Here is a 57,671-nt window from a genome sequence, read left to right on the forward strand (position 1 = left end):
GTAGCATTATTTGGATCATCTATAATCAATTTTAAATTTTCGGATTCTATAAAGAATGCTGTTTGATCATAGTAAAGCGAACCATAAAAAGCAGCTTCTTGAAATTTGAAAGTAGAGATTTTATTCAGTTTGTAATTCGAATTTAAACCAGGAGATATAATGGTTAATGCACATTGGAATAGTAAAGAAATGAATATGAATGGTATTTTTTTCATATGATTTTTGAAAAATAGCGCATAAGACCTAATATCCGTATTAGATTAATCATCCATGACTTACTAAAAATCCTCTGATAACATTCACAGAAATTTTATTTTGCATTATCAGCGGTTTCTTTTTTGCGAATTAGAATTTCGATTCGCTCTTCATTTGCTTTTTTTTCCGGTGTATCGGATGTTTTTGACTTTTGAAACATCGCATAACCTTGTACAGATACTTGTTCCTTGGCGATTCCATATTCAGTTACCAATTTTTCAGCAAGTAAGGAAGCTCGATTGGAATGATAGTCCCAGGAATTTTGAAATTTCGATTTATCGATTTGTGATTCATACGGGATATGAACTCGCACTACGATATCAATATCCATTCCTTTGGACAAAACAGCTAACTGTTCAAATGCAAATTTCAGATCAGGATCAGTTTTCAGTACATCATCTGAGGCAAGATCCGAACCGGCGAATGTTAGTTTTAACTCCTCCGTTTCGGCAAGTCCCAGTTTTAATTTTGCTTTATCTTTTAGTGCTTTTAAGGAAAAGCCAATGCGTTCCCATAGTCGAAAAACATCAGATTTTGGAATCATAGTATCATCTTCTAATATACCAGAACCACCATCCAGAAGTACACCAACAGAACTTACATTCAATCCAAATCCTCTTTTGATATCTTTAGCCACTTCATTCAATCGTTTGGAATCAACTTTACTTACAGCATAAAGAATGATAAACAATCCCAAAAGAAGTGTAATCATATCGGCATAGGTTAATAACCAACGATCATGTGCTTCCACATGTTCTTCTTCTCTGGAAACAAAACGGGATCGTTTTCTCATGATTCCTCTTTTAAACTGGGAAATGCTTTATATAAAAAATTCCACTCTTTCTCTTGGACTAAGGCATAAAATTCATCAAACAAAACTTGGTTTACTGGTAAGGTTGCATAGTATCCTTGTTCCACTTTTTTAAAGAGAGGATACACTCCGAGTAGTCTCGACATCATTGCTGCTGGTTTGATGATATACGCGCTAACGGGTTTATGAGCTAATTCATAAAATTTTTTCAAATTAAACAACACTACTTCCAATTGTTTTTTGCGAAGTTCTCGTTTGTCCAATTCACAAAACAACTGATAGTATTCATCCTGATTAATTTCATTTCCGAAGACCCAACCTTTTGTTAATAGAAGATTTGCCATTTGGATATCGAGATCATCTGTGATTGAGTTTAACTCCATCAAACGTTCGATACTTTCTCGTGTTCCTTCCTTCAACATGTTTTTCACTTTGTCATAGGTTTGAAACGCCAAGGTTTCCCATTCTTCTTTTCCATCTAAATTATAAACAGTCTCAAAGAAAAACTTTGCCATCTCAATTGTTTCCGATCGATGAAAGAAATCATAATAAAACAAATGAAATCGTTCCACTTGGACCCGAACAATTTCTCTCCTTGCAACTAAGATTTCTTCTGTCAATTTTTGGCTCATGGATTCGTTAACTCAAAAGATTGAAATTTTGATTCCTCGATATTTTTTCTTTTAGAACAATACGTTTGTTTACTTGGTTTAGAATTTTCATTTTTAAATTACTTTGTAATCTCATTCAAAAGGTAAGAAGGAAATCCTTGTTGGTCTCTTTCATATGGAGCGATAGAAAATTGATTTGGAATCGAAACAATCTCTTGGTAAAACTTATACGTAGAGCGAAATAAAATCCTAGGTGTATTTGTTGAACCTGGTGTGTAATGAAATTTTATACCATAACGAAAGTTATTTGCCCAACCTTCTTTGGTGACTTCGAGTAGTGGGTATTCAGCAGGTATTTTTTTATTTTGAACCACATTATAAACAATGTCTCCCTTTTTATACAGACGAACCCCTTGTGTTTCATTGGCCAAACGAAGAGATCCAGCATCTGGAAAGGAAAGAGAGAGATAGGTTAAACTCACATAATTTCCTCTGTTCTTGAGTTGTAATGTCACCAAGGATTCTTTTCCAATTTCAAACTTTGGTTCCACTTCTAGGGAAACAAAAGAAGGAACTGGTTGCATGGGGAGATTGGCAATCATCTCCCAACCATTGAACACAAACTCTTGTGAATAATTGGGATTCGTAGGAAAGATACGAAACGATTTGTCTTTGGCACTATATTCGAATTCAACTCGTTTGCTACGTTTTAGTTCTTCGTGTTCTTTTAGTTGGTAACCATCCCAAATTTTTTTGCCTTTGCGGTAACCCATCGGAACTGAAAATAAACCTAACGGTGGTTCTTCGGACAAAACTTCTATAAACACAGAATTGAAATTATCACCAGGAAGTTCTGCAACGACAATTCGTCTCAAACAATCACCAGCAAATGTTGGTTTTTCTTTTCCTGAAACAGAACCGGCTAACCATTTGTTTTGTTTGCCGTCATAGTACATAGGCCCTAAATCTTTTAAAAAGAATTCCAACTTCCATAAAAAAGTCCAACTTGAACCTTCTTTACGAAAGGCAGATAACACTTCACTTTGACCAGATTGAAATAGAACCAGAGTTTCCATTTCTTGGGTTTCATCCAAATTGATTTGTTTTTGGCCAAGGATGCGAATGGGATCCCCTTCTTCTTTTCCATACACGGAAACTCGGATTTCTTTCTCAGAGGGATGTTCTTTTTGAGAGCAAAATGAAAACGATAGGAAGAAAAAGACGGCGTATAGACAAAAAACCGAAGCATTACGGGAAAATTTCAGAAAATTCATAAGGATACAAACATTCCAGCACACTAAAACCCCAATTCAACCTTTTTTGCTTTCCGAAACAATTCGAACGATTATCATCGTCTAAGTATTAAGAATTGGGGACGACATTGGTTTCGACTGTTGTTGGCTTGGATTCAGTGGCACGTAGGGGTGAGGGACCTCTTAAAAACCTTCAAAACAATAACTGCAAATAACGAATTTGCTCTAGCAGCTTAATTTTAAGCTCTACGGTTTCGGTGGCTGTTTCCTTGGGTGGCCTAGAAACCGACACCTCTCTAAGGACCTTTCGGATTTGTTGCCCACTTCGAACCGAATTGAACTCTAAGTAGGATAGGAATGAGTCCCCCGTTTGTAGGGTAAGTCTTTCCGAAATTTATTTGCAAACTAAACGTGTAGAAGCTGCATTTGAGGACGATAGGACCCGGGTTCGACTCCCGGCGTCTCCAGGTTTCGGCATTCGCTTCTCGCGTTCGCCTGGCCTTCCATGGCCAGAGCTCCCGCCCGCACCCATCCATGGGTGTTTTTCGAAGCAAACACCTCCACGATGGGTTATTAAGAAATTGTGTTTAGGTGCTTCTTTGAATTCAGTGAATTTTAAAGTATAATCAATATTATACGACGGGAGTCGAACGACTGTAGTAGAGAAAAATGGATAAAATCAAATCTAAATATTTTTTAACAAAACTGAATCAGTTTTATCATGAGAATAGATTCCTTTTATTGATTTGTTTATGCCCTACCTTGGTCTTAAGCATAATCCTATTTTGTCTTATTATTTTTTTCGGATCAAATAACTTTTTTGAATTTTCCAATTCAATTTTTTTCATTGTATCTTCTTCTAGTATTTTCTTTCTGATCTTATTTGCTTTTTTTAGATTTATTATTTTTGTCTCGAAAGGATTTGGAAATGTCTCAATTCATAAGATCATTTTTACTGTTCTCGGAATAATACCATTCATCTACTTTTTCTCTATCCCTCGGAATCTTCCAAGCGGAGTGAACCAAACTCTAGACATTCTATTTATAGTCTTTTATATGCCTACTTTTGTTGTTTTTTGTTTATTTTATTAAAAATTATAGATTTTGCATGTTACAATTTATATAATCTAATTTACATCTAGGAGAAATATAAATGAAATACAGTAAAGAAATACCAATCGCACTTTTGATTACAATTTTCTTTGTTACCTGCAAAGGAAACAATATCAAAACACAAGATAGTAAGTTTGTTCCGACAAATGGAAAATTTTACTTTAGTTTCGAAATGCCAGACACTCAGATTAACATTCCAGAAATTGAACAAATCAATATGGGAATACATCCGCTAGCTGCTTCATTGCCACATCTCCGATTTATGGGTTCTAAGGGAGCATTCAACTTAAGTATCAACACACCAACAGCAGATGAAGGAATGACATCAGAACAATGTGCGAAATCAATATTTTCATCTCTCATTAAAAGAAATCAATTGGGTAATGATAGTTATACGGTTTTCAGAGGTTCCGATCTACATACTTATGGACTTTTTTACGCTTCTAAAATCGCTGAGGCATTCCAACTCCATGCTCATTTAGTTTCTTCTAATCAAAAGTCTCATTGTATCGAAGTGCATATTTCAAAGGTTACATTGGATTCGAATGAAATAACAGATTGGTTAAAAGGTATGCCTGGCGCCAGAATCAATTCAAAATAATCTTCAATCAAATTGAAATTATCGTATAACATTAATTTTGTAACTATTAAAGTGCCAGGTGAGAAAACAATCTCCTTAAAACAAGGTATTGCTGCTTCGGGAGCTCGCTATACAGATGGCAAAACTTTAGTTAGGTTGACTCAGGGAGATGGCGCAATTATGATGAAACCCGACAAAAATGAAGATTGGGAAATCATCGGGTCATTTAAAGAAATTTCAAAACGACAAAATCATTAAACTAATGATCCATTTTTTATCATCTAACTTCTTATTTTAAGGAATTTGGCTCAGATTCAAATCCTAATCAAAACATTCTAGGAAGGATGTATATTTTTGAATTAAATTCAGAACCTAACAACAAAAAATTCTGGTATTTTTTGAACTCAATCGAAACATGCGTTAGTGGGTTTTCTCTGTAACATTCTTATTTTTGTTGTTTCGATCGTTTCAATGGTTTTTGTTTCTCCCCTCAAGGCACAAGAACCTGTCCCTTATTCACCCAAACAAACAACTGAACCTTCCCAAGAATTTTCTCTCAAAAAAGAGAACGGTGCAAAATACATTACATTTTATCCGGGAGTGCAGGCAAATTTAACAGATCTGAGCATCGTCTCGAATACTGGGACTCGTGCAGTGATGCGAGATGACCAACGGATGGATCAAAATCTAAATTTTCTCTACGATTTAAAATCACCTGAATGGCAAATAGGTGAAAACTGGGGACTTTTCATACTCAACCGCAACGTAAATTTTAGGCAATCCAAACAGAAAATCACAGACATTACCGCTACGAATATGTCTTCAAGTGAAGGAGAATCCGGTTCATCCAATCGATCTTCCCCAATTAAACAATATAAAAATCAAGACCTAGGCACAGAAACCTTTGGTAGTTATCATATGTTCCTTCCTGCTATTTATTACGGACAAAAAGGAAACGATAAATTTCGAATTGGATTAGGTTTAGGATATTCGAAAGTTAACATACAAGGAACCGCTGACTTCAATGATGGAAATGGATTTTTCAATAGTTTTTGGGTTTTTAGTTCAGGAAGAAACTTGGACGAAAAGATTTCGAATATGGGAAAGTATTCCTTACTGAATAATGGAAACATAGATGCAGATCCGTATCGCGCATACTTACTTGCCAATTTGTCTTCTGGAAACAACTTAGAATCACTTGGACTCTATACTCTGTTGCAAGGGGATGTTAATCCAAAGTCTATTAATCCATTTATGGCATTGTTTTATAATCAACTAACAGGAAATGAGTTGAGTCCTCTGGAATTGTATGCCCTTCTCACATTAGGAATTGGAAGAGTGAATTCCTCCACCAATCAAGCAAAAAGTTTTTACTTTTTTTGGGAAATTCCTATTGGTATGATCAATTGGAGGTTTGGAATGGGTGGCCCATTTTATAACCAAAATGGGTATCGAATTTCATTTACCACTTTTGAGATGTCATTTTATACACCGATTGAATTTTAGGATTGTTTGATTCGCTTTTTTTTGTTATCGCCAGAAGAACAATGTAAGAAAACAAAAACAGAGAATCCAATTCAGACAATGTAGAATTAGTTAACAAATGCAAGGGTGATTGTCATATTGAATATCGATCAAGTATCAAATTTGGAATGATCAGGAAATTACTTTTAGACATGAAAGAGTAAAGCTTTCTTGCGCTAAGCATAATTTCATTCACCTACCATCTAATGATGGCAGGTGAATATGCAATTTTCGGTAAGGTAATCAAATTTCTTACCAAATAAAAAGTGAGGGTTTGTAAGAGTTCGCTATATTTAGCGTTGTGACTATAATTTTCCCATTAATTTGATCTAATACTAACTTTGGTTCATTTGCAGAACCTTCACTTTGTCCTATTGAAATATCTTTATGGGTGCAACTGGTTCCATCGAAGTTGCATCGAAAGAGACTCAGCTTTAAATTGTTGGCAATACTATGTGTCACTACCAATAATTTCCCGTTGAATTGATCCAATTTTATCTTTGGTTCTAATCCAGAAGCTACTCCTTGTCCAGCTGAGATATCCGTATAGATACAGCTTGTTCCATCGAGATTGCACCTAAAAAGGCCTGGTTTACAATCGTTAGCACAATTTCGAGTCACGACCACAACTTTACCATTGATTTGATCTATAGCTAAGCTGGGTTCAATTCCTGAACTAATCCCCTGACCTGCTGAAATGTCTGTATGTGTGCAATTGGTTCCATCAAGGTTGCACCTAAAAAGACTCGGTTTCCCGTTGTTGGCACTGTTGTATGTTACTACCAAGATCTTCAAATTTTTGTAATCGATCATGAAATCTAAATGTTGTGCAGAATTAGAACCCTGTCCTGCAGAGATATCTGTATGCGTGCAATCGGTTCCATCGAGGTTGCACCTAAAGAGACTCGGTTTCCCGTTGTTGGCACTATTTTGGGTGACTACTAAAATCTTTCCATTGAATTGATCCACAGTGATCTGTGGAAAATACCCTGAGTAATTACCCTGCCCTGCAGAGATATCTGTATGTATGCAATTGGTTCCATCGAGGTTGCATCTAAATAGACTCGGTTTTCCGTTGTTGGCGCCATTTTGGGCTACCGCTAAAATCTTTCCATTGAATTGATCCAAAGTGATCTGTGGATAAGACCCCGAATTATTTCCTTGACCTGCAGAGATATCGGAATGCGTGCAATTGGTTCCATCAAGGTTGCATTTAAAAAGACTCAGTTTCCCGTTGTTGGCGTTATTCGTAGATACAACCAAAAACTTTCGATTAGTCGTATCGATCACTGAATATGGATGTAATCCCGACTGTGTCCCTTGACCCGCGGATATATCCACATGGGTTCCTGATGATGCAGTCCCAAGTGGAATATTCGTAGTAAAAGCACTCACCTCTGAAGAAACTGAGCTATCCCCAGCACTATTACTCGATACGACTCTAAAATGGTATAAAGTATTTTCAGTTAGCCCTGGTATCATTGTATATGAATTTGTCACTGGTCCAAAACTTGGCGAATATTTTGTAACATTGGGTGCCGCACTATAATACACTGTATACGAAGTAGCACCTGGGACTGGACTCCACTGAACTAAAGCAGATGTACCACCTGCTTGCGCTTCCACATAGGCTGGAGCATTCAATGGTGCTAATTTCAATGTAATCAATGAAACGGTTGTTCGATTCGCTCCAGCACAACTTCCAACATTGTCTTTAAATGAAAATTCAAAGACATAATCGCCATTCTTATCTGGCATAAATTTCGCAATCTTCGATGTGCTGTTCTGAATATCTCCATTTGTTAAATTGGATAATGGTGGTTTAGAAATCAATCTCCAGTTGTATTCATATAGATTTGTTTGTGCACCACAGAAGGAAGCGTCAGGATCGAAGGATTGGGATGCATCCAAAATAGCTTCTGTCCCAAAGTCGACAGTCAGATTAGTCGCCATTTGAATCACTGGAGCTTGGTTGGCAAATGGAGTGGTGGCTTGTAAAATCCCACTCCAAAGGCTTCGGTTCCCTCCATGGTCGAAGGCACGGATACAAAAGTAATGCACTGTGCCAGAAGACAACCCACTCACTGTAAACTCTAATGGAGTGCCTGCAGGTGACGCCACTACCGTATTCGGAACAAAAACTCCCGCCGAACAGTCGTCATCTGAATTGATAGGTGTGGAACGTCTTCTAATCTCATAAGCGGAGGCTGAACCTGTATTTCCATTATCACCAACAGCAGTCCAACTCAGTTTGATTTGTTGGTAAGACTCTACGGTGGCAGTTGCGGTTGTGATATCAGCTGGTGGAACTAGGTCTGTTGGCGCATAAGTTGTGGTGGATACAGTCCCACTCCAAGAATTGCGATTTCCCGAAGAATCGATTGCGCGAACACAAAAATAATAAGTAGTTTGCGGGAGATGGCCATCAATCTCTTTTGTTTCTGTTAATCCAGAACTTTTGGGGATCATTGTATGAGCAATCCCGGTTGCTGCATCACATTGCAAATTATTGGTGATGGGAGATGTGGATCTTCTGATCTCATACGCAGATGCCTGTCCTAATGCACCTACACTGCCCGGAGCAGTCCATCTGAGTTGGATTCTCGAGGAAGTCATTGGTGTTGCCACCAAATCCGTGATATTCGAAGGCGCAATGGTATCGGCAACATGAACAGAAGCAGATGCTTCCAGAGTTTGATATGTCGCAAACACTCCAGCAATGCCAGGTGTAGTTGCAGTGAAAGTCGATGAGTTTAAATTGCCAATGGGACCTCCACCAAGGCCTATGCCAGTGGTATGGAAATTGACAGTCACAAATTTTTGAACACCAGCAAGGAAACCTCTAGCAGAAAACGTAATTGGTTCATTCACTTGCACCCAAGCTTGTGTTGGTAATATTTCTAAGCTGTCTACGACAACAGGTAATCCAGGTGGGTATGTGGTTCCTCCTGGAGGACTACTTGCATTATTAGGATTGTATCCATTATCAAGTTCCCAAACATCATTGTATCCATCACCATCCCGATCTGGAGTATATTGACTGATGTAAGCTGGGTTCCCTGAGTCAGTGGGATATAAAAAAGTTCCTGTGGATGGCCTAGCCGTTTTTTGACCATGAATATCCACTGCAACGATCTGAATTAAGATTCCACCAGGACTCATTGCTTCATATGGGATATTGGATCTGTACCAATTTGTTACTCCTTCCCTTGTCATCGAGAAGTAGTTAGTCGGTCCACCTGCAGGTCCTACAACCAAATATACATTCATGGCATCATTATCTGGTTCAAATACATCAGCTCTTACTTCGTATGGAATATGGCGAGTGCTAGGTTTTAAGTAATAATAAGCTCCATTGATGACAGGAGGTAAATTTCCTGGTGGAGGGGTTCCTCCACCAAACATAGAAAAACTTTTGGTTTGAAAAACGATTCTTTCTGATTCAAGTGTTGCGTTGACACCAGCCCAACCAGGCATTCTTTCTGCATTTGGTTCTGCGCTCATGGTGGACACATGGAAACCTCTACTTTTTCCAAAGTTTAAATTCATCGATTGTGCTTTGGCGCGATCCAGAGTGATGGTGACTAAAACTTCTTTTTTGAATTGGTAAGAGGGTGTGACTTGGTAGATCGAACTCGTTGGCACATAACCAGAAGGAAGTGGTGCTTGTGTTGAGTCGTATTTCGTGATTTTAAAATCGACAGTTTCCTCCATGGCACCTTCGGGAATTAAGATCGTAAAAAGTTCATCACTGGATTGAATACGAGTTCCACTTGGACTTCCCGTTCCTCCCCCAGCTGAAACACCGACATCCTTTGAACCTAATAGTATCAATAAAGAGTCTTTAGAGAATTCATTGTTGGTTCGATTGAAATCTAAAAATGCGATACAGTTTCCAATAACGAATGTGGTGAGTAAAATCCAAATTCTATTTTTCATATTAAAGTTTCCTATTTAACTTATTTGTTTTCAATTTTGAGAGTTTTTGAGTAAAAAATGTCATTTAATGATTGCATTTGGTTTGTCTTTTCATTTCAGAAGGCTACACGTAATCCATTTTGGTCAAATTGCATAACGCCTGTTGATTGATGTGTTCATCATGAACACCTAATTACCATCATGTTATGAATTGATGCAAGTCAATTATTTGATCGATTTCCTTACGGTTACAGAGCCCTATCTATTTCTTTTTTAATCAAAAAATCAATGAAGTCCCTTCTATTGTTCCACACAAAGGATAATGGAAGAAGTAGAGCAGTTCCCTCCTCCAGCGGCATATAAATTGTTACTCGAAGAATGTCCCGTAATGCCTGTTGTTCCTTCTGTCCATCGAACACAATGCCCACCAGATCGTGTGAGCCAGCCAATTGTGGCGATACCTGTTAATATTGGAGAGACAGTTGGATTCTCTGCATCATTAGTTTGACTTGGAAAAATTCCCAAGCTATTTGTGGTAACGATCGTTACATTATCCACAGCTCTCACATAATTTGTATCTGGTTTTAAAATCCAATCCACATGTTCCGATAGCCCACCAGTTAAACAATCATTTGTCGTACAAGCAATGCGATTCACATCATCCACAAGAAAGGCTTTGAAGACGGCTCTCTCAGGCTCGGTTGGTTTTTTAGAGTCGCTCATACATTTAGCATCTGCTCCCGCAATGCCTCCTCGATCGCCATTATAGGTGATACTCGTGGAAAAAAAACGGCAGGTGGTACAAACAGGAATCGCGGCTTGGCAAAAAGAACTTTGCCCTGTGAGACAAAGAAGCGTTTCATTTTCCCGAAAAGATTCGGATTCAAAATCACGTGGGTTATTGAGTGTTGGTTTGGAACATTGGAAACAAAGGAAAACGAATGCATAAAAGAGAAAACGCATTCACTTATCATAATCCGTAACTGATGGTTAGCAACAAAGAAATTTTTTCGTAACGATTCATTTTGCAAAATTCAAAATTTAGAATCATACAATCGTTCTAAAAAACAAATAGTAGAAAGCGAACATAAGTTTACAATTTCAATGTGATCACTGTTCAATCTATACTTCGTGTTATGCGAAAAGCTGTTCTTCTTAGAATCAATTCCATAGATTAAATGAATCAATCGAAATAGAATCTCGTTTGCCAAATCACATGCTAAAACTGTTATTGACAATTTCGAAGAATATCTTACTAGTTTGGGCACGGAAATCATTATGCCATTTGAATCCATTGTCCAATGCCCTTGGTGTAAAACTAAATACCCAAACACAAACCAGAGTCAATGCACCAATTGTGGAGGAACTCTCGAATATTCTTACGAATCCGATGATCTTGGGTCGGAGCCTCCACGAGCTCCAAGAGTTCTTCCACCAAAATTCAAAAGAAGGATCAAATACACGGGGAATGTAATGACCATGATTGGAATTGTTTTTACAATTCCCTTCTTTTGGACAATTCTCTTTCCGATCATCGGTATCTTCTGTTGGCGAAAAGGACTTAAAACTGCGAACTATGAACTATTACCACTCGAACAAGGGAAGGCTACCGTCGGTAAAATTATTGATATCCGAACAGACTATACGCAGTCCATGAATGGCCAATCACCAACGATCGTGGAGTTTCAATTTGAAGCCGATGGAAAAGAGCACATCGGAAACGTCGGGAATATTTACGACTCAGTGCATCGAAAGAAAAAAGTGGGGGATTCCCTCTGGGTGGTGTACATGCCCAATGATCCTGATAAAAGTAGTGTCTGGCCACCAATGGTGTGAAAGCATCCATAGGATGATAGCAGATGCTTAAAGTTGAGGTATGCCAGTCAACTTTTCATTTTTTGCCCTTAATGATTGAGTCCGCTGACGAATTTTCAAAGGGATTTTCAAAAAAACAACAGCACTTTATTTGATTAGAGGGCTGTTGTTTGAAATCATAGAAATCATGAAATTAAAAAACGAATTAAAATGGATAAGGATTCGTTACAGTTATCAAACCCAGTTTGTCCAATGTAAATTCCAAATCTGGATAATAAGTCCCCATTAAATTAACATTAGAACCACTTCCATTTGTATCGCAATAGGTATAATTTAATCCACCATCAATCGAAAACCTTGCTACATAAGATCTGGTTCGAATACCTTGATACAGATTCAATTTTGCCATATACTCTGCATTATTTGTATCGATACTCCATTCAGTCTTATTGTATTTAGCCGGAGTAAAGTACCAATTTGGATTTGAGCGAGGATCTGTCCCTGCGGGACCCATGCCAATTTCTCCGGATACAGTTGGATTTTCCACTGTACTGCTTGTGAGTCCAGGATAGTAGACACGCGCATAGATCATCTCGGTATCTCCAGGCACAGGCATTGTGATCGATTTAGGATATTGTATTAAACAGTATGGGATTTCTCCATTGGCCTCACCTGCTCCATTTTTCACAGCAGCCATTTTTAACTTACTCGGGTAACGAAAAGTATGAAACGGTGCTGATTCTGTGACAATTAAATCCATCAAATACCCATTCCCAACATTGATCGGTGTAAAATTGCATTCATACTTACGATTGTATTCGTTCCAATCATAGGCCTTAGCACATGAAATCGGAATATTACCATGAGGTGTTTCGAAATGATATTTTGCCTGTTCACTAAACCAACCTATCAGATAGAGTTTGTATTGTGTAGATAAACCAATTACATTTGGAGAAACAGAAGCATGAAGCCAAATCGTATAAATTTTGTAATCAACTCTAGTTCCTGTTGGACTGATCAAAGTAAGTCTTAAGCCTGATAAAGTTCTACCTTCAGTTAAACTTATCCATAGCGTCTCATCTTCAGGATTGAATGGTATAAGTTGAGGAAGTGCATCAGTATAGACAACATTAGTAGTATTTTCAGTCGTGTACGTCGGTAAAAGGAAAGGATTTATCAAAGTATTAGGTACATTCAAAGTAATTGATTTTTCTGTTTCATCAATCACACCTTTCCCTCCAAATTCCGGCACATCAAACGACGTAAATCTCGGAATCAATTCCCCAATTGTAAAATTTCTCACAAGCTCCGAGGAAACATTTCCTGCATGGTCTTTTGCCAAAAAGCGATATTCCAACACAGTATTGTTAGGTGTGATGATGGAACCAGTATACAACTGTCCATTCTCAATCGCACCTGTTGCATCAAAGGAAGGGCTTGTTCCGTTGACTGTATAAATGATTTCGTGGCATCCAGAATGTAAGTCATCACAAGAGATGGTAAGTGTCTGCGGTGCCGTATAGGTTCCATTGTCAACAGAGGAAGTGATCACTGGACTTGAAAAATCCACCGTATAGGAAACAGAAGAAGATCCATTCGTTCCAATTAGATTCCCTACACAAACCAAAACAGTTTTGTTCCCTTCCGAACCAAAAGACGCCACTGGAATTTCCGAAGTAACAGACTCGTTGGCCGCCACGGTTCCCGTCACATTGGTTCCCGAAAGGGGAGTTCCCGCACCGCAACTAGCCCCTTGTTTTAAAATATAATTTCCTTCTTTATCGGATTTCCAACTGATTGTTGCCATTTGTCCCGATTTCAAATAGGTAGAAGGCAAAACACTATTGATGGTGATGGTGGGAACAACAGTATCCACCGTATATGTTTCGCTAAACACAACCGACTGGTTTCCCGCACGGTCACAAGTTTTCACTTTAAAGGTCGTAGTTGCTTGGTTAGGTGTAGGAACCGAAGTTGTATATTCTGTTCCATTGGTAGGGGAACAATTAGCACCAAAGGTAGGATTAGTTCCATTCACAGTATAAATCACTTTGGAACAACCTGCTCCCCCTGTATCAGAACAATTCATCACAACAGATTGGATGGAACCATAACTTCCGCCTGAGGGAAGGATGGTGACACCAGGTGACGAATCATCCCGAGTCACTGATGCAACACCAAATCCTGTCACTCCGCTACTTGTCACACAAATGCGAAGGGAGTTGGTTCCTAAATTCAAAGAAGAAGCGAGAATGGAACCAGAAGTTTGATTCACATTGGCAGTCACACTTCCGGAATAGATGGCAGTTCCCGAATTACAATCAGCAGCATTTTTACGAATGGAATATGTTCCTGTTTTGGAAGATCTCCACCCAATCTCTGTGGAAAGGATCGAACCCGATACAGTACTGACATATGGTGCAGAAACAGAATTTACCGTGATGACTGGGCCAAGGGAAGGAACCATCGGATCTTCAAAGTTAGGTGCACCATCTCCATCAAAATCTGCGTTTGGAAATGCTGCTGTGATTGGATCCGTTCCAAGCACATCCACCAGTTCATTGATAAATGGCCCGAGAATCCCCGCATTCGCTTGGTAATATTCGCTTACACTCGCATAACCGTAGTCAGAATAATTTGCCAATTCTTCAATCACTCGGTCTGCAATATTTTCTACAACATTCGGATTAGTCAGAATTCCACTAGAAACTAACCAAATTTGAACGTTTAATCCAACACCAAAGGAAAAGTGAATCACTTCCACCTTGAGCGAGTTAGATGAATAATCCACAGAAACTTTTTTCATTTTCTCAAGAGTGGAGTCGTCTTTGATATAATACATTCCAATACTACGTTCTTCGATCCCTGCTTCTGGCAATCGTCCTTGTTCGTAATTGATGGTGAGCTGTGCTGGTTTTAAAAATTTCAAACCCTCCGGCTCAAATTTAAAGACAGGGCTTGTAGATCCGTATTCCGCAGGGATGGAACCATTGGGACTTACATTGCGAGAGATGGTGATCATCTTGGTATCCGCCAGGGCTCCTGCTGGAATTTCGAAGGAAAAACTTCCGTCGCTTGCCTGTAAGGTTCCCCCACTTGGCCCAATTTCTGCGGAAACCGAACGAACACTTTCCGAACTGTTGCTCAAAAAAATTCCCAAGAAAGACTGTAAAAAGGAAGTTTGGTTAGGTTGGTCTTTAGGAAGTAAAAAACCAATACAATTATATGAGGATAACCCTAAAAGTAGTACGATCAGTATTTTGAAATTCATTTTCAGATCCTTTTTTCAAATCCCCAACATCGCATGGGGTACTCATTCATCGCAATTTCCGAATATTTGTCAATGAATAGTTAGGTGGTTTGGGCGTTCCCTAAACCATTGCATTCGTATATTCATTTTGTCAGGGGTCAGGCTACTCCGGGGTGCGCTTACGCTCCCGTCCCATGCCACCTAACGATGGCAAGGGACCAAGCCCTCCGTATCCTTAACGCGGAGTCATTCGAAGTGTGAATTACCCTGTACATTTCACTTTACGAATCAAGAGGAGATTTATAGATTCAACATATGTCTCTCAGCGAAATGCAAATAAAGCTGATTCAAGCATCAAAATCAATACTCGTGCAAAATCTTCATTTAACAAATGAGGATGCTATTTCTGTCATTTCAATAGCGATTAAAAGTGAATTGCATACTAGAAAAACAACTTTAGAACTTTTGGATATTTCATCTTTGTCCGAAAGAACTTCATTTGTTCGAGCTGTCGTAAAAAATGTCCAAGATCAAATCATGAAAAATCCAGAATGGCGATCCAATCAGGTAGACCGATCCATTGAAAAGTTCTACCAAACACTTCATGAAATTATGCATCTAGATGGACAGGAAACGTGATCATCTTAAATGAATGAAAATGATTCAGTTAAAGTGCCACAACAATCAACCTACAAAATTCTTGACCGAATCTTAAAAATTTAAAAATCTTTCTGAAATGAATACGTTACCTCAAAAACCATCAGCAGCATTTATTGGAGCCTCCTGGTTATCCCTACTCATTGGTATGTTCACCTTTATTGTTGGAATTTGGAATTCCGAAATGATGTTAAATGAAAAAGGATTTTATATCACCATACTTATGTATGGATTGTTTTCGGCAGTTTCGCTACAAAAAACAGTTCGAGACCAACTTGAAGGATTGTTTGTTACAGGTATTTATATTGGACTTTGTTGGTTTTCTGTCGCCTTAACTTTGTTATTGCTTATGATTGGTTTATGGAATGCTACATTAAACCTAAGCGAAAAAGGATTTTTCGCAATTTCTTTTATTCTCAGTTTATTTGCTGCTGTAGCGGTTCAAAAAAATGTAAGAGATTTAAGGTTAGCAGAAGGTGATATGAAACCATTAGAATCTCCTAAAAAATCGGACTAAGAACTATAAATCCATCCTAACATCATCAATTAGAAGAGAGCATTATGAGAAACTTAATCATGTGGAATGTCATCACTTTGGATGGATACTTCGAAGGTCAATCCAATTGGGACCTAAGTTTCCATGGGCTTGTTTGGGGAAAAGAACTAGAAGAGTTGAGCCTCTCTCAACTTCGTTCTGCCGATATGCTGGTGTTTGGTGCTAACACCTACCAGGGAATGGCCGACTATTGGACGAAGGCCACCGAAGAAGAAGGGGAAGTGGCAAAGTACATGAACCAACTTCCCAAACTCGTTTGTTCCACTACCCTTTCCAAAGCAGAATGGAACCAAAGTAGAATCACAAAAGATGCAGTTTCGGAAATATCCAAACTCAAAACAGAAGGAAATGGAGACATGTATGTTTTCGGAAGTGGGCAATTATCTATCTCTTTGATGAAGGCAGGTTTATTTGATGAATTCCGTCTCTGCATCGCACCCACATTCTTAGGCAAAGGCAAAAAACTATTTCCAGAAGGGATTCCCAACCAAACACTCAAATTGGTACAAACAAATCCACTCACAACGGGCGGAGTGGTCCTTCGTTATGTTCCCGAAAGAAAAACATAAATTCGAAATTTGAGATTAAGTAGGAAAATTCTATATGGCAGCTAACAAATTCGAAACATCATTACAATCAGGGCCACACCACCATTTACAAAATCTCATTGGTCACTGGAAAGGAAAATCAAAAACCTGGTTTGAAAAAGACGTATTGGCAGATGAATCAGATTCTCATATGACAGTCACAAGTCTGTTTGGTGGTCGGTTTATTTCTTTGGATTACAATAGTAGTTTAGAGGGAAAACCCTTTGAAGGAAAAATGATCATCGGATTTGATATCCCTTATCAAAAATTCACTAGCTCTTGGATTGATAGTTTTCATATGGGAACCCAAATCATGTTATCAAGTGGTCCACAAACAAAAAATGGATTCTCTATGACTGGATCGTATGGTAACCCAGAATATGGGCAAGACCTTTGGGGTTGGAGAACCGAAATACAGATCCTCTCTGGATCAGAATTTTCGATCACAGCTTATAATATTTCACCAGCAGGAGAAGAGGCAAAAGCAACAGAAACATTTTATCGACGTGTGAGCTGAATCACTGAATCAAAGTAAAGGATAGGTTTCCCCTTTTGATTCACAAATCCTTACCTGCGCCAGGGACTGCAGCGGACATCCTTTCGAGAAACGAAAGATGGGAACGTAAGGCCCGGTCCTTTTCGAAAACAAAATAGAAAATACGAATTGATTCGAGGCGCCCCAACCCTAAAAAAAGACTTTACAAATTTAAACGAACGATCGTACTAATATTATGAGCAAAGGCGAAGAAACCAAATCGATGATTTTGGACCGAGCTGTGCAAATTGCAAGTGTGCATGGTTTGGAAGGGTTAACCATTGGAACTCTTGCGGAAGAATTGGGTATGTCTAAAAGTGGTCTCTTTGCCAAATTTTCTTCTAAAGAAAACCTACAAATCGATGTTTTGCGAAAGGGAAGCGAACTGTTTCGTCGTTTTGTTCTGTATCCAACTTTAAAAACGAAACCTGGAATTGCAAGGATCCGAAATGCATTCTTTAGTTGGCTTATGTGGTCCAATCGTTCTGATTTGCCAGGTGGGTGTTTGTTTCTTGCATCGAGTTCTGAATTTGATGACAAACCTGGGGTCGTGCGTGATCATTTGCGCAAAATTCAACTTTCTTGGCATTCGTCCTTAAAACAGTTTGTGGAAGAAGCCAAACAAAAGGGTGAGTTGGATTCAAAAACGAATGTGGAACAAATGGTGCAAGAAATTTGGGGACTTGTTCTATCTTTTCATTTTTACAATCGCTTGTTAGAAGACAAACAAGTGGAAAAAAGAACCAAACAGTGTTTTAACGATTTAATCAAACGCCATACAAATTAAGTAAAAAATAAAAATGAAAGAAATAAAAATTGATGCGAAATTTAACTGAAACAGGAGATTTTATGAACATTAATAGCACGATCGTTCGTTCCTTGAATGGAATCTACCCCATCTCGATGGATAAAAAATGGGAATTTGCAAAAGCAAATCCTAAGTGGATTGGTCACGTCATAACACAAAGGTTTTTAAAAACACAAAAACAAAATCCATCCAGAAAGGAAATGGATGTTTTGGATAAATCCACCAAATCGATGTTACATGTGAATCAATACAAAATCCAAACTTATATTTGGAATGATAAAGAAAGTTCTAGAGAAACTATACTCCTTGTCCATGGATGGAACGGACATGTAGGAAATTTTTCCAGGATCATTCCATCACTCATTGAGGAAGGTTATCGGGTGATTGGACTTGATTTACCTGGCCATGGATTTTCTTCCGGGCGTTATTCAAATATTGTTTTGTCTGCCCACATAGTAAAGGCCGTTACAGAACATTTGGGAAATCCAGATAAAATCATCACACATTCATTTGGTGGAGCCGTGGCTTCCGTTGCACAAGAGTTAGGTGTCTCTGCCAAGAAGTTAGTTTACATTGCTCCTCCTTCAAAGTTGGAACATTTGATTCGCGATTTTAGTCAATACCTCCAGCTATCGGATGAGGAAGTTTTGTGTATGCGGACGGTTTTGGAAAAAAAAGTAAATCGAACCATGGCAAGTATCGACTTAGAAGTAATAGGTCCCAAATTGGAAAACCAGTTACTCGTCATCCATGATCGAGGTGATTTGGAAATTCCTCATTCCATGGGTGAGATGGTGAGCCAAGCTTGGAAACAAGGGAAACTCATCACCACAGAAGGTTTGGGTCATAAAATGATTTTACGATCCGACTTTGTTCGGGATGAGATCCTCAGGTTTCTCTCATGACATCTTGTTTAATTTTGACCCATAGAAGCCAAGGTATTGGCTTCTTCTTTGATCATTTGGATGTGTTCCTCTAAGTCTTTGGAAGCACGACTGATTTCGTTTACTTCCATCTCGAGTTGGATGATTCCTTTGGAAGCTTCCTTTTGTCCTAATAACTGTTCTTTTGTGGAACCTGCAATTTGATTCGATAACTCACGAATATCTGATAATTCTGAAAGAATAGAAGAAAGTGTATTTCTTTGCTCCAAATAAAGTTGGTTCATGTTTTGGATTTGGACTAGAGTTTGGTTGAGTCGTTCAATTTGTGATTTAGCCAATTCGCCTGTACTTTTTGAGGCATTTCTTGCATTAGTGATAATATCTTTTGAACTTTTTACAACACTTGAAATTCGTTTCACATTGTTTTTGGTGAATTCAGCAAGTTTACTCACTTCATTGGCTACCACAGCAAATCCTTTTCCTACATCACCTGCGCGGGCAGCTTCAATAGATGCATTTAATGCTAGTAAGTTGGTCTTTTCACCAATTTCGGCAACTATATTGTTGATTTCATTCACTTGGTCAAAGGAAGCTTGGATGGATTCGAGATGGGATGCTGTTTGATCAGCTACTTCCGTAACAGACATACTTTCTTTTTTATTGATCTCAGCGATTTCAACAAGTTGTTCACTTTGGATTAAAATTTGATCCACTGTTTCTTTTAGTTCAACGGTATCAGCAACCATACTTTGGACTTTGTTGTTTTGTTCTTCAATGGAAGCTCCATTGGATTCAAAGGAACTCGAGAGTTCTGAAATCACGGCAGTGATTTCTTCTAACGAGGCTGCTTGTGATTCCAATTTTAATGAGGTATCAGAAACAAATTTACTAAAATTATTGATGGAACTTTCGAGTTTGATTGCGGCATTAGCAGAAACTTTTCCTCTTTCTTTGGTTTGGTGTAATAAAACTTCTGCTTCATCTGCTTTGATTTCTGCAAGGGAGCTAATTTTTGTTAGGAGCTGAACTAACAGGCTTACAATATAACCTGCAATCAAAATAAAAATTGGTTTCATCACCTCCCCTGCCAGTCCCACATATCCAACTTGTCTGGATTGTTCTGGATCAACGGAAAGTTGTACACCACCAATTTTAACGGCAACAACCAAAGCAACTGCAGCTAAAAAAGAGCCAAGAAAGGAGTTGATCAAAACAAATTTTCGATCCCCTAAAAAACCAGAATAAATCGCATTGAAAAAAAAGATAAAATATACAACAGCATTGGCAAGTGCCGCTTCCGCTTCATTTAAACTTAATGAACAATCCAAAATGATAGTCAAAGACAACACAAGTGTATCGAGAAGGATTAAAATTTTATGAAACCAAGTTGGTGGATTTGTTTTCTTTTCTAAGACATACGCAATCGCACAATAGAATCCCATGGTGCAAGTTCCCACCATATGAACTAAAAACATTTTTGGTTGGAATTCATCTTTGGATCCAATCATAGCGAGTAAAAATAATAATACTAAACCAAAACGAATGCGATTGATGATGATTTTCCCTTGTTTCCAAAGATCTGCAATTGTGAACACTTTTTACCCTCAATTTCTAAAGAACGGACCCCAAATGGGAATTCTGGGGAATTCTTAATTCTCGACAATAGTCTACTAAAAAAAGGAAGGAAATCTTACTGTCGAGTTTGAAATTTTGGGAGAGAAAGGAACGAATTGCTTTTTTTCCCCTGGGTGGCAGGGGAAAATTGAGGAAAGTGATCCAATTTGGATAATGTTTTGGTATCCGAGGATCCCTAGGTATCGGAATCCTTTATTGGTTTAACGGCTCATTGCAGATTTCAGAGTCGGGTTTTTCAAACGTCACCTTGGCTTCTGAAAAGTTTTGATTGAGAATGACATCTCCTGGAAAACGAATTTGAATCACTTCACCAGCGGTCCAACATTGTTTATCAACATATTTGTCTTCAAAACAATCACAACCACAAGATTGAGTAGTATAGTTTAAAAACACTGTATACTCTTTCGTTTCCTTGTTATACTTTTGATACCAAGCATCAAAAATGTGAGTCGTATATTCATCGCCGGTTTTATAATAGAGATCACCTGAGATTTCAGATTTATCAGCTTTGATGATTTTATTATTTTTAAAAAAGTAATGAATGATGGCCGGGTCATCAATTGTATAATCATATATGTTGTGAATTGGATCATATCCACCTTTTCCAAATTTCAAAGCTAAGTAAACACCTGCTTGTTTCGCAGAATCAGAAGAATATTTATCAATGATCTCTGTTGCCTTTTTTGCTAAAGTGGATGTGAAAAGTTTCATTTTCTCTGCACCATCAAATACTTTGGGAAGTTGTTTGGATTTGAAATGAAATTCTTCTCCGCTATCAGCGATCAGTTTAAACAAAAGAGAATCTTCATTAGGCACTGACTGAATTTTTTTGATTTTCCACTCTGCATTGGAAAGAAACGAAAAACGAAGAGAAACTTGTCTTGGTCTCTTAATAGAGAGCGTCCAATTCTTTTTTGTGAGAGTGATGGTTTCGGCATTCGGAACGATTTCACTTGGAGGAAGTGGATCAAAAACAAATTCTCCCGCCTCCATGATTTTTTGAAATGCTAACTCTTGCAAATAGGGAATTTCAGAAAAGGACTCAAATTGATTCGAGATTTCTTGATTACTTCTTTCAATATGGAACAATAAATCAAGTTGTCTTGTTATATAGTTCTGATATGCGGATTGGATTTTTGGTTCATTGAGAATGTCTGCATCAATTGGATGTTTCACAATAAAAGATTCCATTTCGGATGGATCTTTTAATTCACTTACATATTTTAAACTTTTATGGGTTCGGGATAAAACTTTGGAAAATTCGGGATCAAAGACTTTATTTTTCCAAATTTCGAATAAATAATAAAGATTCACAAAGGATTCTTCACCTAACGATTCGTTTGTCTAGATCCAATCTTTAAACACTTCTTTATTAAAACCAGAGATAGGAACTTCTGCATCATTCTGCGTTAAAAATTGTAAGGTTTCCACTGCTGATTTTACATTGGTTTGCAGAATAAAATACCCGTTTGGACCATAAGAAGGATTTTCTCCATAAGAGAATTTGGAATTCATTAAAAAAGTACCTCTTGAAAGAAGTGCTTTTCCCTCTGGACATTTCCATTCCCCTAAACATTTGATTTGGGTTTGGATAGGTATCTCAATTGATCGAAAAGGCTTCTAAATTGAACAAAAGTGAAGAGATCTTGTCAGCTGCACTCGAGTTGTTTACAGCAAAAGGTTTTGATGGAACGGCAGTACCCCTCATCGCGGAACGTGCCAATGTTGCGGCTGGAACGATTTATCGATATTTTGCAAGTAAAGAAGAACTCGTAAATTCCCTCTTTCAAAAATGGCAAGAAAATCTATTTCAGAAAATCAAAGAGAATGTTTCCATAACACGCGAACCAAAGGAACAATTCCATCAAATATGGAAATCCATGGCTGAATTCCAAAGAGAAAACCCAGTCGCATTTGATTTTTTAGAAATGCAATACAACCTTCCCTATTTAGATAAAAAAAGCATCTCGAAACGGTAAAATTAAATTGGATGATCAATTTTTAAAAGAAGCAGAAGATCTACTTTGGAATGCAATCAAACTTCCTTCCTAAAACTGATTTATCACTTTGAAAGATTAACCTTCTTCTAAAACCAAATCCACAAAAAAGGAATAACCCATTTCGTTGACATGGGAAAACACAATCACTTTCTTTTTTAGCGTTTTATCCCAATACGGGTCACTCACTTGCCAGTTGCCTGAATCACGAAACACTTGTTTGACGTGTTTATAAAAAAATGGCATATAAGACCAGTTTTTCTGTAAAAAACTCATATTTTCTACAAATCCAGATTCACTGGTTCTTTCATAATAAGGAGATACTTGAGTTCCTTGCCAATCGGTGACATATACTCTTTGGATGAGAGGATCCAATTTAAAAAAACTTTGTGGGTCAATGATCACACGATCTCCTAAGGTGATCGTTTTTAAAGGAAGAGTCGTCAATTTGGATTTGATTTGTTTTTCAAATTCAATTTCTTTTGCGACTTCATTTCGTTTTGATTCGTGATACAAATGTAAGTGAGGAACGACAACATCTTTTATGATTTGTTTGTCTTCTCTGTATTGCAATGGCCTTCCTAAAAAATAACCTTGCAAAAATGTTGCACCGGAACTTACAGCTTGGTACAATTCCTCTTCTGTTTCAATGCCTTCAAATAATAACTGGGATCCAATGCTGAGTGAAATTTGTTTGAGGTATTCTAAGATGGATTGGTATTCCCTTTTTTCAATGGACTTTTTTAAGTGATTCAAATCAATTTTGATGATATCGGGTTTGATCGCACCTAACCTTTCTAAGTTGGATGATTCAGATCCAACATCATCTAATGCAATGCGAAATCCTTGTTCTCTAAGTAACTCCACTCCAGCAGCAAGAACATCCGTTCCATAACTTCCCGATTTTTCAGTGATCTCCACAACGATTCGATCCAAAGGAATTCCCGATTCCTGAACAATCTCCGCAATGGGAAGTGAATTCCCCTTACTCTCTTCATATTCCAAAATCACCTGATCAGGTGACATGTTCACAAAGAGTTGGTCACTCGTATCTTTGATATTTGTTAGAGAAAGTCGAAGTAACTCTCGATCAATCATTGTCATTCGCAGGGGAGTGACATGTGGATCTAAAAATTCGGGAACAACGACAAGTGATCCTTTCTCATCTCGCACTCGCCCTAAAGATTCGTAACCGATGACCGTCTGCTCTTCCACAGAGAAGATGGGTTGAAGTAATGGGACATATTGTTTAGGTTTTGTTTCTTCGATGGCGTTCACAGTGAAGTCCCCTTTTCCAATTTCTGTTTTAACAGATATTTATTCAATAAATTAAACATTTTTCAGGCGAATCTCGTTCCGTTTTCAGGAGAATTTCCAGTTTCAGAGAAGTCTTGACCCCGTTTTCACTTTCCCTTAGACTCTCGCGGATGCGATACAACACCTTCCTTCTACTATTCTTCCTATCCTCACTCGCGATTGGGGCCCAGTCTCTTGCGAAATTCCCAACCATTCCTAAGGAAGGTGCGGAGGTCACAAACCCGAGTCGATCCTGGCAAATCCAAAACACCATCACTCCCGAGATCGATGGCCAAACTATCTATAGCATCCGTTACCATACGGATGGAAAATCAGCCATCCTGGGAACATCAGATTTTTACCTCTATCGTATCAGTTTGTTAGATGGAAGTATGCTTTGGAAAACAGAAGCAAAGATAATGTACCAAAAGGAATTTGATGGACCAAAATACAAAGATCAGTCCTGTGCTAGAAAATCCTTTTGAGTGTCGAAACTGATATCGATGGTTGGGACAAATATGGTGCCACTCAATTACAAAGTGCCATCTTAAATGAAAAATATGAACTCATCCAACTCCTACTCGACGCCGGTGCGAATCCGCAAAAAAAAGACAAATGGGGGAAATCTGCGATTGAGTTTGCCGAAAGACAAAACAATCCCAAAGTTTTAAAACTCCTAAAGAAAGAATGAAACAAAAAACAAACACTCGGTTTTTACCAAAAGGTTTGAGCATTTTACATGAAGACCGAGACATCCTCGTCGTTGATAAACCGGCTGGACTACTCACCATTGCAACTGATTCTGAAAAATCAAAAACTGCTTACGCTTCCCTTATGGATTATGTAAAAAAAGGAAGTGATCGTTCCAAAAATCGAATTTTTATCGTTCACCGATTGGATCGTGATACTTCTGGTGTTTTGGTATTTGCTAAAACAGAAATCGCCAAACAAACATTACAAGAAGATTGGGACAAAACCAAAAAAGTTTATATCGCAGTTACACATGGAATCTGGAAACTCAAACAAAGTTCCATCCAATCGTATTTAACAGAGTCCAAAGCCCACCGCGTTTATTCTGTTGATGATCCCAAACTCGGAAAGTTTTCCGAAACCAAATACAAAGTGTTAAAAGAATCCAATTTGTATTCCCTTCTCGAAATTGATCTCATCACTGGTCGAAAAAATCAAATTCGCGTACATTTTGCAGAAAAAGGTCATCCCATTGTCGGAGATACCAAATATGGAAACGAAACAAAATCCTTTCCAAGAATGGCACTTCATTCCCTTTCCATTACCTTGACTCATCCGTTTCAAAAAAAACCATTCACATTTACGACCAAAATTCCCAATTTTATCACGGGACTTGTGGGTGGTTACGAAAGGATAGAAGATGAAACATAAAGGATTTATTTTTGATATGGATGGAGTGGTTGTAAACAATCACAAATTTCATTTTAAAGCATGGATGGAATTTTCAAAAAAATACAAATTCCCTCTCGATGCCCAAATCTACCGTGATACGTATAATGGAAAAACCAATGCTGATTTATTCCAAATGATCTTTGGAAAGATCACACAAGAAGAAATCCAAAACTATGGTGCCGAAAAAGAACACTTATACCAAACCTTATACAAACAGGAAATGAAACCACACAAAGGAATTCTCGAATTCTTTCAGTATTTAAAATCCAAACCAGTAAAGTTAGCGCTAGGAACTTCTGCTCCAACGATGAATGTGAATTTCACCTTGGACAATTTGAACTTACGATCCTATTTTGATGTGATCATTGATGGTTCCATGGTGACCCATGGCAAACCTCATCCCGAAGTGTACGAACTCTGTGCCAAAGGTTTGAACCTTAGTCCAAAAGATTGTATTGTCTTAGAAGATTCGATTGCAGGTTTACAATCAGGGAAAGCAGCAGGATGTTCTATTTTAGGGATTGCCACTTCTCACACGAAAGAAGAACTAAAACCTCATGTGGATCAAATCATTTCTGATTTTACCGATCCACTCGTGTTTACTCTATAAAATTATTCCTGAAAGTCTGTGAGTAAATTACTGGTTTTGCTCGTTAAATCAATGCGAATGATCGCAGTTCTTCCTTCATCGATGTAAGTGAGATCATCAAAAGATAATTTTTTTGCCATAAAGATCCCACGACCGTGCGTTTTGAACGCATTTTTCGTCATTGCTTCAATCGACAAATACCGTTTCCAATCAAATCCTTTCCCTTGGTCACTGATGCGAATTTCAATCCGCTCCAAGTTTCGTTCGAACGTCACCTTTACAAATTTGTCTTTGTATTCCGGTGTATCGAGCCTACGAAAGATTTCTTCCATCAATTTGTCATTATCATGGAGTTCCGATTTCTCTTGGTACGAAATTCCTAAGTTTCCATGTTCGATCGCATTGTTTAGAATCTCCATGATCCCAGTTAACACACGTTCGGGATCAGGACATGCATTGGCAAGTAATGGCGCCAGTTCATGAGATTCACGGATCGATCTAATCCGAAATTCACCAGTGATCATGTGCCGAAGAGCACCCATTCCTTTGTGAAGGTCTTCTTTGGCTCGTTGTAATTTGATAAAATGTTCAACAGCTGTTTGCACAATTCGAACGAGAAGTGCACGCGAATATGGTTTGGTTAGATAATAAAAAGCGCCTGCATCCAGTCCCTCTGTCATATCAGTGATGGAACTCATGGCCGTTTGAAAGATGACAGGGATATCACGGTATTTTTCAGAACGTTTGATCTTTTTTAAAAGTTCGATCCCATCCATCTTTGGCATCAAACGATCCAAAATGATGGCATGAAACAACATGGACCCTGAATTTAAAATTTGGAAGGCTTCTTCGCCATCCTTTGCTTTGACAACAGTGAATCCTTTGTCTGATAAAGATTCGTCAATGATCATTAGATTGATCATCTCATCATCAACAGCGAGTAAATTGATCATCGAATTCCTTCGCGGGAACTAGGTATTAACATGGTAAAAACTGCTCCCTTATCTTCATGATTTTCAGCATATAACAATCCATTGTGATCATTTACAATTTCTCTAGAAATCGACAAACCAAGTCCAGTCCCTTTTGTACCAGCTTTCACTTGTTTGGATTGGATGAATTTTTCAAAAATTTTATCGAGATCCTCTGGTGGAATTCCAGGTCCAAAGTCCCGGATTTGTATCCCAATTCCTTCCACATAAGACTGAGATTTTCTTGGAATAAATTCTCTTTTTATCAAATTGATCTCAATATTAGTGTCATTTGGAATGAATTTTAATGCATTGGAAATGATATTTCGAATCACTTGTTGGATTCTTTCATAATCAAATTCAGCTTCCCAACGTTCTTCCTTATTCAGTAAAACAACTGTGATCCCTCTTTTTTCCAAAATCGCCCGCATTTCATTGATCACAAATTTGGTTGTTTCCTTTAAACAATTTCGTTCAAAGAGATAACGCATTTTTCCCGATTCCAATTTGGCGATATCCAAAAGATTTTCAAGAAGGGCGAGTAGTCGTTTCCCAGAGGAATCAATGATCTGAAAGTATTCTCTAATTTTTTCTGGGGGAACGCTCGCTGATTTTTCTTCTCCCAGTTCCGCATAACTTAGAATTGCATGAATTGGAGTTTTGAGTTCATGGGAAATATTGGCAAGAAAGAGTGACTTCATATAGGAAGCCTCTTCTGCAATATTTTTGGACATTTTTAAGTCCATGGTTTGCCGTTCGACCAACTCTTCTAGGTGATTTCTATATTGGTATAGTTCTTCTTCTTGGAGTTTTCTTTGGCTGATGTCACGAAGAATTCCCGTAAACATTTTTCCAGTTTTGGTTTTGAATTCTCCCACAGAGAGCTCACATGGAAATACTTCGCCTGACTTTCGTTGTGCGATTACTTCTCGTCCTTCACCAATAATATGTTTTTCGCCTGTATCTTTATACCGCTTTAGATACCCATCATGTTTGTCTTTATATTCTTGTGGGATGATGATGGTTACATTTTTCCCAATTACTTCTTCTTGTTTGTAACCAAAAGTATTCTCTGCTGTTTTATTAAAAAACTGAATGATCCCTTCGTCATTGATGATCACAATCGAATCCGCTGCATTTTGTGCCATGGAAAGGAATCTAGATTCACTTTCTAAAAACGCATTTTCTAAACGTTTGCGTTCGGTAATGTCACGATGGTTGGACATAATATATCCATCATACAAAACAACAAACCGCACTTCCACATGACGAATATTAGGTTCTTCGCCATAAGAATATTCTTTCCAAAAAACCAAACTTTTTTTGTCAGATAAGTATTCGAGTGCTTCGGATGTAATTTCTCGTAAATAAGGAGGAAGGCCTACGCTTATGTGTTGTCCTAGAAGCAGTTCCGGTTTGTCACCGATATTCACAAACCGAGAAGTTTTATAATCTACGATGATTCCATCTCGATTGATTTTGAGCCAGAAGTCTGGGTTTGACCTCAGTAAATTTTCTAATTCCCGAAGGACCTCTTCATGAGGAAAGGCAGATGGATTTTGCCAAATACGAGAGATTGGGGAATTAGATGGCATCAAGTACTGTCCTTGGAAGGAATATAGGAAACATTGTTATTTTCGGAAAGAAATTGTAAGAAATCGCGGGGAAAAAAGAATCAACGTAAGGATTTTTCCCTTGGTTTATCATCACCTAATCAAACCCATTCTATTCCATTTAGACCCTGAATCGGCACACCATTTAGTCGCTACCTTTCTTTCTTTATCCAAAAAAATCCCCTTTTTTCATAAGACCCTGAGTGCCATCTTCCAATATTCTTCCAAACGATTGGAACAAACCATCCAAGGCATCCATTTTCCAAATCCAGTGGGTCTTGCTGCTGGATTTGATAAAACAACTGAATTATTTCCCACAATGATCCATATGGGATTCGGTTTCATTGAAGTAGGAACGATCACAGCCAAAGCGCAACTAGGAAATCCAAAACCAAGACTCTTTCGTTACCCGCAAATCAAAGCCCTTGTGAACCGAATGGGTTTTAACAATCCTGGGGCAGATCTTGCAGAACTTCACCTAAAAAACCAAAAGAAGTGTGGTGTGAGAGGAATTAACGCAGGAAAAAGCAAAGTCACCGCTTTGGAAGATTCCGTACGTGATTACGTGTATACGTTTCAAAAATTACTCCCTTATGGCGATTATGCGGTCATCAACATCAGTTCACCGAACACTCCTGGTTTACGTTCTCTCCAAACCAAACAAAGTTTGATCGATTTAATCGAAGGAATTCAAAAAGAATTTCAGAACGCATTTCCCATTCCTTTGTATTTAAAATTTGCACCTGACTTATCGGAAGAAGAACTCATCGAAAATCTGAAAGTTTGTTTAGATTACAAAATTAGTGGAGTTATCTTAACGAATACCACTCTCGATAAACAAGTATTAGGTGAAACGAATCCACCAGAAGGTGGTTTATCAGGTAGTCCTTTATTTCAAAAATCACTTCGTTTTGTTTCCCTTGCTTACAAAACCTTACAAGGGAAAATTCCCATCATCGGTGTGGGTGGAATTGATTCTGGAGAAAAAGCTCTGCAGATGATGGAAGCAGGTGCCAACCTCATCCAAATTTATACAGGTTATATTTATGAGGGTCCTTTTTTACCCTATCAAATTTGTTCCTACTTAGACAAAGTAGTGAAAGAACGTGGATATAAGTCCATTGACCAACTGGTTGGTTCAGGAAATACGAAATGACAACAACAAAACCAAACAATACCATTTGTACCCACTTTGGTACTTGTGGTGGTTGTAATTATCTCGACATCGATTACACAAAAGAACTGAGAAAAAAAGAACAAAACATCAAAGAACTTTTTAAAGAGTATCGCCACGTAGAATTCAAAACCATTGTTCCTAGTCCCTCCCCCGAATACTACCGTCACAAAATCCAATTGCCCTTTGGCCGCCGCATTGTGGGGAACAAAACCTTACTCACTCTTGGACTCTTTAACCGCGAATCCACCTTTGTCCTCGACCAAACAGAATGCCAAATCCAAGACCCAGGACTCACAGAAGTTGCCCTCGCCGTCAAACAATGGGCTAGGCGAGAAGGACTTCTTCCTTATAATGAAAAATCACGCCGTGGAATGATGAAGTACCTGGTAGCAAGAAAGTCTATCTCCACAGGAGAGATCATTCTTGGGATTGTCACTGCGAAAGAAGACCTTCCTCATGCCAAAGATGCTTCCAAAAGACTTCACACAGCCATCCAAAACCGAATTGGGAAATCAGGAAAGTTTGGAAAACTTGTGGGAATCATTCACAACATCAACACTAAACACACAACGATGGCACTTGGACGCGAAGAACATTTGTTATGGGGTAGACCATATATCCACGAACATTTTGGAAAACACAAATTCCGTGTAGGTCTTTCCACCTTTTTACAAGTGAATCCCATCCAAACACCGAGTTTGTACAATTTGGTGTTAGACGAAATGGAAAAAGACACACGTGTCATCGATGCCTATTCTGGGATTGGAACTATTTCCTTTTGGATCGCAGGCCAATGTAAGGAAGTCCTGGGGATTGAAGAAAATCCAAACTCACATAGAACTGCGTTAGAATCCGTGAAGTTCAATAAAGTGCATAATGTTCGTTTTCGCAAAGGTCGGGTGGCAGAAGTGTTACCAACTCTGTATGGAAAAAATTACGACACAATCATCCTCGATCCACCACGGACAGGTCTTGGTGCGGACGTAGCAGAAACCATCCTTGGATTGGGTTTTAAAAAAATTGTCTATGTATCGTGTGATCCAATGAGTCTCAGAGAAGATACAAACCTTCTCACGAGACAATACTTTCTGAATTCCTTGCAACCGGTGGACATGTTCCCAAGAACAGACCATGTGGAAACCGTAGCAGTGTTCCGGAACAAAAACCTCATATAACGTCTGCTATAAACTCCGAAGCTTTTTTACTAAATGCCATAATGGTAAAACTTGGATCCACGCTGACACCAGTGGGAAAGACAGAAGAGTCGGCCACAAACAGATTTTGAAATCCGTGCACTTGGTGTTTGGAATTCACAACGGAAGTTTCACTCGATTTTCCCATCCGACAACCACCAGCGGGATGAGGAGCTGCCATCGGAAACTCTGCGGGCCTCCAAGCAAGTGCATCGATCTCTTCTTTTTTAGGTAACTTGGTGAATTTGCGTAGTTTCATTCCTGCAAGGAAAACCTCTTTGGCGCCTGCTTCAAAATTCAATTTCATCTGTTTGTAAGTTAGATCACTAAAGATTTGTTTGGTGATCTTTCCAAAGGGATAGTTTACTTTTGTTTTTCCAAATAAATCCACTTCAATGGAGCCAAGTTCTCCTTCCACATCATCAATCCAACCAATGGTTCCACCCAAATACTCAAGTTGTTTCATATAACGAAAGTGGTCTTTTCCAAAACTAGGAAGTAAAGCAGCAAGAGTGGCTGGTTGCAATTGGTTTGGCATCAACATATACCCACCTTCTTTGTAAGAACCATTTTGAAATTTTGCCAAACGAAAGCCTTCCACTCCGTACGCCGCAGGGATATTTCGCCATTGAACAATTGGTTCTTCATAGAGTGCGTGCACCATGGGGGAAGGATTGATCGCTAAAAATTTTCCGAGTGCTGGCAGTCGTTTTTTCAGACCATTTTTCAGTAAAAACTTACTACTGCCAAAACCACCAGCCGAAACACAGACTGCCTTTGTTTGGAACCGAAGTTTGGTTTGTGTGGGTCTTAGAGTTCGTCTGTCTATCACTACAGCCACAAGTCCCTTCACTTGGTTCCCCACAATCTCCAATCGTTCTGCTCGTAAATCTGTATAGACATCGGTTCCCATTCGGACAGCACTTGGAATGTGTGTGATGAGTTGCGATTGTTTGGCACCAAAGAGACATCCTTGCATACAATGCCCTGACTTTTGGCAATTTTTTCTGGCTTGGGGAACATTGTGACCTTCCCAACCTAATCGTTGTGATGCGTTCCGAAACAAACGATTCATTGGATTGAAGTATTCTTCCGTGGCAGGTGTGACATGTAAGTCCGTTTCCAACTCATTCCAATACGAAGCCAAGTCTTCAGGAAGGTGGTGTTCGATGCCATACTTCCGATTCCACAACAGTAGGCGATCTTCGGGAGTGCGGTAACTATCAGCCCAGTAGTGAACGGATGCTCCCCCTAAATTATTTCCATAAACCAAATTGATCCCACCATCACTTGTGGTGTGAAAATTCCGTTCGGCGGACACTTTCCCTGCCATATTCAATTCGTTATTATCAAAGGTTCCTGTGTGGTAATTCCCACCTTGTTCCAGAAGTGCCACTTTGATTCCTTTTTTGGAAAGTTCATAGGCCATGGTGGCACCACCACAACCAGACCCAATCACGACGACATCGACTGTGATCACTTCCCCTGGTTGGTAACTTTTGAAATCCCGATAGATCCCTGTTTTTTTCATCTTAACCCTTAATTTCCTTTGAGTAAGTTTTGGTAGTGGAGGCGAGCTTCACTCCATTTCTCTGGGGGATTGGCAAAGGGACCCGGGTAAGAAATGGAATCCCAAGTGGACTTATGACCATAGTATACAAGGCAAACCAAAAGTTTTAAGTTCCCAATCACAGCACGAACTACATCCGAATCTGTATCAGACACAGTTTCTAAGAATGAAATGCGATCTTCTGGTTCCATATTGGAAAAACACCGAAACCTGCCGTATAAAAATGGTAAGTATTCCAAAACCATAACAGCAGAGTGAAAGTCTTCCTGGATTTCTTCCGAAACAAAATACAACTCTTCATCCAATCTTCGCATAACATTCGCTTCTTCTAAGTTAGGCATACTTGATTCATGGATTGGCAATACCACTTCAGAAAAACGAGTGAGTGTTCTGATTTCAGAATCGCTAAAGTAACAATATTTGAGTTTTGATTTGATTCCCGCACAAAAAAGAAGGAATGCAAGAAATGACTTTCTAGAGATAGAATACATACAACCTACCTTGGATTTTTTCTTCTTTGACCAAATTGTTGACTGGTTTTCCCATCAGTTGGAAAAAAGCATCTCCACCAGCTGTCATATCCCAAATCTTTCCCCGAAAAAACACATTGATCCCGAGTTTGACCTTGGGGTTCTTTAAACGGCCTAACATCGCATATCGTTTCCATGCTGTTTTTTCCGTTATGCTACCAATATCTTTTCCTGAAACATCTTTGGGATTCGCATAACCGTTGTAACCATTCCATTTTTCCAACCAGGCTTCATTAGGTGCGACAAAGGATGGAACCACCAAAATTTCTGCTTCTGAATTTTCGAGTGCTTCATACACTTCTGGAAACCAAGAATCAGCACAAACCATTGTATACAATTTCCCAAGAGAGGTTCGGTAAGTTGGATTTTGATTCAACTCACCTTCCGATAAAAATTGTTTTTCCTCTGCGATCGGAAAGAGTTTGCGAACGATTTGTTCATCTACTCTCCCATCTGGATGAAAATAAAAACTTACATTTTCCAAAGAACCATCCGTTGGTGTGATTTTTCCTTCCACCACTTTTGGATGAGGTAACACAATGGAACCCGCCACAATGGCCACACGATACTCCAATGCTAATCGGGAAAATATCCTTTGGTAACGATCAGCCATTTGCCAAGCCTTCATCCGAAAGAGAGTTTCCTTCAGGTGATCTTCTGCATAAGAATTGCTAAAGAGATAATGCCACAGGAAAGAACCAAGGTTTTGTTTTACCAATGTTTCCATGGCTTCGGCAATGGTTTCTTTTTCAAAAATGGATTTGTCTTCCGCTGTGACAACAAGCCAGGTGCCAATGTATTCGGGAAAAACGAGGATGGTTCTGTCGACAAAGATTGCGTCGTTGTCTTTTGCTTTCTCTACGTATTCCCTTACACTTGTATAAAAACTTTCCTCGGATGCGTAACTGTATTTGGTGAGATAGGGTTCGATACCGATGACAGTACCTCGTTTCCCTTTCCCTTCCATCTGCAAATGCAGCTTTGGTTTCGGAAGGAATGAAGAGATTTCGGTTGTTTCCAAGGTTTGTTTTTTGCATTGGATCGTCAAAATCCCAACGGATAGAAAAATCGAAAAAGAGACAAAAAAACGCATCCACCAAATCTATGATAGTAATTCGATTCAGACAATATTTAATTGTGTTCTTGGTTTTTTCTTTTATTTTGACCTTATTCTATGAAAGAGAAACCTGCTCCCAAAAAAATCGTTCTCGCTTACTCAGGTGGACTCGACACCTCAGTCATCCTTGCTTGGTTGAAAGATACCTATGGTTGTGAAGTCATCGCTTTTTGTGCCGATGTGGGTCAAAAAGAAGAACTGACAGGCCTAGAAGAAAAAGGAAAAAACACAGGGGCTTCCAAAGTTTATATCCAAGACTTACGTTTGGAATTTGCACGTGATTTTATTTTCCCTGCCATTCGTGGAAATGCCATTTATGAAATGCGTTACTTACTCGGGACTTCTCTCGCACGTCCTCTCATCGCTAAGGCGATGGCAGAAGTTGCCAAAAAAGAAGGGGCCGATGCGTTTTCCCATGGTGCCACAGGAAAAGGAAATGACCAAGTTCGTTTTGAACTTACTTTCAAAGCTCTTTCGCCTAACTTACAAATCATTGCTCCATGGAGAACATGGAATTTTGGTGGCCGAGCAGATCTTATCGAATATGCGAAGAAAAAAGGGATCCCTGTTCCCGTAACAGCCGCTAAACCTTATAGCATGGATCGAAATCTAATGCATCTTTCCTTTGAAGGGGGAATTTTAGAAGATCCATTCAACGAACCAAAAGAGGATATGTTTATCCTAACTGTTTCGCCAGAAAAAGCTCCAGACAAACCTACCTATTTGGAATTGGATTTTGAGAATGGTGACTGTGTAGCCATCGATGGTAAAAAAATGAATCCACTCGAAGTGATGGAAACCTTAAACGACTTAGGTGGAAAAAACGGCGTGGGTCGTGTAGACATCGTTGAAAACAGACTCGTTGGTATCAAATCTCGTGGTGTATACGAAACACCTGGTGGAACCATCCTCCACATTGCTCACCGTGATTTAGAATCCATCACTCTTGACAGAGACACCCAACACAAAAAAGACGAACTCTCTCAAGAATTTGCCAGATACATTTACAATGGCCAATGGTATTCCAACCAAATGAATGCACTTCGTGCCTATATGGACTACACACAAAAGTATGTGAATGGAACCGTTCGTATCAAATTGTACAAAGGAAATTGTACAGTTGTGGGAAGAAAGTCCAACAAATCCTTGTACAACGCTGGTCTCTCAACGTTTGAAAAGGAAGAACTTTACAACCAATATGATGCCGAAGGGTTTATCAATTTGTATGGCCTTCCAATGAAAGAATGGGCAAGGGTAAATCACTAAGATGAAAAATATCGCCGTATACCCAGGTTCGTTTGATCCATTTACCAATGGACATTTAGACATGATACGGCGAGCCCATCCTCTTTTTGAGGAAATCATCATCGCCGTTGCGATTAATTCCAAAAAAACATCTCTTTTTTCACCGGAAGAACGAGTGGAGATGATTGGAAAGGTTTTCCAAGGTTGGGACAAAATCAAAATTGATTCCTTTGAAGGCCTGACTGTGGATTATTGTAAGGAAAAAAATTCACGAGTCATCCTTCGTGGCCTTCGTGCGGTCACTGATTTTGATTATGAATATGCAATTTCCCTGATGAACAAAAAATTAGCCCCTGAAATTGAAACTTATTTCTTAATGGCAGACAATGAGTACTCTTTTGTGTCCTCCACAATCGTCAAAGAAGTAGCAAGACACGGCAGAGCTGTATCCAATCAAGTACCAGATGTTGTTGGCGAAGCACTTGTGAAAAAATTCTCCGTTTGATCGGAACCTTGAGGGTCTATGAAAACTCGTTCTTCTGTATTTTACGGTTTCACTTTGTTGGTGTTTGGGTCTTTGGGTTATTACCTACTCCAAGCAGGTAGTGCTTTAGAAATCGCAAAAAACCTAACCATCACTGCCAGTGAACATTTAGATACAGAAAACTTCTTCAATCGTTTCCACCATCCCCTCGCATTACTCTTCATCCAAATCATCGTGGTATGTGGGAGTGCTCGTTTAGTTGGATATCTCTTCACAAGAAAGTTGAAACAACCTTCGGTCATGGGAGAAATTGTTGCCGGGATTTTACTCGGACCCTCCCTTCTCGGATACTACTTTCCTGAAACGATGGGATTTTTATTCCCACCTGCAAGCCTTCCTACACTCGGAACCTTAAGCCAAATTGGTCTCGTTTTGTTTATGTTCATCATAGGGATGGAACTTGATCTTTCTGTTCTCAAAAACAAAGCGCATTCCGCAATTATCATCAGTCATGCGAGTATCATTTTCCCTTTCTTTTTAGGGATGACCTTGGCCTATTTTTTTTACACAGATTATGCTCCAGAGAACGTAGGATTTTTATCCTTTTCCCTCTTTATGGGAATTGCAATGAGTATCACTGCGTTTCCAGTTCTTGCACGCATTCTTCAAGAACGAAATCTCACACGGACTCCACTCGGTGCCATGGTGCTCACTTGTGCGGCGGCAGATGACATCACTGCCTGGATCCTACTTGCGATCATTGTGACCATCTCTAAAGCAGGTAACCTCAACACCGCTTTATTTACGATCGGTTTGTCATTTGCTTATATCTTAACTATGATTTATTTGGTGGCGCCCTTTCTCAAACGATTGGGTTCCATTTATATTTCCCGAGAGAACCTAACAAGAACAGCCGTTGCTTTGATTTTAATGATCTTGTTTTTATCCTCTCTCACAACAGAAGTGATTGGGATCCATGCACTCTTCGGTGCCTTCCTAGCTGGTGTGATTATGCCAACAGAAGGGAACTTAAAAAAACTCATTGCTGAAAAGATCGAAGACATCGCTGTCATCTTATTTTTACCCATCTTTTTTGTGATCACAGGACTTCGGACAGAAGTCACTCTTCTCAATGGTTCTCACCTTTGGTTAGTTTTTGGTCTTGTCTTACTTGTAGCAGTTGTCGGTAAGTTCATTGGAAGTGCATTTGCCGCTAAGATCGCAGGTTCCAATTGGGAAGACTCTTTATCCATTGGGGCTCTCATGAATACACGAGGCCTAATGGAACTCGTAGTCCTCAATATTGGTTATGATTTAGGAATCCTCAGTCCCGAAATTTTTGCTGTCTTTGTCCTGATGGCTCTTGTCACCACACTTTCTACAGGACCACTTCTGGATGGGATCCAAAAGTTTTTTGCTAAGACAGCAAATACAAATTATCCTGAGAAACCATCCGATAGCAAACTCCGAGTCTTAGTTGCCTTTGCCCAAGAAAAAATGGGTAAAAGTTTGGTTCGATTTGCATTTTCCCTTTCTGGAAATCAAAAGAAAAACTTAGAAATCATTGCTTTACATATTTCGCCTAACGACTCCCTATCGAACGAAGAAATCAGGAAGTATCGAGATGCAAGTTTTGAAGCGATTCGCCAAACAGGCTCTAGTTTAGGCATCCAAGTCCAAACAGAATACCGCATCACAGACAATGTCACCTATGAAATTGTCAATTTTGCTAAAATCAAACATTCGGACATCCTCCTCATTGGGGCGGCAAAACCATTGTTTTCTCGCAGTTATACGGGAGGGAAAATCAAAGGCATTTTGAACTATTGTCCTGCCACCGTGGGGGTTCTCATTGACAACGGACTCGAATCCATAGAACGAGTGGCCATCCTTTATAAAGGGGACAAAGATCCAATTTTAGGTTTTGCACAAAAGCTCACTTCCTTAAAGGGAATGAAATCAAACAAAATCAAGGTGGAAAACCTCATCCAACCCGAAACGGATTTGAACCCATATCCAATTGCCATCAACCAAATCACAGGGTATTCACTGATTCTCATCGACCTAAATGTTTGGGAAGAGTTAGGTTTTGAAAAAATGGACCTTCTCCCCACTTCTTTTCTTTTGGTACGTTTTTTAACCACCTAAAGATTCGATTGCTTTTTTCGGTTTCTCCAAGCAACTGGAGATATGGAAAGAACTTTTATCATGCTTAAACCCGATGCAGTGAAAAACAAACACATCGGTGACATCCTTCAAAGAATCGAAAAAGAAGGATTTAAAATCCTAGGAATGAAATTCCTAAAACTCAGCCTAGAAGACGCAAAACAATTTTACGCAGTCCATGCGGCTCGTCCTTTTTACAACGACCTTTGCACTTACATGGCATCTGGTCCAATCGTTGCTTGTGCACTAGAACGTGACAACGCAGTGGCACATTGGAGAGATGTGATTGGTGCAACTGATCCAAAAGAAGCAAAAGCAGGAACCATCCGCGCTCTATTTGCAGAAAGCAAAGAAGCAAATGCAGTTCATGGATCTGACTCTGTAGCAAACGCATTACAAGAGATTGCGTTTTTCTTCAAAGGATACGAGCTTAACTAAGCTTCGAACCAAGAATAGATCGGTTCTTACTAAAGAACCGATCTCCTTCCATCGTGCCAAATTCCTTCCCCAACATCTTACAAACTTCCAAACAACTTTTTGATTCTTTTTTTGAATCCTTTACACCAAAACTTTTTTCTCCCAAAACTCGCATAACAGATGCTTGTTTGTATAGCCTACAAGCTGGAGGGAAACGAGTAAGACCTATTTTTGTTCTCAATTCGTTTTTTGGTCCTTCCGAATTACCCAAACATGTTTCGGATCTCAAAAATGATTCGGTATTGTTAGCATCCTTGGCAGTTGAATGCATTCATACGTATTCCTTGATCCATGATGACTTACCAGCTATGGATGACGATGACACACGTCGGGGAAAACCCACTTGTCACAAACAATTTGATGAAGCCACAGCAATTCTGGCCGGTGACACACTCAACTCTCTCAGTTTTTATTTGTTATCCATGATGGAAACAAACGATCCTTTCCTCATTCGCGACTCCATCCAAATCCTCCATGCAGGTGCAGGAATGACTGGTATGATCCAAGGACAAATGGAAGACATCGAAGAAGAAAAAAATCCAAGTACCACGAACCGCGAATCCAAACTCCATTCCATCCATGAAAAAAAGACAGGTGCCCTCATTGAATCTTCCTTTTTATTAGGGAATCGATTACGTCCTGATTGGTCAGAACGAGAGGCCGTACTTTCGCGTTATGCGAAAGAGATTGGACTTTTGTTTCAAATCACAGATGATATTCTCGATGTAGAAGGCAATTTAGAAGAACTTGGAAAAACACCAGGGAAAGATGCAAAAGCAGGAAAATTAACATATCCAGGTTTATTTGGAATGGACAAAGCAAAATCCCTAAGGTCCGAATCAGTAGACAAAGCCATCAGTTTTGCAAGAGAACTTCCCTCTTTACATCATGAATTCTTTTTAGGTTTACCGAAATACATTGCAGAAAGAAAAAATTAGACTCGATGTTTTTCTTGTTCGCGAAGGTTATGCGAAAGACATCAAATATGCCCAATCTTTAATTCTTTCTGGATCCGTCCTCATCAATGATGTAATTGTCTCCAAAGTGGGAACCCTCGTTACACCGAAAGACAAAGTTCGAACCAAAGAAAAAATCAAAACCTATGTGTCCCGTGGTGCTTACAAATTACTTGGGGCATTTGATCATTGGAAAGATATCCAGATCGAAGGAAAAACCTGTTTTGATTTGGGTGCTTCGACTGGCGGATTTAGTCAGGTATTACTCGAAAACGGTGCTTCGAAAGTTTTCGCTATCGATGTGGGTTATGGACAGATGGCTCAAAAGATCGCAAATGATCCTAAGGTGGTCGTCTATGATCGAACCCATTTAAAGGAATTACCAACTCTTCCTCTAGAACCACTCACAAAGGAAACTTGGATCACCATGGATCTAAGTTTTATTTCTCTCATTCCTGTTTTTGGTTATTTACTTCCTCTATTTCAAAAATTTCCGAACATCCATTGGTTCGGGATCACTCTTCTCAAACCCCAATTTGAAGTCCACCCATCCAAACTCGAAAAAGGAATTCTCAAAGATTCGCATGAGATTGGTTATACGATTCGAACGGTTTGGCATAAAATCAAAAAAACTGATCCTAAAATTCGTTTTAAGGGTTTAAAGGAATCTCCTATCCAAGGGGCAGATGGAAATCGTGAATTTTTAATATTTTGGGATAGGAAGGAAGAAGTTTAAGTCATAAATCCAGAGACTGCTTCTTTCAATTGGTCTGTGGAGAAAGGTTTCATGAGATAAGCATACGATGAATTTTGGTTGATACGGTGTTTTGATGTTTCATCTAAGAAACCGGTCAAAAACAAAACTGGAACCGAAAACTGTTCGCGTAAGGATTCTGCTGTTTCGATGCCATCAAGCGATCCCTCTAAGTTGATATCCATTAAAATGAGATCAGGCACTTTTTCTGAAACGATTTGGAACGCTTCATCCCCAGATGGTACAACAGCTATCACATGAAAACCAAAGGATTCGATTTTCTGTTTGATATTGAGTCCGAGGAATGGTTCATCCTCTACGATGAGGATGTTCTTTTTCGTCATATATGCTTTATTTTATAAGGGGGGGTCTGTTAAAAAGTAAAAATACTGTATGGCAGATAAAAGTATCAAACAACCCGAGAATGTACCAGGAAAATACTATGTCGACCAGACTTGTGTTCCCTGCAATGACTGTGTCAAAGAAGCACCAAACCTCTTAGAATACAATGCGGACGAAACGCACATTTTTTTCAAAAAACAACCAACTAACCCAACGGAAGAAAAACAAGCAAAAGCGGCTATGGCCATGTGCCCTGTCGATGCCATAGGGGATGATGGGGAATAGTTAACGTTTGTAAAATTCTCTAATATTGGCGGCCACTACATCAGGTCTTTCTAAATGGATGGCATGGCGAATTTTGGGAATCCAAACCAATTTACTTTTTTTGATATAAGACTTCATTTGCTCCATCATAAATGGTGGAGTGATTTCATCTTCAGCACCTGCCAAAATTAAGGTAGGAATTTGAATCCCTTTCATTTTAGCTCCAAAAAAGATTTCATCTTCTCTTCGTAATGTATTCTCTTGTAAATACTCATTTGGTTTATCATTCCAAATGGTAACAAGTGTATGGCGAAAAAGATAACCTGGCTCCGGAAATTCTTCTCCATACAAATAACGCAAAAGGTAAACCACTTGGCGTTCTGTTTTCGGAAATAAAATCTTACGCATCTTTTCGCGTTCCGGATGTGGGATTCCCCCTGGCGCCAAAAGAACTAACTTTTCCACACGTTTCGCCCGGTCGGCTAAAACCAGATGTTGAGAGATAAGACCACCCATCGAATGACCAACCAAACAAACTTGGTTTAAATCTAAAATCTCCAAACATTCCAAAAGTAAACTTGCCCAAACATCAATTTGATAAAGGTATTTTACGAGAGGTAATTTGCTTTTTCCATATCCAGGCAAATCAAATACAAAGAGTGGATGCCCATCATTTAACAATTCTTTGACGACACGACGAAAGCCAAAACTTTCATCCAGTAAACCATGGAAAAAAACGATTGGTTTTTTGTTCCCATTTCCAAATTTCCAATAAAAAATTTGGTGGCCTCCCATGTTGACATAAGAGGGAATTCCACCCATATTTTTCATTGATTTACGTCTCTGGGACTGATAATTTCGATAAAGGCTTCGGTAAAAAAGTTTAATCATAATGTTGGAAACAAAAATTCACAAGTTATCGGAGTTACTTTCCCATTCCCCTCAAGGATTCCTTTTCGTCGATCTTAAATCCCAGAATATTTTGTTTTGCCATGACATCTTAAAAGAACAACTGGAGATTCAATTTACTAATCCGATACCAATTGATTCCTTCTTGGATCATCCAAATGATTTGATCGCTTATGTATTGGAAAAACAAAACGCAAATTTTCCCTCTCCCGTTGGAATCAAAAAAACAAAGGAAGAGATCATGTTGGCAAACATTCGTTTTTCTTCTGTAAAAGAATTCTTTGATGAAAACACAGACATTTATGTTTTCTACATCGATTGGATCACAAAACCAGATACAAATTCAAACAAAGAAGAAGATGAATTAGAAATTCCGTTTTTAAAAACGGATTCCTTTGGTAATATACTCTATGCCAATCCAAGATTTTTGGATTTTTTTACACTCACGTTAGATCAAATACGGAAAAAATCCATCTTTGAAATTCTTTCCTTATCGGAAGAAACAAAACAAACACTTCTCAAACAAAACACAAAACAAAATTTAGAAATTCAGTCTGGCTTTGGAGAGAAACAGAAGTTTCAACTGCAAAGTTTTCTTACAAATCCAGGAAATCTATCAAAACAAGAAATCAATATTCTTTTGTTAGATCTTTCCATCATTCAACATGCAGAAAAAACAATTAAGTATGGGGAAGATAAACTCAAAACTTTTTTTGCAACGATCAATAATGGGTTTGTGATCGTAAACCAAGAAGCAATCATTTTAGAAGTTGCTCCTATATTTAAATTTTTATTATTCCAATTATTAGCATTTGAAGTGGGCGAAAATATCTTTCACTACTTTGACTTGGAACTCAAAACCAAACTCACATCGGTATTACAAAATTCCATCCAATCACAAACCATTCAAGTGGCCGAATTCGAATATCGTTTATTAGGTGAAGATAAAACTTTTGAAATTAAGTATATTCCTGTCAGAAGACTCGATCCCAATGATAAAAAAGTGATGTTGGTGTTTTCTGATATCACGGAAGCAAAACGATTGGATCGCCAATTGATCGAATCGATGAAATTTGCAAGTATTGGTGAAATTGCAGCGGGACTTGCGCACGAAATTAATAACCCGTTGCAAAGTGCTCTTCTCTATTTGGAAGATTTGATTTCCGTTGATGAAGCTGACCCGAATGAACGAAGGAATATCTTAAAAAAAATTGAATCTGCCAATTTACGAATTCGCGATTTAGTCAAAGCATTACTCGATTTGGGTCGGATGGAAAGTCCACATCGAGATTTTGTATCACCTTATTATATTTTGGTGAGAACAAGTGAGCTTGTGGAAGTCAGTTGTCGAAAAAAAAACATTGAGTTCACTCGCCATGCGGGTCCCAATTTACCTGGAATTTTTGTACGTTGGCAGGAGATCGAACAAGTGTTGATCAATTGTGTGGTGAATGCAATTAATGCTCTATCGGAAATGGAAAATCCACGTAAGAACCCAAAAATAGAGTTGGGAATTGACTTTGTTAAGAGTCAAAACAAAGACTGGGTGGTTTTTTCAGTAGAAGACAATGGGCCAGGAATTGATGATGAGACTTTAGAAAAGGTCTTTTTACCCTTGTTTACCACAAGAAGAAACAAACAAGGAACAGGTCTCGGTCTTTCGATCTCAAAAAAGATCATCGCAGAACATGGCGGTGAAATATATATGAAAACCAAGGAAGGAGTTGGAACAAAAGTAGAAATTTTTCTTCCAGCTCACACAGACGAAAATGGATAAAATTTTAATCATCGATGATGAAGAAGACATTCGGATCGCCTTAAAACGTGTTTTGTCACGAGAAGGTTACCAAATCGAACTTTCTGAGTCGGCCACAAATGCAGTTCAAAGAATTGAATCTGGTGAAACTTTTTCCATTGTTATCTCTGATATTCTAATGTCTGGAATGTCTGGTATTGATTTTACCAAGTTCATCGCTGATAAAAATATCAATTTACCTGTGATACTAATCACTGGTAATCCCAATTTATCTTCTGCTGAAGCCGCGATTCGTTATCATGCTTATGAATATATCTCAAAACCAGTTGATCGAACACAATTATTATCTGTCGTAAAACGTGCGTTAGAAGTAAAAAACCAAAAAGATTCAGACTTAGAAAAGTTAATGTTGTCTGAAAAATTGGAAAAAGCACTTCGTACTCAAAATTTAGACTTAAACAGACAAAACGCTGCCATCTTAAATGCAACCTCAGATGCCGTAATCACAATTAATCACAAGTTAGTAATTGTTTCAGCAAACAAATCTAGTTTTGATATGTTTCGTTATCATTCTCCCCTTGATTTGATTGGACAAAATGTACGAATGTTATTTACCGAGAATAAAATGCAAAAGTACATGAACCAAGTATCCAATGTACTCAGCCAAGAACCAAATAAATCAACTCTACAATTATCAGACGTCACCTTACAAAGATCAGATTCATCAACGTTTCTTGCAGACATTGCCATTTGTTCCTATAGCCTAGATGGTGACTCTTATTACACAGGTGTGATTCGAGATGTGACTCAAAAGAAATTGATGGTAGAACAACTGATTCATTCCGAACGAAGGGCATTTTTGTCAGTGGTTGCTGCCAGTATTGGTCACGAAATCAATAATTCCCTAACCGCCATTCAAGGTTTTGTAGAAATGGCATCGCGTGAAAATGCGGATTTGATGTTAAAAGATCGTGCTTTAAAAGTCACTTTAAACCAAACAGAAAAATTAAGAGCTCTCACTTCCAACTTATTACAATTAGGTAAGTCCGTAAAATCAACCAATGAAAAATTGGAAACCCTAAATTTGAATTCTGAAATCTCTTCGGTATTACAAGTATTCAAAGAGACGGCCAAACTGAAATACTGCCAAATCAAACGAGAAGATTCAGATACAATCATTCCCATCCGAATGAATTCAGACCAGTTTGCTCTTTTGCTTTCCAATATCCTTTTGAATGCAGCAGATGCGACAAACAATATTGGAACCATTGAAATCAAAGCCTACTTTGAAGACAAGAAAGGACACCTAATCGTTACAGATGACGGCGAGGGGATGTCTCCTGAAACTTTGGAAAAAATTTACGAACCATATTTTACAACGAAGGAACTCGGGAAAGGCACTGGGCTTGGAATGTTTGTTGTCAAACAAATCGTGGATAATTTTGAAATCCATTTGGAAATTGATTCTACACCAGGAAAAGGATCTAAATTTCATTTTATTTTTCCAGAGGTTTCCGAAACCTAGTTGGTATCGTGATTTCTGGAACCAACGAATCCCAATTAGATTACATCAAGTCTCGTTACGGCAAAAACTGTAACATCATTCCCTTACAAGAAGAAGCATCCAGTAGACGATACTTTCATATCACGAATTCCGAAAAAGAAGAAGTTGTTTGTATCGATGATACCATCAATGAAGATTTCGTAACACTTTCAACCTACTTGGATGTCAATGGAATCAATGTTCCAAAAATTTTAGATCGAAACGATTCCTTAGGTATCCTTTGTATGTCATTTGAAGGAAAGTTGGATTTTAGTTCCTACCAACTGAATGATTACCAAGACCAATTTCCTAAATTAATTGATTTGATTTTAAAATTACAAAATTTGGATCCACCAAGTTTTGTGAAACAAAGAAGGTTTGATACAGATAAACTGAAATTTGAAACCAATCTTACATTGGAAAAATATTTTGCCTTCCAAAACCAATATCAAATCAAAACCAAGTTTTCCAATGAAGCAGCTGCGTTTATCGAAGAAACGGTAGGTTATTTAGACAAGTATCCAATCAATGTTTTTACACACAGGGATTTCCATTGTCGTAATGTATTACGTTCACCAAACTCTGATTATACTTTAATAGATTACCAAGATGCTAGAATGGGTATTCCCCAATACGATTTGGCTTCGATTTTATATGATGCCTACTACCCACTTCCCAGGGAATTTCGAATGAGTATGCTCAAATACTTTCAAGAACGAAACATTGACCAATCGAAAAAATTCAAAGATAGTTTTTATCTACAAGCCCTACAACGCTCCTTTAAAGCATTAGGAACTTATTTTCGAATGGTAGTTGATCATAAAAAAGATAAGTTCAAACCATCCATTCTCTCTTGCCTCAACCAATTAGAAGAGATCATTCAATTAGGAATGTTTGCTGATTCATTGTATATCTTTGTGAGAAGTTTGAGAGACGAATTAAATTTACATCCGGAATTTCGTAAGTTATGAATGCATTTGTCCTTGCAGCAGGGTTTGGCAAGAGAATGGGTTCTTTCACAGAAAACACTCCCAAACCTCTTCTCAAAATCCAATCCATTACTCTTTTGGATTATGCTTTGTATCTATTACAATTGTGGAAAATTCAAAAGATTTGGGTCAACACACATTACTTAGGCGAACAAATTGTTGACCATTTACAAAAATGGAAAGGACTCTCCCTTACGGTAGCAGAAGAAAAATCCATCATACTCGGAACTGCAGGTGGAATACGAACGGCTCTGGGAGAAAATTTAAATTCAGAACCAATTTTACTCATCAATCCAGATACATTATTTTTTCCAAATCCTGATTTTTCGCCTAAAGATAGTTTAGCGAATGGAAGTAAAATTCACCTTTATTTATTACCTATACCGGAAGGACAAAATTATACTAAAATTTCTATTGAAAAAAACCAAACCTTGTCCTTTGGCAACGGTGAATATTATTACATTGGACTTGCAGTTTTGAATCCAATGTGTTTGGCAGAATTAGAAACCAATCGGTATTATGATTTATCCGATACATTTAAAGAATGTGCCAAACGTGGTGAGATTACGGGAGAAATTTTTTCTGGGCATGTTTTGGATTTAGGGACAAAGGAACTTTGGGAAAGTTACCAAACCAAAGATGTATTTGGTAACCATCTCAAAGACATTCAAACATTCTTAAGTCGTTTCCAGGTGACTTAAGATTTCTGATTTACGTTTTTCAAATCCTTTCTTACCTAATAGAGCAAACATATTATTTTTGTAATCTTCCACACCTGGTTGGTCAAAAGGATTCACTCCCAACATATAACCAGAAATGGCACAAGAAAATTCGTAAAAATACAATAGTTCACCTAACGTTTCTTCATTGATGATAGGCATTGTGATTTCCAAACAAGGAACACCTCCATCTTTATGAGCAATCAAAGTTCCTAACATGGCATTTTGGTTGACTTCCGAAAGTTTTTTCCCAGCCAAATAATTAAGTCCATCGTTATCGTCCGTTTTTTCCGTGAGATACACATCTTGTTTGGGAGTTTCCACTTTGATGACGGTTTCCAAAAGTTTACGTTCCCCATCTTGGATGTATTGGCCCATGGAATGTAAGTCAGTTGTAAATTGCACTGAAGCGGGAAAAATTCCTTTCCCTGTTTTCCCTTCACTTTCACCAAATAACTGTTTCCACCACTCGGATACATAACCTAACGAAGGATTGTAAGAAACAAAAATTTCAGTTGTTTTCCCTATAGCGTACAATCCATTTCGGATCGCTGCGTAGAGAGATGCCAAATTCCCTTCTTTGGTGGAGGTTGTTTTTAATTCTGACTCCATTTGTTTGGCACCATCGATCAATTTGTTGATACTAAAACCAGCAGCGGCAATGGGCAAAAGTCCAACGGGTGTGAAAACAGAATACCTTCCTCCAACATCATCAGGAATGACAAAGGTTGGAAAACAATATTCATCTGCTAAATGTTTGAGTGCTCCCTTGGCTTTGTCTGTTGTGGCAAAAACTCGATTTTTGATATTCTCTTTTCCATACTTACGTTCTAACAGAGAAAGTAACAGACGAAAGGCGATTGCAGGTTCTGTTGTTGTTCCTGATTTGGATATTACATTTACGGAGAACTCTTTATTTTCTAAAAAAGCGAGTAATCGAAAATGGTAATCAGCATCCAAATGATGTCCTGCATATAGAATTTTAACCGTTTTCTTTTGTGTCTCAGGAGTGCTAAACTCGGGTGTGAGTGCTTCGATGACTGCTCGAGCACCTAAATAACTTCCACCGATTCCGACTACAACTAGGTATTGAGAATGGGACTGAATCATTTCAGCAGCTTTGCGAATGTTCTGTAAATCTTCTGCTTTGGTTTGGCTAGGAAGGTCCACCCATCCTAAAAATTCTTTGCCAAGTCCTGTTCGATTTAAGACCGTTTGACGGGCTTTTTCCGCTTTTTCTAATTCTATTTCCAATTGAGAGGTAGAAAGAAAAGGTTTCACAAAGCGATCCGAAATTTTTAGATTCGACATAGCACCTGTCCTAAAATAAAGTATAGCATCGAAAGGAAGATGATGTGGATTCATTGAGAAGTAAAGAAAATTTGAATCAATTTGAACGTATATTTGGAAAAACAAATTCCCATCCACGATTGTTTGGTGCCCCCGCAAGGATCAATATCATTGGAGAACATGTGGATTATTTGGGAGGAATTGTATTACCAGCCGCAATAGATTTTTCTGTACAAGTTTTCATAAGACCCAATCAAACATCCTATTACCAATTCCACTCTGTTACTTACCAGGAAACAGTGAAAGTGGAAAAACCCTTCCATCAAAATTCAAACTCTCCTTGGACCGATTACATCACAGGTGTCATCCAAGAGATGGAAAAGTTAGGTTTTTCCATTCCTGGTTTTGATTTATTAGTAGATGGTGATATTCCGCAAGGTTCAGGTCTTTCTTCCTCTGCTGCTTTAGAAGTGGTCACGGGTTTTGCAATTTCAGAAAGTTTTGGATTGGGAATCAAAAAAGAAACTATCGCTGTGATTGGCCAGAAGGCCGAAAACAATTTTGTTGGAACCAAATGTGGAATCATGGATCAGTTCATCATTGCTGTGGGCAAAGCAAACGATTGTATTTCCCTCAATACAGACACTCTCCAATATACCTACCATCACTTTGATCTAAATGAATATGAATTTTATCTCATCAATTCCAATGTAAAACATAACTTAAAAGACAGCGCTTATAACCAAAGAAGGTTAGAATGTGAATCCGCCTTAAAAAAAATTCAGGCAAAATTTCCCAAGTTTCTCCAACTCTATGATGTAACTCTATCCGATGAGGAACTCCAACTCTGTGGCCTAAGTCTGGAAGAAAAAAAACGCACAATCCATGTCACATCCGAACGGGAAAGAACCAAACAAGTCATCCAGGGTTTGGAATCCAACCAATTGGAGTCAGTAGGGAATGCTCTCTTTGCGACCCATGAATCGTTGTCAAAAAATTTCGAAGTGTCATGTGAAGAAACAGACTTTATCGTTTCCACTCTCAAAGCTCTCGGGGCAGTGGGGGCAAGGATGATAGGTGGTGGGTTTGGCGGGTGCGTACTCGTACTAGACAAAAAAGATCATTTTGCTAAAATAAATGAAGAAATGAAAAAAAGTTATCAACAAAAATTTAACCTTGCGTTAGACTTCTACAAGTTTCAAATCTCGGATGGGGTGAAGGAAATTTCTATATGATTCAAAATTGGGATGATTATAACGTAGAAAGTGGAGACTTCAAAATGGAAGTCCTACAACAGAAATTTGTCCCACTTCCAGAATCTGCCGTTTATTTCGAGTTATCTGGCGAAATCAATTTATACAATTCCCAAGTCATGAAAGAAAATTTGGAAATCTTAATTTCCAAAGGAATCCATCATATCTTTTTAAATTTTGAACAAGTCAGTTACATTGATAGCTCAGGGTTAGGAGTTTGTCTTGGAATTCACTCTCGGTTGGTAAAACAACAGGGATACATTCGGATTGTATCCCCTTCCGAAAAAGTTCGTTATGTGTTAGAACTTACTAAACTCAAAAGTTTGCTCCAAATTTTTCCGACTTTGGAGCAGGCCGTGCAACATACTTAAAAATAAGTAGGAAACAAATACTTTAACTTCGCAATTTGTTCTGGATTTCGTTTTTCTGGTGAAGTCACTAGAGAAAACTTTGTACTTCCCACCAAACTATTGTCATCCGACTTTCCTAAATGATCAATTAACGTAGAAAGTAATTTTTTTGCTGTGTCGGCATTCGCGCTAAGATTAGCAAGAACCATCTCCAGAGTCACGTGTGCTTCATCTTCTTTCCAACAATCGTAGTCTGTAGACATACAAACCATTTGGTAAAGAATCTCTGCTTCTCGTGCCAATTTTGCTTCCGGTAAAACTGTCATATTGATGATATCAGCACCCCAAGAACGATACATATGGGACTCAGCTCTCGTAGAAAACAAAGGTCCTTCCATACAAATCAATGTTTTGTTAGAATGAATAGGAAGATTGATTTGTTTTGCCGCCGCTTCTACTTTTTTAGCAAGTCCAGGGGAAAAAGGATCTGCAAATGGTGCATGTGCCACCATTCCATTTTCAAAAAATGTTGCATGTCTTGCTTTTGTTCGGTCAATGATTTGTGAAGGGATCACAAAATCTCTAGGTGCAATTTCTTGTCGTAAACTTCCCACAGAACTAAAGGCAATGATTTCTTCGACGCCTAACTGTTTTAATGCGGCAATATTGGCCCGTGCTGGAACTTCACTTGGATTTAAAAAATGTCCTTTCCCATGTCTTGGTAAAAACGCAATTTCTTTTCCTTTGAACCGACCAATCGTAATCGTATCAGATGGTTTTCCCCAAGGAGTATCTGGATGGATTTCCTTAAGAATTTCCATTCCGTCGATTGAGTATAGTCCTGTTCCACCAATCACCCCAATTTTCACTACATTTGCCATATGAATCCTCTTAAAGTGCAGTTTTCCCCCAACGATTTTGGTTGCATTCGTTTTTTAAGTTCCCAAACTGTTGAATGCTCATGGGAGAATACATGAAATCCAAAATCCTTTCCTTTACAAGTATTGCGCTTCTCTTTTTTGTCACTGCCAGCATCACCTCTGATAGTTCCTTTGATTTATCCACTGACTCGGATCGAAAATCAGTGAGTGTTACCATTTATAATGGTGGAATTGGCCTTGTTCGAGAAACTCGGGTTCTCAATCTAACCAAAGGAATTCGTACGTTACGATTTGAAGATGTCCCTTCTCAAATCATCCCACAAACCGTTCGTGTCAAAGGGGAAGATCCCAAAAAACTAACTGTCTTCGAACAAAACTATGAATACGATTTAATTTCACCAGAACGATTGATGGACAAATACATTGGGAAAGAAGTGACCCTTTACCAAGATGGCAAAGAAAAAACCACTTCGGTCAAAGCAAAACTCATCGCCAATAATGGAAGTCCAGTTTACCAAATTGGAAACGAAGTTTCCTTAGGATACAATGGGCGTGTCACTGTACCAACAATTCCAGAGAATTTATTCGCTAAACCAACGTTAGTATGGAAATTGAAGAATGAGACGGAAAAAGAACAGGCTGTGGAAGTATCTTACCAAACCAATGGGCTTGGTTGGTCAGCGGACTACATTCTTGTTTTAGACAAAGAAGAAAATGAATGTGGTCTCAACTCTTGGGTCACACTCAACAACAACTCGGGTGCTGAATTTAAAAATGCAGTTCTACAATTAGTTGCGGGTAAAGTAAATTTGATTTCGAATCGCCCAGCTTACTCACCACAACCACGTTCTATAAAAAAATCCATGATGAAGGAATATGAAGAATCTGATTCGGCCCCCGAATTCAACCAAGAGAATCTTTCTGAGTATTACCTCTATACCTTAGACCAACCAACAACAATTGGTTACAACCAAACAAAACAAGTTCAACTCTTTCAATCTGAAGGCATTGAAATCAAAAAATACTTTGTTTTCGAAAACCTTCCTATGTATGAGGGAAATGAAAAAAACTTCAATAACGCAACCATTAAGTACATCTTTAAAAACGCTAAAAAGAATAACTTAGGCAGACCACTTCCACAAGGAACCATTCGAGTTTTTAAAGCTGATTCCAAAGGAAGACAACAATTACTCGGGGAAGATACAATCGATCATACTCCTGAAAACGAAGATGTAAAAATCAAAACAGGTCAGGCCTTTGATGTTGTAGCCAACGGAAAACGACTTTCTTATGAAGTCTTTAAACTTTCCAGAGGAGATAAGTCATCTTATTCTGTAGAAATTCGAAATCGTAAAAAAGAAGCGATTGAAATTCGTTTTTATGCTAGTTTATGGGGTGATTGGAACATCACAAAATCTTCACATAAATTCATAAAAGAATCTTCTACAAAATCTTATGCGGATGTTCCACTCAAAGCAAATGAGGTAGTCACATTGGAATACACCGTTGAGACAAAATACTAAACATGGAAACAAAGTATGACGTCATCATCATTGGTTCTGGAATCGGTGGATTAACCGCCGCTTCCATTTTATCACAAGTCGCAAACAAAAAGGTTTTAGTTCTCGAACGTCATTTTAAGTTAGGTGGCTTTACTCATACCTTCAAACGATTGGGAAAATTTGAATGGGATGTAGGTATCCATTACATCGGTGATTTGGCAGAAGGTTCCATGTTACGAACCCTAATTGATTCGATCACAAAACGTGGTGTCCAATGGAAAAAAATGGAAGAACCTTTTGAAGTTTTTGATTACCCAAACTTTAGTTTTCCAGTGTATGGAGAAAAAGAACGGTTTCGGAATGATCTCAAATCCAAATTCCCCAAAGAAGAAAAGGCTATCGACCAGTACTTCAAAGATGTGGAAACCTTCACACAATGGTTTGGACGTCACTTCACCTTAAAAGCCTTACCTGCTTTTTTTGAGAAAGCCGCTAAATTACTTGGTTTGGATCACATTAAAACTCCTTACATCACAACAAAAGAATACATGGACTCTCATTTCCAAAATGAGGACCTAAGAGCTCTACTCTGCTCCCAATGGGGAGATTATGGCCTTCCTCCCAAAGATTCTTCTTTTGCGATCCATGCAATGATTGTGGCCCATTACTTTAACGGTGGTTACTTTCCAATAGGTGGTTCTTCCAAAATTGTAGATTCCATTGAACCAATTGTCGAAAAAAACGGTGGTGCGATGAAAATCCTACATACCGTAAAAGAAATTCTTTTGGATGGGGACAAAGCCATTGGAGTGAAAGTAGATGTGCAAAAAGGGAAAACCATCTCCGAACATAGTTTTTTTGCCGATGTCATCATCTCAGATGCAGGAGCTTATACTACGTATAACAAACTATTGCCCAAACAGTTTTCGAAGGACTTTCAAACTCCTTTGGAATCGCTTAGCACCCAAGGGACAACATCCATCACACTTTACATTGGATTTAAAGAATCACCATCGAAACTCGGATTTCATGGAGAAAACCATTGGATTTTTCCATCCGTAGACCATGACGAAAGTTATGCGAACCGAAATGGACTGATCCAGGGGAAACCACCGATGATGTATTTGTCTTTTCCATCTCTGAAAAACCCAGAAGCGGAAGGTCATACCGCCGAAGCCATTAGTTTTGCTGATTATTCTAATTTTGCAAAATGGAAGGAAGAACCTTGGAAAAAACGAGGGGAAGACTACAACCAATTGAAAGCGACCATTACCGAAGGGATGTTGCAATTTTTAGAAGAACGGTTCAAAGGATTTCGAGACCTCATTGAGTTTACTGAACTTTCCACACCGATCACCACCGAATTCTTTACTGGCCACAAAGAAGGTTCCATTTATGGACTTTCCTGTACACCAGAACGCTTTCGCCAAGAATGGTTAGGAGTAAGGACGACTGTCAAAAATCTTTATCTCACTGGTGCAGATGCTTGTTCTCCAGGAGTCGCAGGTGCTCTCATGGGTGGTGTGGCTTGCTCTTCTGTGGTTCTCGGTCTTACGGGAACCTTACGGCTCATGAAGGAACTTTTCCAAAAGAGCCAAGAAACCGGTTGACAAATGGTTTGAGATTTGATAGTTTGATATTAAACCAATGGGAACTAAATTCAAAGGATCTAAAAAGGAAGTACAAGCTCTCGACGCGTTTATCAAATTAAAACGTGCTTCGGAATCTTTGTCTTCTAGGCTTATTTCTGAATTCAACAAATGGAATATTTCAGAAAGCCAATTTGGAGTTTTGGAAACTTTGTACCACTTGGGCCCTCTTTGCCAAAAAGACTTGGGGGATAAAATCCTCAAAAGTACAGGAAACATCACACTTGTGATTGATAACTTGGAAAAACGAAATTTGGTAGAAAGGGTTCGTGGAGTGGAAGACAGAAGGTTTATCTCTGTCCACCTCACAACCGATGGTAAAAAACTGATTGAACAGATTTTTCCTGACCACGTAAAACGAATTACATCAGAGTTTGCCGTTCTTTCCCCAGAAGAACAAGATGTTCTCGGGAAAATCTGCAAAAAACTCGGTAAAAAAAACGAGACTTGTCCAAAATAGTTTAGTCTCTGTAATCCATCACCAATCGAAATCCAGCTCGCCTATCTTCACTTAGGTTAGGAATCCCACCATAGGATCTGGCACTTGCTGTTGAATTCTTGGCAGAATCTGAGTACGATCCCCCTCGCACCACTTTGTAAATTTTTCCAAAGGAAAAGTTTTTGATGTGATGGCCTGGGTACAATTGGTAATCACTGGAAGTCCATTCTGCTGCATTCCCACACATTCCGATGACACCATAAGGACTTGCACCTTCTGTGGAAAGTTCATATACAGATTGTGTTTTCCCAATTTTTGATTCCCTCGTATTGCAATACAAAGAATCATACTCATCACCAAATGGATATTTGGTGGCAGTGATTTGGTATCCAAGCGTTTCGTCTCGGTTTGTGTATTCCACTACCCCGGGACCACGTGCCGCCTTTTCCCATTCCCATTCGGTAGGAATTCGTTTTCCAGCCCATGCCGCATACCGTTCCACTTCACGATAGGTAAGATGCACCACAGGATGATCCCCTTCTCCTTCCGGATACTTTCCTGAAGTCCAATGAGGAGGAGATTTGGTATTTGTTTGTTTTAAAAAGAAATCATATTCGGCATTCGTCACTTCATACTTATCAATGTAAAAAGAAGGAATCTCTTTGAGACTAGCAGCCTTCGGTTCTAAAAAATAAGGGTTAAAACTGTCAGCAGAAGGATCTGTTCCTTGCCCGTATAAAAATAATCCTCGGGATACTAAAACCATTTCCTTTCGGTCTTTCGGATGAAAAACAGTTTTTCGTGGAGGAGTATATCTACCTTTAAAGAAAGCATCCGGTTCTGTAAAAAAATCTTCTTCCACATAACTTGCAATATAAGCATCGGTTGTAATTTCTTTCATTTTGGAAGTAGGATCTGGTTTATAATCACCAACTAACACTACTTCGATAAATTGATTGTTTTTATTGATATTTTTTTCTTCCCAGATGGTATCTCGCAAAATGAGTAAACCTTGTTTGAGATGTGTTAACTTTTGATATACGGGAAACTCTTTGGTTTCAGCAAACAGGGATTTTAATTCAGGGATGGAATACTTAGAAATCTTTTGATTTCGATAAATTCGGACTTTGATCCAAAGCCTGTTTTTATAAACTCCCGTTACTTCGCCTTTCCAAAGTTGGACTTTCTTTTTTGTCGTTGCGAAGGGTGATTCTTCCGACGTTTCCTCTTCTGAAACAAGGGGTGTGAAGAAAAACCCCAAAACGAATAGAATCAATAGTAATTTTTTCATACTGTCTTTTATCATCATCGGCCGATTTCACCGAAACCTTTTGATTGAAATTTCCTGTGCCTGTATACAATCAGTGGGAAAAGGAAATGCCAAATTGATCGAGTTTCAATACAAACGGGAAAAAGAAAACATCCTCATTTCCTTAAAAACTGATTCCACACAAATTGGAACCTTTCACAGGATTGCTACGATCATTTATGCACTCAAAATGGACATCCTCTCGGGTGAATTGAGCACAGTCATTGAACAAGGGAATGAATATACGATCGATTCGTTTATTTTGCAAGCAGATGACGGCGACACAACAAAAGCAGCTTTCCAACTCGGAATGATGATGGATTCCGTTTTTTCCAAAAATGCAAAATTTGAAGAGATTCTCGAAAAATTACAAATCCAAGAACCAGCTGTTGCTACGTTTTTTAAGGAAACACCTGAGTTTATTTTCAGTGATTTACCAGAACGAAACCAAACTTGTTTGTATTTAGAAAGTAGTGCAGGACGAGGTTTGTTGTATTATGTTTCGCGTATTCTCATGCAAAACCAAATCAACATCTTAAGTGCTACCATTGAAACGGATTTTGAAACAGGAAGGGCGAAAGATAGTTTTTATCTAACAGATGGTTCGGGGCAGATGTTTGCCTCCACTGATCTTGCTCTCAAAATCAGAAGAGAAATCCTTGCCCCGATCCAATCAAACTCTCGTTAGAGATTAGTTTTTACAAAGAACTTTAAGAGAAGTAGCTTTGTCTACTTTTGGAGCCTTTCCGTTGGAAAAACGGTAAGCCAAACCAGACTTTTTGTCTATTTCCGTTTTTGTCCAAAACTTATCTTCGCTCGTTTTGATTTCACTTGGAGCAGTTGCTGCAAATTGAACCAAATCGTCTTTGGAAGGAACCACTCCACCCACTGATTTGCAATACGCAGCTGCTTCTGTGAATTTTTTAGAAGCAATTTTATCCACTAGGAATCCAGAGGTAGAAACTTCTTTTGGAGCCTCTTCTACTTTTTTCTCAGGTGTTTCTGCTACTGGTTTCGTTTGAGCGTCAGCTGGAGCTTTTGGTGCTTCTGCTTGTGTAGTCGCTGTAGGAGCCTTTGGTTTTAGGTATTTGACATACCCTAAGTATCCGATTGCGAGAATTCCCGCTAAAACTAAAAATAGATACACTCCATTTCCAGATTCTTTTTCCCCATGTGAGGAAGTCTCTGAATGGGAAACAGGAGATTGAAGTGAAGCTTGTGCTGATTCGTCATTTCCGAAAAGCGAAGCGCTTTCATTTCGTGTAGATTGTTTCTTAACCGTATTTGTTTTCTTGGCCGCTTTTTTTACAGCCTTCTTCTTAGCGGCAGATGATGATTTTTTCGTTGCCATAATGATAATCCTTATTGCCGAGACAATTCTAATTATAGTTATCTCATAAAAACAGGAAAAGCTGAAGAACTTCTTCTCAAATTTGTTTTTTTTTAAAATTTTTTTAAGTGTGTTTCCGTTTCTCCTAAGAAATGATGATCCTAGATGAAAGAAGTTCGCATTGGTCTATTGGGTGCCGGAGTTGTCGGCACAAGTCTACTCCAACTCTTGGATAAAAACCGAGAAAAAATCCAACGTCATTATGGAATCAACTTACAACTAACAACAATTGCGACCCGTAGCCCGGGAAAACTCCAAGGAAAAACGAACATACCGGTCACAGACGATGTGCTTTCGGTTACAAAACGTTCGGATATTGATATGATTGTTGAATTGATGGGCGGAACAGACACCGCATACCTTGCCGTTCGTTCTGCCCTAGAAAATGGAAAGGCCGTCATCACAGCAAACAAGGCATTGTTATCCGAGAAAGGCCGTGAACTTTACCCAATCGCCGAAAAAGCAGGAGTTGAGTTGGGATATGAGGCAGCTGTGGCAGGTTCCATTCCCATCATCCGAACATTACGTGATGGACTTGCTTCTTGTGAATTTGAAGTGATCTGTGGGATTCTCAATGGAACCACTAATTTTATTTTAACCAAGATGGAACAAGAGTCTTGGGACTATGCCACTGCTTTAAAAAAAGCACAAGAGCTTGGTTTTGCAGAAGCGGACCCAACCTTCGATGTAGAAGGAATTGATGCTGGCCATAAAATTAGTCTCCTGGCAAGTCTTGC

56 protein-coding genes, 1 other RNA gene and 1 pseudogene (1 of these 58 running past the window's edge) are annotated in these 57,671 nt (G+C 38.7%); 36 read left to right on the forward strand and 22 right to left on the reverse strand.

What is annotated here, in order from left to right; translation table 11 throughout:
- From EHQ59_RS17795 to EHQ59_RS12775, 4 genes and pseudogenes are all read right to left on the reverse strand, one after another.
- A pseudogene (locus EHQ59_RS17795) lies at window positions 1–215 on the reverse strand (hypothetical protein); the annotation flags it as partial.
- A gap of 95 nt (window positions 216–310) precedes the next feature.
- Window positions 311–1,048 (reverse strand): flagellar motor protein MotB, encoded by a 738-nt coding sequence (locus tag EHQ59_RS12765; protein ID WP_135620040.1) that lies wholly within the window; start codon window positions 1,046–1,048, stop codon window positions 311–313.
- Window positions 1,045–1,698: an FFLEELY motif protein gene (locus tag EHQ59_RS12770; RefSeq protein ID WP_135620041.1), complete on the reverse strand. Its 654-nt coding sequence runs from the start codon at window positions 1,696–1,698 to the stop codon at window positions 1,045–1,047. The genes EHQ59_RS12765 and EHQ59_RS12770 overlap by 4 nt, the downstream gene beginning before the upstream one ends.
- Window positions 1,699–1,796: 98 nt before the next feature.
- Window positions 1,797–2,828 carry an LIC13341 family surface-exposed protein gene (locus EHQ59_RS12775; protein ID WP_244245529.1) on the reverse strand — a complete coding sequence of 344 codons (1,032 nt, stop codon included), beginning with the start codon at window positions 2,826–2,828 and terminating at the stop codon, window positions 1,797–1,799.
- A 220-nt stretch (window positions 2,829–3,048) separates the two neighbouring features.
- Here EHQ59_RS12775 and ssrA point away from each other — a divergent pair.
- The 4 genes from ssrA (at window position 3,049) to EHQ59_RS12795 (ending at window position 6,129) form a co-directional block, all read left to right on the forward strand.
- Window positions 3,049–3,398: a transfer-messenger RNA gene (gene ssrA / locus EHQ59_RS12780) on the forward strand.
- Window positions 3,399–4,083: 685 nt separating this feature from the next.
- Entirely contained in the window at window positions 4,084–4,644 is a 561-nt protein-coding gene (locus EHQ59_RS12785; RefSeq protein ID WP_135620043.1) for a hypothetical protein, read from the forward strand.
- Window positions 4,645–4,656: 12 nt separating this feature from the next.
- Window positions 4,657–4,881, forward strand: coding sequence for an MliC family protein (locus tag EHQ59_RS12790; protein ID WP_167481409.1), 225 nt, complete (start codon window positions 4,657–4,659; stop codon window positions 4,879–4,881).
- A gap of 213 nt (window positions 4,882–5,094) precedes the next feature.
- A complete protein-coding gene (locus tag EHQ59_RS12795; protein WP_244245530.1) occupies window positions 5,095–6,129 on the forward strand; it encodes a hypothetical protein in 1,035 nt (344 codons plus the stop codon).
- A 270-nt stretch (window positions 6,130–6,399) separates the two neighbouring features.
- Here EHQ59_RS12795 and EHQ59_RS12800 read toward each other — a convergent pair whose 3' ends face one another.
- Entirely contained in the window at window positions 6,400–10,086 is a 3,687-nt protein-coding gene (locus tag EHQ59_RS12800) for a fibronectin type III domain-containing protein (protein WP_135620045.1), read from the reverse strand.
- A 279-nt stretch (window positions 10,087–10,365) separates the two neighbouring features.
- Entirely contained in the window at window positions 10,366–11,028 is a 663-nt protein-coding gene (locus EHQ59_RS12805) for a DUF1554 domain-containing protein (protein ID WP_135620046.1), read from the reverse strand.
- Between the two features lie 297 nt (window positions 11,029–11,325).
- Between EHQ59_RS12805 and EHQ59_RS12810 the strand changes: the two genes are divergently transcribed.
- A complete protein-coding gene (locus EHQ59_RS12810; RefSeq protein WP_135620047.1) occupies window positions 11,326–11,901 on the forward strand; it encodes a DUF3592 domain-containing protein in 576 nt (191 codons plus the stop codon).
- 184 nt (window positions 11,902–12,085) lie between these two features.
- Here EHQ59_RS12810 and EHQ59_RS12815 read toward each other — a convergent pair whose 3' ends face one another.
- Complete coding sequence (locus EHQ59_RS12815; protein WP_135620048.1) at window positions 12,086–15,151, reverse strand: chitobiase/beta-hexosaminidase C-terminal domain-containing protein; 3,066 nt, start codon at window positions 15,149–15,151, stop codon at window positions 12,086–12,088.
- A 294-nt stretch (window positions 15,152–15,445) separates the two neighbouring features.
- Between EHQ59_RS12815 and EHQ59_RS12820 the strand changes: the two genes are divergently transcribed.
- From EHQ59_RS12820 to EHQ59_RS12845, 6 genes are all read left to right on the forward strand, one after another.
- Window positions 15,446–15,769, forward strand: a complete 324-nt coding sequence (locus EHQ59_RS12820) for a hypothetical protein (protein ID WP_135620049.1) — start codon at window positions 15,446–15,448, stop codon at window positions 15,767–15,769.
- A gap of 97 nt (window positions 15,770–15,866) precedes the next feature.
- Window positions 15,867–16,304 carry an inner membrane protein YiaA gene (gene yiaA / locus EHQ59_RS12825; protein ID WP_135620050.1) on the forward strand — a complete coding sequence of 146 codons (438 nt, stop codon included), beginning with the start codon at window positions 15,867–15,869 and terminating at the stop codon, window positions 16,302–16,304.
- Window positions 16,305–16,348: 44 nt separating this feature from the next.
- Window positions 16,349–16,912 carry a dihydrofolate reductase family protein gene (locus tag EHQ59_RS12830; RefSeq protein ID WP_135620051.1) on the forward strand — a complete coding sequence of 188 codons (564 nt, stop codon included), beginning with the start codon at window positions 16,349–16,351 and terminating at the stop codon, window positions 16,910–16,912.
- A gap of 34 nt (window positions 16,913–16,946) precedes the next feature.
- Window positions 16,947–17,447 (forward strand): DUF1579 domain-containing protein, encoded by a 501-nt coding sequence (locus tag EHQ59_RS12835; protein ID WP_135620052.1) that lies wholly within the window; start codon window positions 16,947–16,949, stop codon window positions 17,445–17,447.
- A 214-nt stretch (window positions 17,448–17,661) separates the two neighbouring features.
- Window positions 17,662–18,252 carry a TetR/AcrR family transcriptional regulator gene (locus EHQ59_RS12840; protein WP_135620053.1) on the forward strand — a complete coding sequence of 197 codons (591 nt, stop codon included), beginning with the start codon at window positions 17,662–17,664 and terminating at the stop codon, window positions 18,250–18,252.
- Window positions 18,253–18,314: 62 nt separating this feature from the next.
- Complete coding sequence (locus tag EHQ59_RS12845; RefSeq protein ID WP_135620054.1) at window positions 18,315–19,178, forward strand: alpha/beta hydrolase; 864 nt, start codon at window positions 18,315–18,317, stop codon at window positions 19,176–19,178.
- 8 nt (window positions 19,179–19,186) lie between these two features.
- Here the strand turns inward: EHQ59_RS12845 and EHQ59_RS12850 are convergent, their stop codons facing one another.
- The 3 genes from EHQ59_RS12850 to EHQ59_RS17730 all read right to left on the reverse strand — a co-directional run bounded on the left by EHQ59_RS12850 (window position 19,187) and on the right by EHQ59_RS17730 (window position 22,307).
- Window positions 19,187–20,752, reverse strand: coding sequence for a methyl-accepting chemotaxis protein (locus tag EHQ59_RS12850; RefSeq protein WP_135620055.1), 1,566 nt, complete (start codon window positions 20,750–20,752; stop codon window positions 19,187–19,189).
- Between the two features lie 232 nt (window positions 20,753–20,984).
- Entirely contained in the window at window positions 20,985–22,106 is a 1,122-nt protein-coding gene (locus tag EHQ59_RS12855) for a hypothetical protein (RefSeq protein WP_135620056.1), read from the reverse strand.
- A gap of 30 nt (window positions 22,107–22,136) precedes the next feature.
- Window positions 22,137–22,307 (reverse strand): hypothetical protein, encoded by a 171-nt coding sequence (locus tag EHQ59_RS17730; RefSeq protein ID WP_167481410.1) that lies wholly within the window; start codon window positions 22,305–22,307, stop codon window positions 22,137–22,139.
- A gap of 89 nt (window positions 22,308–22,396) precedes the next feature.
- On the opposite strand from EHQ59_RS17730, the gene EHQ59_RS12860 reads away from it, so the two are divergent.
- A complete protein-coding gene (locus EHQ59_RS12860) occupies window positions 22,397–22,771 on the forward strand; it encodes a TetR/AcrR family transcriptional regulator (protein ID WP_244245531.1) in 375 nt (124 codons plus the stop codon).
- A 96-nt stretch (window positions 22,772–22,867) separates the two neighbouring features.
- Here the strand turns inward: EHQ59_RS12860 and EHQ59_RS12865 are convergent, their stop codons facing one another.
- The gene (locus tag EHQ59_RS12865; protein WP_135620057.1) at window positions 22,868–24,067 is read right to left on the reverse strand and encodes an EAL domain-containing protein; all 1,200 of its coding nucleotides are present in this window, start codon (window positions 24,065–24,067) and stop codon (window positions 22,868–22,870) included.
- Window positions 24,068–24,216: 149 nt separating this feature from the next.
- Here EHQ59_RS12865 and EHQ59_RS17735 point away from each other — a divergent pair, with 149 nt between their 5' ends.
- From EHQ59_RS17735 to EHQ59_RS12880, 4 genes are read left to right on the forward strand one after another with little or no spacing between them, the layout of a single operon-like run.
- Complete coding sequence (locus tag EHQ59_RS17735; RefSeq protein ID WP_167481408.1) at window positions 24,217–24,570, forward strand: hypothetical protein; 354 nt, start codon at window positions 24,217–24,219, stop codon at window positions 24,568–24,570.
- Window positions 24,567–24,776 (forward strand): ankyrin repeat domain-containing protein, encoded by a 210-nt coding sequence (locus tag EHQ59_RS12870; protein ID WP_208652387.1) that lies wholly within the window; start codon window positions 24,567–24,569, stop codon window positions 24,774–24,776. The genes EHQ59_RS17735 and EHQ59_RS12870 overlap by 4 nt, the downstream gene beginning before the upstream one ends.
- Entirely contained in the window at window positions 24,773–25,486 is a 714-nt protein-coding gene (locus tag EHQ59_RS12875; protein WP_135620058.1) for an RluA family pseudouridine synthase, read from the forward strand. Before EHQ59_RS12870 ends, EHQ59_RS12875 begins: the two co-directional genes overlap by 4 nt.
- Window positions 25,476–26,117: an HAD family hydrolase gene (locus EHQ59_RS12880; protein WP_135620059.1), complete on the forward strand. Its 642-nt coding sequence runs from the start codon at window positions 25,476–25,478 to the stop codon at window positions 26,115–26,117. The genes EHQ59_RS12875 and EHQ59_RS12880 overlap by 11 nt, the downstream gene beginning before the upstream one ends.
- A gap of 2 nt (window positions 26,118–26,119) precedes the next feature.
- Here EHQ59_RS12880 and EHQ59_RS12885 read toward each other — a convergent pair whose 3' ends face one another.
- Together EHQ59_RS12885 and EHQ59_RS12890 are read right to left on the reverse strand one after the other, a co-directional pair.
- On the reverse strand, window positions 26,120–27,049 hold the full coding sequence (locus tag EHQ59_RS12885; protein ID WP_135620060.1) for a response regulator: 930 nt from the start codon (window positions 27,047–27,049) through the stop codon (window positions 26,120–26,122).
- Complete coding sequence (locus EHQ59_RS12890) at window positions 27,046–28,662, reverse strand: sensor histidine kinase (RefSeq protein ID WP_135620061.1); 1,617 nt, start codon at window positions 28,660–28,662, stop codon at window positions 27,046–27,048. Before EHQ59_RS12890 ends, EHQ59_RS12885 begins: the two co-directional genes overlap by 4 nt.
- A 100-nt stretch (window positions 28,663–28,762) precedes the next feature.
- Here EHQ59_RS12890 and EHQ59_RS12895 point away from each other — a divergent pair, with 100 nt between their 5' ends.
- Window positions 28,763–29,836, forward strand: a complete 1,074-nt coding sequence (locus tag EHQ59_RS12895; RefSeq protein WP_135620062.1) for a quinone-dependent dihydroorotate dehydrogenase — start codon at window positions 28,763–28,765, stop codon at window positions 29,834–29,836.
- The gene (gene rlmD / locus EHQ59_RS12900; protein ID WP_135620063.1) at window positions 29,833–31,032 is read left to right on the forward strand and encodes a 23S rRNA (uracil(1939)-C(5))-methyltransferase RlmD; all 1,200 of its coding nucleotides are present in this window, start codon (window positions 29,833–29,835) and stop codon (window positions 31,030–31,032) included. The genes EHQ59_RS12895 and rlmD overlap by 4 nt, the downstream gene beginning before the upstream one ends.
- On the opposite strand, the gene EHQ59_RS12905 is transcribed toward rlmD, so the two are convergent.
- From EHQ59_RS12905 to EHQ59_RS12915, 3 genes are read right to left on the reverse strand one after another with little or no spacing between them, the layout of a single operon-like run.
- A complete protein-coding gene (locus EHQ59_RS12905) occupies window positions 31,025–32,581 on the reverse strand; it encodes an FAD-dependent oxidoreductase (protein ID WP_135620064.1) in 1,557 nt (518 codons plus the stop codon). The genes rlmD and EHQ59_RS12905 overlap by 8 nt on opposite strands.
- Window positions 32,582–32,589: 8 nt before the next feature.
- On the reverse strand, window positions 32,590–33,111 hold the full coding sequence (locus EHQ59_RS12910; protein ID WP_135620065.1) for a hypothetical protein: 522 nt from the start codon (window positions 33,109–33,111) through the stop codon (window positions 32,590–32,592).
- Window positions 33,095–34,243, reverse strand: coding sequence for a nitrilase-related carbon-nitrogen hydrolase (locus EHQ59_RS12915; protein WP_135620066.1), 1,149 nt, complete (start codon window positions 34,241–34,243; stop codon window positions 33,095–33,097). Before EHQ59_RS12915 ends, EHQ59_RS12910 begins: the two co-directional genes overlap by 17 nt.
- An 81-nt stretch (window positions 34,244–34,324) precedes the next feature.
- Here EHQ59_RS12915 and EHQ59_RS12920 point away from each other — a divergent pair, with 81 nt between their 5' ends.
- Genes EHQ59_RS12920 through EHQ59_RS12945 form a run of 6 tightly spaced genes read left to right on the forward strand, consistent with a single transcriptional unit; the run spans window position 34,325 to window position 40,331 of the window.
- Entirely contained in the window at window positions 34,325–35,533 is a 1,209-nt protein-coding gene (locus tag EHQ59_RS12920; RefSeq protein WP_135620067.1) for an argininosuccinate synthase, read from the forward strand.
- Between the two features lies 1 nt (window position 35,534).
- Window positions 35,535–36,017: a pantetheine-phosphate adenylyltransferase gene (coaD, locus tag EHQ59_RS12925; RefSeq protein WP_135620068.1), complete on the forward strand. Its 483-nt coding sequence runs from the start codon at window positions 35,535–35,537 to the stop codon at window positions 36,015–36,017.
- Window positions 36,018–36,035: 18 nt separating this feature from the next.
- Entirely contained in the window at window positions 36,036–38,144 is a 2,109-nt protein-coding gene (locus tag EHQ59_RS12930) for a cation:proton antiporter domain-containing protein (protein ID WP_135620069.1), read from the forward strand.
- 42 nt (window positions 38,145–38,186) lie between these two features.
- The gene (locus tag EHQ59_RS12935) at window positions 38,187–38,600 is read left to right on the forward strand and encodes a nucleoside-diphosphate kinase (RefSeq protein ID WP_012387121.1); all 414 of its coding nucleotides are present in this window, start codon (window positions 38,187–38,189) and stop codon (window positions 38,598–38,600) included.
- 50 nt (window positions 38,601–38,650) lie between these two features.
- Window positions 38,651–39,577 carry a polyprenyl synthetase family protein gene (locus EHQ59_RS12940; RefSeq protein ID WP_208652401.1) on the forward strand — a complete coding sequence of 309 codons (927 nt, stop codon included), beginning with the start codon at window positions 38,651–38,653 and terminating at the stop codon, window positions 39,575–39,577.
- Window positions 39,558–40,331 (forward strand): TlyA family RNA methyltransferase, encoded by a 774-nt coding sequence (locus EHQ59_RS12945; RefSeq protein WP_135620071.1) that lies wholly within the window; start codon window positions 39,558–39,560, stop codon window positions 40,329–40,331. Before EHQ59_RS12940 ends, EHQ59_RS12945 begins: the two co-directional genes overlap by 20 nt.
- Here the strand turns inward: EHQ59_RS12945 and EHQ59_RS12950 are convergent.
- Complete coding sequence (locus tag EHQ59_RS12950; protein ID WP_135620072.1) at window positions 40,328–40,693, reverse strand: response regulator; 366 nt, start codon at window positions 40,691–40,693, stop codon at window positions 40,328–40,330. The two genes, EHQ59_RS12945 and EHQ59_RS12950, sit on opposite strands and share 4 nt — an antisense overlap.
- A gap of 49 nt (window positions 40,694–40,742) precedes the next feature.
- Here EHQ59_RS12950 and EHQ59_RS12955 point away from each other — a divergent pair, with 49 nt between their 5' ends.
- A complete protein-coding gene (locus EHQ59_RS12955; RefSeq protein ID WP_135620073.1) occupies window positions 40,743–40,976 on the forward strand; it encodes a ferredoxin in 234 nt (77 codons plus the stop codon).
- Here EHQ59_RS12955 and EHQ59_RS12960 read toward each other — a convergent pair whose 3' ends face one another.
- Entirely contained in the window at window positions 40,977–41,846 is an 870-nt protein-coding gene (locus EHQ59_RS12960) for an alpha/beta fold hydrolase (RefSeq protein ID WP_244245532.1), read from the reverse strand.
- Between the two features lies 1 nt (window position 41,847).
- Between EHQ59_RS12960 and EHQ59_RS12965 the strand changes: the two genes are divergently transcribed.
- Genes EHQ59_RS12965 through EHQ59_RS12980 form a run of 4 tightly spaced genes read left to right on the forward strand, consistent with a single transcriptional unit; the run spans window position 41,848 to window position 46,853 of the window.
- Window positions 41,848–43,641 carry an ATP-binding protein gene (locus EHQ59_RS12965; protein ID WP_135620074.1) on the forward strand — a complete coding sequence of 598 codons (1,794 nt, stop codon included), beginning with the start codon at window positions 41,848–41,850 and terminating at the stop codon, window positions 43,639–43,641.
- A complete protein-coding gene (locus tag EHQ59_RS12970; protein ID WP_135620075.1) occupies window positions 43,634–45,145 on the forward strand; it encodes a hybrid sensor histidine kinase/response regulator in 1,512 nt (503 codons plus the stop codon). Before EHQ59_RS12965 ends, EHQ59_RS12970 begins: the two co-directional genes overlap by 8 nt.
- 8 nt (window positions 45,146–45,153) lie before the next feature.
- Complete coding sequence (locus tag EHQ59_RS12975) at window positions 45,154–46,134, forward strand: phosphotransferase (protein ID WP_135620076.1); 981 nt, start codon at window positions 45,154–45,156, stop codon at window positions 46,132–46,134.
- A complete protein-coding gene (locus EHQ59_RS12980) occupies window positions 46,131–46,853 on the forward strand; it encodes a nucleotidyltransferase family protein (RefSeq protein WP_135620077.1) in 723 nt (240 codons plus the stop codon). The genes EHQ59_RS12975 and EHQ59_RS12980 overlap by 4 nt, the downstream gene beginning before the upstream one ends.
- Here the strand turns inward: EHQ59_RS12980 and EHQ59_RS12985 are convergent.
- Window positions 46,830–48,182, reverse strand: coding sequence for a glucose-6-phosphate isomerase (locus EHQ59_RS12985; RefSeq protein WP_135620078.1), 1,353 nt, complete (start codon window positions 48,180–48,182; stop codon window positions 46,830–46,832). The genes EHQ59_RS12980 and EHQ59_RS12985 overlap by 24 nt on opposite strands.
- Before the next feature lie 44 nt (window positions 48,183–48,226).
- On the opposite strand from EHQ59_RS12985, the gene galK reads away from it, so the two are divergent.
- Complete coding sequence (gene galK / locus EHQ59_RS12990; RefSeq protein WP_135620079.1) at window positions 48,227–49,396, forward strand: galactokinase; 1,170 nt, start codon at window positions 48,227–48,229, stop codon at window positions 49,394–49,396.
- Complete coding sequence (locus EHQ59_RS12995; RefSeq protein WP_135620080.1) at window positions 49,393–49,785, forward strand: STAS domain-containing protein; 393 nt, start codon at window positions 49,393–49,395, stop codon at window positions 49,783–49,785. Before galK ends, EHQ59_RS12995 begins: the two co-directional genes overlap by 4 nt.
- Here EHQ59_RS12995 and mtnP read toward each other — a convergent pair.
- Complete coding sequence (gene mtnP / locus EHQ59_RS13000) at window positions 49,782–50,645, reverse strand: S-methyl-5'-thioadenosine phosphorylase (RefSeq protein WP_135620081.1); 864 nt, start codon at window positions 50,643–50,645, stop codon at window positions 49,782–49,784. The two genes, EHQ59_RS12995 and mtnP, sit on opposite strands and share 4 nt — an antisense overlap.
- Before the next feature lie 92 nt (window positions 50,646–50,737).
- On the opposite strand from mtnP, the gene EHQ59_RS13005 reads away from it, so the two are divergent.
- The 3 genes from EHQ59_RS13005 to EHQ59_RS13015 are packed head-to-tail and all read left to right on the forward strand — an operon-like array spanning window position 50,738 to window position 54,256.
- A complete protein-coding gene (locus EHQ59_RS13005; protein ID WP_135620082.1) occupies window positions 50,738–52,168 on the forward strand; it encodes a DUF4139 domain-containing protein in 1,431 nt (476 codons plus the stop codon).
- A 2-nt stretch (window positions 52,169–52,170) separates the two neighbouring features.
- On the forward strand, window positions 52,171–53,757 hold the full coding sequence (locus EHQ59_RS13010) for a phytoene desaturase family protein (RefSeq protein WP_135620083.1): 1,587 nt from the start codon (window positions 52,171–52,173) through the stop codon (window positions 53,755–53,757).
- 37 nt (window positions 53,758–53,794) lie between these two features.
- Complete coding sequence (locus EHQ59_RS13015; protein ID WP_135620084.1) at window positions 53,795–54,256, forward strand: MarR family winged helix-turn-helix transcriptional regulator; 462 nt, start codon at window positions 53,795–53,797, stop codon at window positions 54,254–54,256.
- A 1-nt stretch (window position 54,257) separates the two neighbouring features.
- Here the strand turns inward: EHQ59_RS13015 and EHQ59_RS13020 are convergent, their stop codons facing one another.
- Complete coding sequence (locus EHQ59_RS13020; RefSeq protein WP_135620085.1) at window positions 54,258–55,526, reverse strand: formylglycine-generating enzyme family protein; 1,269 nt, start codon at window positions 55,524–55,526, stop codon at window positions 54,258–54,260.
- 94 nt (window positions 55,527–55,620) lie between these two features.
- Here EHQ59_RS13020 and EHQ59_RS13025 point away from each other — a divergent pair, with 94 nt between their 5' ends.
- A complete protein-coding gene (locus EHQ59_RS13025) occupies window positions 55,621–56,232 on the forward strand; it encodes a hypothetical protein (RefSeq protein ID WP_135620086.1) in 612 nt (203 codons plus the stop codon).
- Window positions 56,233–56,235: 3 nt separating this feature from the next.
- On the opposite strand, the gene EHQ59_RS13030 is transcribed toward EHQ59_RS13025, so the two are convergent.
- On the reverse strand, window positions 56,236–56,895 hold the full coding sequence (locus tag EHQ59_RS13030) for a hypothetical protein (protein WP_135620087.1): 660 nt from the start codon (window positions 56,893–56,895) through the stop codon (window positions 56,236–56,238).
- 144 nt (window positions 56,896–57,039) lie between these two features.
- Here EHQ59_RS13030 and EHQ59_RS13035 point away from each other — a divergent pair, with 144 nt between their 5' ends.
- Window positions 57,040–57,671, forward strand: the beginning of a protein-coding gene (locus EHQ59_RS13035) for a homoserine dehydrogenase (RefSeq protein ID WP_135620088.1). Its footprint extends 652 nt past the window's final position; 632 of the gene's 1,284 nt are visible here — the first part of the coding sequence; the start codon lies at window positions 57,040–57,042; its stop codon lies beyond the right edge, outside the window.

The sequence above is a fragment of the Leptospira kemamanensis genome, assembly GCF_004769665.1.
In the GTDB taxonomy this organism is placed as follows: Bacteria; Spirochaetota; Leptospiria; order Leptospirales; family Leptospiraceae; genus Leptospira_A; species Leptospira_A kemamanensis.

What these genes read in the sequence shown, in the direction of transcription:
- EHQ59_RS12765 (WP_135620040.1), bottom strand. Translation starts at nt 1,048, where the DNA reads ATGAGAAAACGATCCCGTTTTGTTTCCAGAGAAGAAGAACATGTGGAA.
- EHQ59_RS12770 (WP_135620041.1), bottom strand. Translation starts at nt 1,698, where the DNA reads ATGAGCCAAAAATTGACAGAAGAAATCTTAGTTGCAAGGAGAGAAATT.
- EHQ59_RS12785 (WP_135620043.1), top strand. Translation starts at nt 4,084, where the DNA reads ATGAAATACAGTAAAGAAATACCAATCGCACTTTTGATTACAATTTTC.
- EHQ59_RS12795 (WP_244245530.1), top strand. Translation starts at nt 5,095, where the DNA reads ATGGTTTTTGTTTCTCCCCTCAAGGCACAAGAACCTGTCCCTTATTCA.
- EHQ59_RS12800 (WP_135620045.1), bottom strand. Translation starts at nt 10,086, where the DNA reads ATGAAAAATAGAATTTGGATTTTACTCACCACATTCGTTATTGGAAAC.
- EHQ59_RS12805 (WP_135620046.1), bottom strand. Translation starts at nt 11,028, where the DNA reads ATGCGTTTTCTCTTTTATGCATTCGTTTTCCTTTGTTTCCAATGTTCC.
- EHQ59_RS12815 (WP_135620048.1), bottom strand. Translation starts at nt 15,151, where the DNA reads ATGAATTTCAAAATACTGATCGTACTACTTTTAGGGTTATCCTCATAT.
- EHQ59_RS12820 (WP_135620049.1), top strand. Translation starts at nt 15,446, where the DNA reads ATGTCTCTCAGCGAAATGCAAATAAAGCTGATTCAAGCATCAAAATCA.
- yiaA (WP_135620050.1), top strand. Translation starts at nt 15,867, where the DNA reads ATGAATACGTTACCTCAAAAACCATCAGCAGCATTTATTGGAGCCTCC.
- EHQ59_RS12830 (WP_135620051.1), top strand. Translation starts at nt 16,349, where the DNA reads ATGAGAAACTTAATCATGTGGAATGTCATCACTTTGGATGGATACTTC.
- EHQ59_RS12835 (WP_135620052.1), top strand. Translation starts at nt 16,947, where the DNA reads ATGGCAGCTAACAAATTCGAAACATCATTACAATCAGGGCCACACCAC.
- EHQ59_RS12840 (WP_135620053.1), top strand. Translation starts at nt 17,662, where the DNA reads ATGAGCAAAGGCGAAGAAACCAAATCGATGATTTTGGACCGAGCTGTG.
- EHQ59_RS12845 (WP_135620054.1), top strand. Translation starts at nt 18,315, where the DNA reads ATGAACATTAATAGCACGATCGTTCGTTCCTTGAATGGAATCTACCCC.
- EHQ59_RS17730 (WP_167481410.1), bottom strand. Translation starts at nt 22,307, where the DNA reads ATGAATTCCAAATTCTCTTATGGAGAAAATCCTTCTTATGGTCCAAAC.
- EHQ59_RS17735 (WP_167481408.1), top strand. Translation starts at nt 24,217, where the DNA reads ATGCGATACAACACCTTCCTTCTACTATTCTTCCTATCCTCACTCGCG.
- EHQ59_RS12875 (WP_135620058.1), top strand. Translation starts at nt 24,773, where the DNA reads ATGAAACAAAAAACAAACACTCGGTTTTTACCAAAAGGTTTGAGCATT.
- EHQ59_RS12880 (WP_135620059.1), top strand. Translation starts at nt 25,476, where the DNA reads ATGAAACATAAAGGATTTATTTTTGATATGGATGGAGTGGTTGTAAAC.
- EHQ59_RS12885 (WP_135620060.1), bottom strand. Translation starts at nt 27,049, where the DNA reads ATGATCAATTTACTCGCTGTTGATGATGAGATGATCAATCTAATGATC.
- EHQ59_RS12890 (WP_135620061.1), bottom strand. Translation starts at nt 28,662, where the DNA reads ATGCCATCTAATTCCCCAATCTCTCGTATTTGGCAAAATCCATCTGCC.
- rlmD (WP_135620063.1), top strand. Translation starts at nt 29,833, where the DNA reads ATGACAACAACAAAACCAAACAATACCATTTGTACCCACTTTGGTACT.
- EHQ59_RS12905 (WP_135620064.1), bottom strand. Translation starts at nt 32,581, where the DNA reads ATGAAAAAAACAGGGATCTATCGGGATTTCAAAAGTTACCAACCAGGG.
- EHQ59_RS12910 (WP_135620065.1), bottom strand. Translation starts at nt 33,111, where the DNA reads ATGTATTCTATCTCTAGAAAGTCATTTCTTGCATTCCTTCTTTTTTGT.
- EHQ59_RS12915 (WP_135620066.1), bottom strand. Translation starts at nt 34,243, where the DNA reads ATGCGTTTTTTTGTCTCTTTTTCGATTTTTCTATCCGTTGGGATTTTG.
- EHQ59_RS12920 (WP_135620067.1), top strand. Translation starts at nt 34,325, where the DNA reads ATGAAAGAGAAACCTGCTCCCAAAAAAATCGTTCTCGCTTACTCAGGT.
- coaD (WP_135620068.1), top strand. Translation starts at nt 35,535, where the DNA reads ATGAAAAATATCGCCGTATACCCAGGTTCGTTTGATCCATTTACCAAT.
- EHQ59_RS12930 (WP_135620069.1), top strand. Translation starts at nt 36,036, where the DNA reads ATGAAAACTCGTTCTTCTGTATTTTACGGTTTCACTTTGTTGGTGTTT.
- EHQ59_RS12935 (WP_012387121.1), top strand. Translation starts at nt 38,187, where the DNA reads ATGGAAAGAACTTTTATCATGCTTAAACCCGATGCAGTGAAAAACAAA.
- EHQ59_RS12950 (WP_135620072.1), bottom strand. Translation starts at nt 40,693, where the DNA reads ATGACGAAAAAGAACATCCTCATCGTAGAGGATGAACCATTCCTCGGA.
- EHQ59_RS12955 (WP_135620073.1), top strand. Translation starts at nt 40,743, where the DNA reads ATGGCAGATAAAAGTATCAAACAACCCGAGAATGTACCAGGAAAATAC.
- EHQ59_RS12960 (WP_244245532.1), bottom strand. Translation starts at nt 41,846, where the DNA reads ATGATTAAACTTTTTTACCGAAGCCTTTATCGAAATTATCAGTCCCAG.
- EHQ59_RS12965 (WP_135620074.1), top strand. Translation starts at nt 41,848, where the DNA reads ATGTTGGAAACAAAAATTCACAAGTTATCGGAGTTACTTTCCCATTCC.
- EHQ59_RS12970 (WP_135620075.1), top strand. Translation starts at nt 43,634, where the DNA reads ATGGATAAAATTTTAATCATCGATGATGAAGAAGACATTCGGATCGCC.
- EHQ59_RS12980 (WP_135620077.1), top strand. Translation starts at nt 46,131, where the DNA reads ATGAATGCATTTGTCCTTGCAGCAGGGTTTGGCAAGAGAATGGGTTCT.
- EHQ59_RS12985 (WP_135620078.1), bottom strand. Translation starts at nt 48,182, where the DNA reads ATGTCGAATCTAAAAATTTCGGATCGCTTTGTGAAACCTTTTCTTTCT.
- EHQ59_RS12995 (WP_135620080.1), top strand. Translation starts at nt 49,393, where the DNA reads ATGATTCAAAATTGGGATGATTATAACGTAGAAAGTGGAGACTTCAAA.
- mtnP (WP_135620081.1), bottom strand. Translation starts at nt 50,645, where the DNA reads ATGGCAAATGTAGTGAAAATTGGGGTGATTGGTGGAACAGGACTATAC.
- EHQ59_RS13005 (WP_135620082.1), top strand. Translation starts at nt 50,738, where the DNA reads ATGAAATCCAAAATCCTTTCCTTTACAAGTATTGCGCTTCTCTTTTTT.
- EHQ59_RS13010 (WP_135620083.1), top strand. Translation starts at nt 52,171, where the DNA reads ATGGAAACAAAGTATGACGTCATCATCATTGGTTCTGGAATCGGTGGA.
- EHQ59_RS13015 (WP_135620084.1), top strand. Translation starts at nt 53,795, where the DNA reads ATGGGAACTAAATTCAAAGGATCTAAAAAGGAAGTACAAGCTCTCGAC.
- EHQ59_RS13020 (WP_135620085.1), bottom strand. Translation starts at nt 55,526, where the DNA reads ATGAAAAAATTACTATTGATTCTATTCGTTTTGGGGTTTTTCTTCACA.
- EHQ59_RS13030 (WP_135620087.1), bottom strand. Translation starts at nt 56,895, where the DNA reads ATGGCAACGAAAAAATCATCATCTGCCGCTAAGAAGAAGGCTGTAAAA.